At 70.3% G+C, this 44,123-nt stretch carries 37 protein-coding genes and 1 tRNA gene; 8 read left to right on the plus strand and 30 right to left on the minus strand.

Features of this window, described 5'->3' with window-relative positions; genetic code table 11:
- The first annotated feature begins 231 nt into the window (after positions 1 to 231).
- Positions 232 to 1,461 (plus strand): putative ABC transporter permease, encoded by a 1,230-nt coding sequence (locus ACWTSU_RS01390; RefSeq protein WP_455138116.1) that lies wholly within the window; start codon positions 232 to 234, stop codon positions 1,459 to 1,461.
- A 27-nt stretch (positions 1,462 to 1,488) separates the two neighbouring features.
- Here the strand turns inward: ACWTSU_RS01390 and lgt are convergent, their stop codons facing one another.
- The 4 genes from lgt to tyrS form a co-directional block, all read right to left on the minus strand.
- Positions 1,489 to 2,322 (minus strand): prolipoprotein diacylglyceryl transferase, encoded by an 834-nt coding sequence (gene lgt / locus ACWTSU_RS01395; protein WP_455138117.1) that lies wholly within the window; start codon positions 2,320 to 2,322, stop codon positions 1,489 to 1,491.
- Between the two features lie 15 nt (positions 2,323 to 2,337).
- Positions 2,338 to 2,574 (minus strand): NifU family protein, encoded by a 237-nt coding sequence (locus ACWTSU_RS01400; RefSeq protein WP_455136041.1) that lies wholly within the window; start codon positions 2,572 to 2,574, stop codon positions 2,338 to 2,340.
- 72 nt (positions 2,575 to 2,646) lie between these two features.
- Complete coding sequence (locus ACWTSU_RS01405; RefSeq protein WP_455138118.1) at positions 2,647 to 5,175, minus strand: peptidase U32 family protein; 2,529 nt, start codon at positions 5,173 to 5,175, stop codon at positions 2,647 to 2,649.
- A 6-nt stretch (positions 5,176 to 5,181) separates the two neighbouring features.
- The gene (tyrS, locus tag ACWTSU_RS01410; protein WP_455138119.1) at positions 5,182 to 6,399 is read right to left on the minus strand and encodes a tyrosine--tRNA ligase; all 1,218 of its coding nucleotides are present in this window, start codon (positions 6,397 to 6,399) and stop codon (positions 5,182 to 5,184) included.
- A gap of 261 nt (positions 6,400 to 6,660) precedes the next feature.
- Here tyrS and ACWTSU_RS01415 point away from each other — a divergent pair, with 261 nt between their 5' ends.
- Positions 6,661 to 8,877, plus strand: coding sequence for a transglycosylase domain-containing protein (locus ACWTSU_RS01415; protein ID WP_455138120.1), 2,217 nt, complete (start codon positions 6,661 to 6,663; stop codon positions 8,875 to 8,877).
- A 165-nt stretch (positions 8,878 to 9,042) separates the two neighbouring features.
- Positions 9,043 to 10,140, plus strand: coding sequence for a hypothetical protein (locus ACWTSU_RS01420; RefSeq protein WP_455138121.1), 1,098 nt, complete (start codon positions 9,043 to 9,045; stop codon positions 10,138 to 10,140).
- A gap of 214 nt (positions 10,141 to 10,354) precedes the next feature.
- On the opposite strand, the gene ACWTSU_RS01425 is transcribed toward ACWTSU_RS01420, so the two are convergent.
- From ACWTSU_RS01425 to ACWTSU_RS01435, 3 genes are all read right to left on the minus strand, one after another.
- Positions 10,355 to 12,076, minus strand: coding sequence for a phospho-sugar mutase (locus ACWTSU_RS01425; RefSeq protein ID WP_455138122.1), 1,722 nt, complete (start codon positions 12,074 to 12,076; stop codon positions 10,355 to 10,357).
- A 227-nt stretch (positions 12,077 to 12,303) separates the two neighbouring features.
- Positions 12,304 to 13,614, minus strand: coding sequence for a class I SAM-dependent methyltransferase (locus tag ACWTSU_RS01430; RefSeq protein ID WP_455138123.1), 1,311 nt, complete (start codon positions 13,612 to 13,614; stop codon positions 12,304 to 12,306).
- 42 nt (positions 13,615 to 13,656) lie between these two features.
- Positions 13,657 to 14,544, minus strand: coding sequence for a THUMP domain-containing protein (locus ACWTSU_RS01435; RefSeq protein WP_455138124.1), 888 nt, complete (start codon positions 14,542 to 14,544; stop codon positions 13,657 to 13,659).
- A gap of 200 nt (positions 14,545 to 14,744) precedes the next feature.
- On the opposite strand from ACWTSU_RS01435, the gene ACWTSU_RS01440 reads away from it, so the two are divergent.
- A complete protein-coding gene (locus tag ACWTSU_RS01440) occupies positions 14,745 to 16,976 on the plus strand; it encodes a KUP/HAK/KT family potassium transporter (RefSeq protein WP_455138125.1) in 2,232 nt (743 codons plus the stop codon).
- Positions 16,977 to 17,047: 71 nt separating this feature from the next.
- Here the strand turns inward: ACWTSU_RS01440 and ACWTSU_RS01445 are convergent, their stop codons facing one another.
- The 4 genes from ACWTSU_RS01445 to ACWTSU_RS01460 all read right to left on the minus strand — a co-directional run bounded on the left by ACWTSU_RS01445 (position 17,048) and on the right by ACWTSU_RS01460 (position 21,529).
- Positions 17,048 to 18,502, minus strand: a complete 1,455-nt coding sequence (locus ACWTSU_RS01445; protein WP_455138126.1) for a citrate synthase — start codon at positions 18,500 to 18,502, stop codon at positions 17,048 to 17,050.
- Between the two features lie 46 nt (positions 18,503 to 18,548).
- On the minus strand, positions 18,549 to 18,848 hold the full coding sequence (locus ACWTSU_RS01450) for an ACT domain-containing protein (protein WP_455138127.1): 300 nt from the start codon (positions 18,846 to 18,848) through the stop codon (positions 18,549 to 18,551).
- Positions 18,849 to 18,946: 98 nt separating this feature from the next.
- Positions 18,947 to 19,447, minus strand: coding sequence for a CarD family transcriptional regulator (locus ACWTSU_RS01455; protein ID WP_455138128.1), 501 nt, complete (start codon positions 19,445 to 19,447; stop codon positions 18,947 to 18,949).
- A 156-nt stretch (positions 19,448 to 19,603) separates the two neighbouring features.
- Complete coding sequence (locus ACWTSU_RS01460) at positions 19,604 to 21,529, minus strand: subtype A tannase (RefSeq protein ID WP_455138129.1); 1,926 nt, start codon at positions 21,527 to 21,529, stop codon at positions 19,604 to 19,606.
- A 177-nt stretch (positions 21,530 to 21,706) separates the two neighbouring features.
- Between ACWTSU_RS01460 and ACWTSU_RS01465 the strand changes: the two genes are divergently transcribed.
- Positions 21,707 to 22,036, plus strand: a complete 330-nt coding sequence (locus ACWTSU_RS01465) for an acylphosphatase (RefSeq protein ID WP_455138130.1) — start codon at positions 21,707 to 21,709, stop codon at positions 22,034 to 22,036.
- A 235-nt stretch (positions 22,037 to 22,271) separates the two neighbouring features.
- Here the strand turns inward: ACWTSU_RS01465 and ACWTSU_RS01470 are convergent.
- From ACWTSU_RS01470 to ACWTSU_RS01555, 18 genes are all read right to left on the minus strand, one after another.
- Positions 22,272 to 22,347, minus strand: a tRNA-Phe gene (locus tag ACWTSU_RS01470).
- A gap of 68 nt (positions 22,348 to 22,415) precedes the next feature.
- On the minus strand, positions 22,416 to 24,386 hold the full coding sequence (locus ACWTSU_RS01475) for a DUF2207 domain-containing protein (protein ID WP_455138131.1): 1,971 nt from the start codon (positions 24,384 to 24,386) through the stop codon (positions 22,416 to 22,418).
- 61 nt (positions 24,387 to 24,447) lie between these two features.
- Positions 24,448 to 24,975, minus strand: coding sequence for an FHA domain-containing protein (locus ACWTSU_RS01480; RefSeq protein ID WP_455138132.1), 528 nt, complete (start codon positions 24,973 to 24,975; stop codon positions 24,448 to 24,450).
- A gap of 13 nt (positions 24,976 to 24,988) precedes the next feature.
- Positions 24,989 to 25,339 (minus strand): hypothetical protein, encoded by a 351-nt coding sequence (locus ACWTSU_RS01485; RefSeq protein ID WP_455138133.1) that lies wholly within the window; start codon positions 25,337 to 25,339, stop codon positions 24,989 to 24,991.
- Between the two features lie 13 nt (positions 25,340 to 25,352).
- On the minus strand, positions 25,353 to 25,829 hold the full coding sequence (locus ACWTSU_RS01490; protein ID WP_455138134.1) for a hypothetical protein: 477 nt from the start codon (positions 25,827 to 25,829) through the stop codon (positions 25,353 to 25,355).
- Complete coding sequence (locus ACWTSU_RS01495) at positions 25,826 to 27,838, minus strand: TadE/TadG family type IV pilus assembly protein (RefSeq protein ID WP_455138135.1); 2,013 nt, start codon at positions 27,836 to 27,838, stop codon at positions 25,826 to 25,828. Before ACWTSU_RS01495 ends, ACWTSU_RS01490 begins: the two co-directional genes overlap by 4 nt.
- Positions 27,839 to 27,848: 10 nt before the next feature.
- Positions 27,849 to 28,292 carry a pilus assembly protein gene (locus ACWTSU_RS01500; RefSeq protein WP_455138136.1) on the minus strand — a complete coding sequence of 148 codons (444 nt, stop codon included), beginning with the start codon at positions 28,290 to 28,292 and terminating at the stop codon, positions 27,849 to 27,851.
- 25 nt (positions 28,293 to 28,317) lie between these two features.
- Positions 28,318 to 28,557, minus strand: a complete 240-nt coding sequence (locus ACWTSU_RS01505) for a hypothetical protein (RefSeq protein ID WP_455138137.1) — start codon at positions 28,555 to 28,557, stop codon at positions 28,318 to 28,320.
- Positions 28,509 to 29,021: a hypothetical protein gene (locus tag ACWTSU_RS01510; protein ID WP_455138138.1), complete on the minus strand. Its 513-nt coding sequence runs from the start codon at positions 29,019 to 29,021 to the stop codon at positions 28,509 to 28,511. Before ACWTSU_RS01510 ends, ACWTSU_RS01505 begins: the two co-directional genes overlap by 49 nt.
- Positions 29,018 to 29,209, minus strand: coding sequence for a Flp family type IVb pilin (locus tag ACWTSU_RS01515; RefSeq protein ID WP_455138139.1), 192 nt, complete (start codon positions 29,207 to 29,209; stop codon positions 29,018 to 29,020). The genes ACWTSU_RS01510 and ACWTSU_RS01515 overlap by 4 nt, the downstream gene beginning before the upstream one ends.
- 25 nt (positions 29,210 to 29,234) lie before the next feature.
- A complete protein-coding gene (locus tag ACWTSU_RS01520) occupies positions 29,235 to 29,879 on the minus strand; it encodes a type II secretion system F family protein (protein ID WP_455138140.1) in 645 nt (214 codons plus the stop codon).
- Between the two features lies 1 nt (position 29,880).
- Positions 29,881 to 30,819 (minus strand): type II secretion system F family protein, encoded by a 939-nt coding sequence (locus tag ACWTSU_RS01525; protein ID WP_455138141.1) that lies wholly within the window; start codon positions 30,817 to 30,819, stop codon positions 29,881 to 29,883.
- Entirely contained in the window at positions 30,783 to 32,126 is a 1,344-nt protein-coding gene (locus ACWTSU_RS01530; protein ID WP_455138142.1) for a CpaF family protein, read from the minus strand. The genes ACWTSU_RS01525 and ACWTSU_RS01530 overlap by 37 nt, the downstream gene beginning before the upstream one ends.
- The gene (locus tag ACWTSU_RS01535; protein ID WP_455138143.1) at positions 32,127 to 32,600 is read right to left on the minus strand and encodes a hypothetical protein; all 474 of its coding nucleotides are present in this window, start codon (positions 32,598 to 32,600) and stop codon (positions 32,127 to 32,129) included. It lies immediately after the preceding gene.
- A 72-nt stretch (positions 32,601 to 32,672) separates the two neighbouring features.
- The gene (locus tag ACWTSU_RS01540) at positions 32,673 to 33,428 is read right to left on the minus strand and encodes a nucleotide-binding protein (protein WP_455138144.1); all 756 of its coding nucleotides are present in this window, start codon (positions 33,426 to 33,428) and stop codon (positions 32,673 to 32,675) included.
- Positions 33,425 to 34,213: an SAF domain-containing protein gene (locus tag ACWTSU_RS01545; protein WP_455138145.1), complete on the minus strand. Its 789-nt coding sequence runs from the start codon at positions 34,211 to 34,213 to the stop codon at positions 33,425 to 33,427. The genes ACWTSU_RS01540 and ACWTSU_RS01545 overlap by 4 nt, the downstream gene beginning before the upstream one ends.
- A 253-nt stretch (positions 34,214 to 34,466) precedes the next feature.
- Positions 34,467 to 35,642 (minus strand): ribosome small subunit-dependent GTPase A, encoded by a 1,176-nt coding sequence (rsgA, locus tag ACWTSU_RS01550; RefSeq protein ID WP_455138146.1) that lies wholly within the window; start codon positions 35,640 to 35,642, stop codon positions 34,467 to 34,469.
- Positions 35,643 to 35,914: 272 nt separating this feature from the next.
- Positions 35,915 to 38,593 carry a cation-translocating P-type ATPase gene (locus ACWTSU_RS01555; RefSeq protein WP_455138147.1) on the minus strand — a complete coding sequence of 893 codons (2,679 nt, stop codon included), beginning with the start codon at positions 38,591 to 38,593 and terminating at the stop codon, positions 35,915 to 35,917.
- A gap of 291 nt (positions 38,594 to 38,884) precedes the next feature.
- Between ACWTSU_RS01555 and ACWTSU_RS01560 the strand changes: the two genes are divergently transcribed.
- Together ACWTSU_RS01560 and pyk are read left to right on the plus strand one after the other, a co-directional pair.
- Positions 38,885 to 39,889, plus strand: a complete 1,005-nt coding sequence (locus tag ACWTSU_RS01560; protein WP_455138148.1) for a 2-hydroxyacid dehydrogenase — start codon at positions 38,885 to 38,887, stop codon at positions 39,887 to 39,889.
- Between the two features lie 45 nt (positions 39,890 to 39,934).
- Complete coding sequence (pyk, locus tag ACWTSU_RS01565) at positions 39,935 to 41,386, plus strand: pyruvate kinase (RefSeq protein WP_455138149.1); 1,452 nt, start codon at positions 39,935 to 39,937, stop codon at positions 41,384 to 41,386.
- A 419-nt stretch (positions 41,387 to 41,805) separates the two neighbouring features.
- Here pyk and ACWTSU_RS01570 read toward each other — a convergent pair whose 3' ends face one another.
- Positions 41,806 to 43,155, minus strand: coding sequence for an alpha-amylase family glycosyl hydrolase (locus ACWTSU_RS01570; RefSeq protein WP_455138150.1), 1,350 nt, complete (start codon positions 43,153 to 43,155; stop codon positions 41,806 to 41,808).
- A gap of 233 nt (positions 43,156 to 43,388) precedes the next feature.
- Here ACWTSU_RS01570 and ACWTSU_RS01575 point away from each other — a divergent pair, with 233 nt between their 5' ends.
- Positions 43,389 to 44,063, plus strand: coding sequence for a DUF3800 domain-containing protein (locus ACWTSU_RS01575; protein ID WP_455138151.1), 675 nt, complete (start codon positions 43,389 to 43,391; stop codon positions 44,061 to 44,063).
- Positions 44,064 to 44,123: the final 60 nt, after the last annotated feature.

Below are 44,123 nucleotides of genomic sequence, written 5' to 3' on the forward strand. Positions count from 1 at the left end.
CGCTCGCTCGGCTGGAGGAGCCCCGACCAGTACCGGAGGGACCTGGGGCTCGCCGCGTAGTGTCCAAGAATATGTCCGCACCCCCGCAAAAACACAAATGCCGGGAATCTGGTCATTGCCCCAGAGCGAGAACGGGTGGGAGGAGGACCGGAGATTGTGCCCCGCCCCCGCACCGCACCAGGCACGCATCGGCTACGATGTTGGTATCAAATTTCGTCAAAGGAGGCACCGGTGAACGAGCCCGTCGTCCCCACCGAGACCAAGAAGATCCCGCTCATCCTGCGCGTCTACGGAACCCTGTGCCTCGCGGCCGGCGTTCTCGTGCTGCTGCTGGGCGCGTTTCTCACCTTCGCGCTCGCCACGGGCGCCATCGAGGTCGAGCGCAGCCACAACGTCACGTTGACCCTGATTCTCACGATCGTCCAGATCGTGCTGCTCTTTGGAAGCGCGGCGCTCTTCGTGGTGTTCGGCCTGCTCATGCGTCACAACAAGCGCCGCCACGTGGCGCAGCTCGCCTACGGCCTCATCGCGGTCGAGGTCGTCGAGATGATCGTCGAGATCATGCTGCACGGCTTTGGCGAGAACCTCCTGTCCGGGCTCGTGCAGCTGATCATCCTGATCGTCATCGCCTCCACGATCGACCCCACGCTGATCTCCGAGCGCCGCCTCCAGCGCAGGCTGCGCGACCTGGAGACCGAGGAGGCGGCCGAGGCCGGCACGCTCGGGCGCGCCAAGGGCGACCGCGGCTTCATCGAGCTCGACTTTTTCAACCTGTTCTGGGTCTTCGTGGTCTGCTGCTTCCTCGGGCTCGTCATCGAGACCGTCTATCACATGGTCGTCGTGGACCCGGGCGTCTACCAGGACCGCGCCGGCATGCTCTTCGGGCCCTTCTCGCCCATCTACGGGTTCGGCGCCGTGCTCATGACCATCGCGCTCAACCGCTTCTACAGGGCCAACCCCGTGATCATCTTCCTGGTGTCCGCCGTGATCGGCGGACTCTTCGAGGCCGCGGTCTCGTGGTTCATGCAGACGGCGTTTGGCGCCGTGGCCTGGGACTACTCGGGCTCCACGATCTTCGGGCTCTTCCCCGACCCCATCGCCGTGGTCTTCCAGGGCCGCACGAGCGCGCTGTTCATGTGCATGTGGGGCGCGCTCGGCTTTGTGTGGATCAAGCTCTGCCTGCCGTGGCTGCTCAGGCTCATCAACCTCATCCCCTGGAAGGCGCGCTACTCGGTGACCGCCGTGTGCGCCGCGCTCATGCTCGTCAACGGCATCATGACGCTGCAGTCGCTCGAGTGCTGGTACGAGCGCGAGAGCGGCATCCAGCCGAGCTCGCCGGTCGAGGAGTTCTACGCCGACCACTTCGACGACGCCTACATGGCGCACCGCTTCCAGTCCATGACGATCACGCCCGAGGACACGGCCCGCGTGCCGGACGCCGCCACCACAGCCAGCGCGTAGGGGCGAGAAGGGCCGCGCGGAGCGCGCCTACGCCTCGCGCGGCGCGCCGTCCAGGTAGCCGACCTGCGGTCGCCGCGCCCGGTGCGCGAGCACGAGCAGCACCACGCCCGCGATGGCGAACGGCAGGCTCAGCAGCTGACCCATCGTGATGGGCCCAAGGAGGTAGCCGAGCTGGGCGTCGGGCACGCGGACGAACTCGATGAGGAAGCGGAACACGCCATACAGCACGAGAAAGGTGCCCACGAAGGTCCCCTGCGGACGGGGCGGCACGCGCCGCGAGAGCGCATAGAGCACCAGGAAGATCACGAGCCCCTCGAGCAGCGCCTCGTAGAGCTGCGAGGGGTGACGGTACACGTTGCCGCCCGTCTCAAACATGACGCCCCAGGGCAGGTCGGTCGGCTTGCCCCAGAGCTCGCCGTTGACGAAGTTGGCGCAGCGGCCAAAGAACAGGCCGATCGGCGCCCCGATGACGCCCAGGTCACACATCGTGGCCACCGAGATGCCGTAGCGACGGCACACGAGCGCGCCGCCCACCACGGCTCCGATGAACCCGCCATGGAAGCTCATCCCGCCGTGGTTGAGCATGACGATCTCGAGCGGGTGGGAGAAGTAGTAGCCGTCGCCGTAGAAGAGCACGTAGAACAGCCGTGCACCGATGATCACGCCAAAGACCACGCCGAGGACCACCGACAGCAGGTCGTCGATCGTAAGCCCCAGGCCCCAGCGCCGCTGCGTGCGCCACATCACCACCCCGGCGCACACGAAGCCGGCGAGATAGGCCAAGGCGTACCACCGCACCGACACCGGACCGATCGAGAAGGCCACCGGGTCGAGCGCGTGATAGAACTCGTTCAGAAACATGCCCCTCTCGCCCGCTTAGAACGCCGCGGGCTGGACGCGCGTCACACCGGGCACGTGCTCCTTGAGGATGCGCTCGATGCCCTCGGACATGTCGAGGCTCGAGAGCGGGCAGCCCGCGCAGGCGCCCTGCATCTCGAGGGTGACCACGCCGTCGTCGGTGCAGTCGATGAGCGCGACGTCGCCGCCGTCGGCCTGGAGGCTCTGGCGGATGACGTCGATGGTTGCGTTGAGGAGGTCGCGATCAACAGCCATGGGAGTTCCTTTCTGGGCGGGCCGCCGAGTCGCGGCGGTCCCGCGCGTCAGACGCGTGTGCCTCAAGACATGTTACCCAATGCCCAGGAAGAGGTGACCCGACGTGGCGCCCTGCGCGCGCGGGGCGGGGCGGCGCCCGAAGCGGGCCGCCTCCACGGCGCGCACCGCGCGCCCGACGGCGAAGGCCGCCTCGGGGGCGCTCATGAGCTGCGCGTCCACCATGAGGCGCGAGACGCCCGCGGCGAGAAGCTCGGCGGTCTGCGGCGTGGCGTCGAGCGGGCGGGCGCACCAGATGCGCGAGCGGCCGTTGAGGTCGGTGCGGACCGGCAGCAGGTTGCCGTCGATGTCGCGCAGCGAGAGCCGGCGGCGACGCAGCTCGCAGCGCTCGCAGTCGTGCACGCAGCGCCCGAGCGCCTGGAGCACGCAGTGCTCGCTCGTCATCACGCGCTCGCGACCGAAGACGGCGAGGCCCACCGGCACCGTGGCCGCGCGCGCGAGGGCGCAGACCTCCTCGAGCGTGAGCTCGGGCGAGAGCCACACGCCGGCGGCCCCGGCGGCCTCCAGCGCCGCGAGGCAGGACTCGTTGTGCACGGGGATGCACGAGCGCACCTCGGCGGCCGCCCCGCGCTCGGCGGCCAGGGCCAGCTCGGACACGTTGCCCACCGCGCACGGCATGCCGGGGCGCACCCACGGGTCCAGACGCTCGTGGTCGCCCTCGCGGCAGACCTCGTCCAGCCAGGGGACCATGCCCTCGGGCCACGTGCCGCGCGCGAGCTCGTCGGCGGGCACGTAGACGCGCGTCGCGCCGGCGGCGAGCGCGGCCTCGGCGACCTCAGGCTCGCACGCGAGCGCGCACACCTCGGGCGAGACGGTGGGGACAGGTTCCTTTGTCTCATCGGACGATGAGACAAAGGAACCTGTCCCCAATGTCTCACGTCCCGCATACGGCACGAGCAGCGCCTCCTCCAGGCGCGCGCACGCCTCGGCGCGCACCCTGTGCACCGCCGAGAAGCTCATGCCGCAGCCGGCATCCAGCTCGACGTCCCAGCTCACGGGTTCGAACGGGCTCTGCCCCATGCGCCCCACGTGCTCCACGAGGTCCTCGGCGGAAACGGGGCGCGTGCGCGCCGCCTCCACCACGAAGCCCGTCGCCCGCGCGGAGGCCGCACCGTCGGCGCACGCGAGCTCCACCTCAAACGGCTCGCCAATCCGCGCCACCACCCGCACGTCCACCGCGCGGCGGCGCACCACGTCCTTGTCGGCGAGACGCGCGGCCGCGGCGAGCGCGCGCTGGGAGCGGATCACGCGCACGACCGACCCGGCCGGCATCGGGCGCGAGGCCCGGCAGACGATCCTCTCGCCCGCCGCGGCGTCCGCCGGCGCGTTCACGGTCAGAAACTGCGTGGGGTCATCGATCGGCCGCAGCTCCAGCAGGTCGCCCTCGCCCACCGGGGCGCTGAGCCGCACGGTCACGTCGGCGCGCGTCCGGCGCCGCATGCGCTCGCGGCCGCCGTTGCCGCCGCCGCGCCGCACGAGCGCGTCCTCCAGCGCGCGCGAGCCCTCGACCTCGCCCACGACCTCGCCGCGGTTGTTGGAGCGCTCGTAGCTCATCATCTCGTTGCCCGAGCGGCCGTAGAGGTAGCCGTCGGTGAAGTCGCGGTTGAACGCGCGCCGCAGCCGGCGGTGGCGCGCCTCGACCGCGGACGCGTCGTCGGAGCCCGCGGCCAGCGCGTCGAGCGCGTCGCGGTACGCGCCCACCACGCTGAGCACGTAGTCGGGCGCCTTCATGCGCCCCTCGACCTTGATCGAGCCCACGCCCGCGTCGCGCAGCTCGGCGAGGTGGTCCACCGTGCAGTAGTCCTTGGGGCAGAGCAGCCGCGTGCCGCCCACGCCGCGGTTCTTCTCGGGAAGCCCCTGCGTGGCGACGCCGGGGACCTCCATGACCCGGCCGTCCTCGTCCACGAGGTCGTACGGCAGCCGGCAGGGCTGCGCGCAGAGGCCGCGGTTGGCCGAGCGCGCGCCGCCCAGCGAGCTCATCAGGCACACGCCCGAGTAGCAGAAGCACAGGGCGCCGTGGCCGAAGCACTCCAGCTCCACGCCCTCCTCGGCGATGCGCGCCATCTCGGACAGTGAGAGCTCGCGCGACAGCGTCACGCGGTCGACGCCCCACACGTCGCGGCACCACGCCACGCCGCGCGCGTCGTGGACGTTGGCCTGCGTGGAGACGTGGGTCTCGACCTCGGGCCACCGCCGGCGGACCTCGGCGAGAAGCCCCCAGTCCTGGATGATGAAGGCGTCGGCGCCGAGCTCCCAGGCGTGGGCCACGAGCCCCAGCACGCGCGGCAGCTCGGCGGTGGAGACGGCCACGTTCACGGTCACGTAGACGCGCGCGCCGGCCAGGTGCGCGCGCCGGCACGCGGCTGCGAAGGTCTCGTCGTCAAAGTTGCGCGCGCCGCGGCGGGCGTTGAAGTCGTTGCCCAGGCCGCAGTAGATGGCGTCGGCTCCGGCCGCGAGCGCGGCGTTGAACGGGTCGGGGCCGCCCGCCGGCGCGAGCAGCTCCGGCACGCCGTGCTCCTGCAGGAACGTGGCCCTTCTCGACACGGGCGCCTACACCAGCCGCGCCCAGCGGCGCTTGCCGGACTGCAGCACCGTGCCCGCGCCCAGCAGCGCCGGGTCGACGTTGTAGCACTTGGGCGCCACGGCCTCGCCGTTGATCTTGACGCCGCCGCCGTCCACGAGGCGACGCGCCTCGCCGGCGGACTTGGCGATGCCCACCTCGACGAGCAGCTTGCCCAGGTAGACCTTGCCCTCGTCGTTGACCTCGGCGACGCTCGCGGGGAACTCCGGCACGTCCTCGGGCACCTCGGCGCGCTTGAACTGCGCGTCGAAGGCGGCCATGGCCCGCTCGCCGGCGCCCGCGCCGTGGTAGAGGTCCACGATGTTGACGCCCAGCTCGCGCTTGAGCTGGTACGGGTCGGCGGTGCCGTCGGCGAACGCGGCGTCGATCGCGTCGATCCGCTCGATGTCGGCGGTGGAGCACAGGCGCCAGTAGAGCGGCACCAGCTCGTCGGCGATGGACATCACCTTGCCGAACATGTCGGCCGGCTCGTCGGTGAGGCCGATGTAGTTGCCATAGCTCTTGGACATCTTCTTGTGGCCGTCGGTGCCCACCAGCAGCGGCATCGTGAGCGCCACCTGCGGCTCCATGCCCATCGCGCGCATGAGGTCGCGGCCGGCCAGCAGGTTGAAGATCTGGTCGTTGCCGCCCATCTCGAGGTCGGCCCTGACCACCACGGAGTCGTAGGCCTGCAGCACCGGGTAGATGAACTCGTGCAGGGCTATCGACTTGCCCTCGGTGTAGCGGTTGTGGAAGTCCTCGCGCTCGAGGATGCGCGCGACGTTGAACTGGCTCATGAGCTTCAGCATCTCGGCGAGGTTGAGGCCCTTCAGCCAGTCGCCGTTGTGCACGATCTGGGTGCGCTCGGGGTCGAGTACCTTCATGGCCTGCTCGACGTAGGTCTGGGCGTTGGCCTCGACCTGCTCCTCGGTGAGCGGCGGGCGGGTGGAGTCGCGCCCCGAGGGGTCGCCGATGAGCGCCGTGCCGTTGCCGATGATCAGCGTCACGTTGTGGCCCAGGTCCTGGAACTGGCGCATCTTGCGCAGCGGCACCGCGTGGCCGAGGTGCAGGTCGGGGCTCGTGGGGTCAACTCCCAGCTTGATGTTGAGGGGCGTGCCCTTCTCGAGCTTCTTCCTGAGCTCGTCAAGCGGCACGATCTGCATCGTGCCCGAGGTGATGACCTTGAGCTGTTCGTCGACTGGCAGCACCGAACTCTCCCCCGCTTTCGTCGTGGTTTCCTCACAGGGCCAAACCCGCTTCAGGTGGCCGCATGTCGCATAAGCATAGCGCAGCGGGCGTGAAAAGGGCAGGAAGGGCGCGTGCCGAGAGGGGCGGCTCCCTCGCGGCGTCCACGGACTCACCACGCGGGCGGCAGCGAGCGCGGCCGCGACCCGTCGCGGCACGTATAATGTCGGGTAACTGTGGACTCGCCGCCCCGTGGCGCGGGCGGCACCCAAACGGGAGGGCACATGGGCATCAGGACCCGCAGGGCACGCGCGCACTCCAAGACCCACTTCGTTGGGTTCGGACTCGCGGGCGTGCTCGGATTCATAGCGCTGCTCTGCGTGACGCTCGCGCTGTCGCTGGGCGCCGTGGTCTCGAGCTGGCTCGAGGACCTGCCCGACTACACCTCGGCAGACGCCTTCCTGGTGGCGGAGCCCACGCGCGTCTACGACGCCGACGGCAACGAGATCGTGGCCTACTACCTGCAGAACCGTCGCTCCGTCGACCTCGACGAGATCAGCGACTACGTCAAGCGGGGCACCGTCGACACCGAGGACAAGCGCTTCTACCAGCACAACGGCGTGGACCCGGAGGGCATCCTGCGCGCCGCGGTGGGCCAGGTGTTCGGCGGCGGCGACCAGGGCGGCGGCTCCACGATCACCCAGCAGCTCGTCCGCTGGACGGTGCTGTCGGACGAGCAGTTCGAGAACACGCTGCGCCGCAAGGTCCGCGAGGCCTACATCGCCATCCAGATGGAGAAGACCTACACCAAGGACCAGATCCTCAACATGTACCTCAACGCCATCTTCTACGGCAACGGGGCCTACGGCATCGAGGCGGCGAGCATCACCTACTTCAACAAGCACGCGAACGAGCTCACCCTCAACGAGGCGGCCACGCTCGTGGGCATCCCCAACTCCCCCACCTACTACGACCCGTTCACCAACTACGAGAACTGCAAGAGCCGCCGCAACCTCGTCCTGTCGCGCATGCTCGAGGCGGGCGACATCACGCAGGAGGAGTACGACACCACCTGCGCCGAGGAGATCCCGCTCAACCCCGGCCAGCTGACCGACTCCCAGAGCGCCTATCCCTACTTCACCGACTACGTCCGCAACCTGCTGCTGCAGGACTTCTCGTCCGACACCATCCAGGCGGGCGGCCTCAACGTCTACACCACGCTCGACCCCGAGAAGCAGCAGGCGGCCGAGAAGGCCGCGTCCGACCGCATCGCCGCCTCGGGCAACGACCAGCTGGGCGCCGCCCTCGTCTCGATCGACAACTCCAACGGCTACATCGTGGCCATGGTGGGCGGCCAGAACTACGGAAACGACGCGGACGCCGGGCAGAGCACCGTCAACCTGGCGACCAACAAGCGCCAGACCGGCTCGAGCTTCAAGGCGATCGTCCTGGTGGCGGCCCTGCAGGAGGGGATGAGCCCCACCGTCATGATCAACTGCCCGTCGAGCATCCAGATCACGCCCACCTACCGGCCGAGCAACATCGACTACCACAACTACGGCGTCCGGACCCTCGCGAGCGCCACGGCGGTCTCGTCGAACACGGGCTACGTCCAGGTGGCCGAGGCGATCGGCATGGACAAGGTGTCCGACATGGCCAAGACCCTCGGCATCGACACGCAGATCGAGTCCGGCCTGTCGTCGGCGCTCGGCGCCACGCAGCTCTCCCCGCTCGAGATGGCCGAGGCCTACTCCACGATCGCGACCGGCGGCGTCCACCGCAACCCCGTGGCCATCACGCGCATCGAGGACCGCAACGGGAACGTGGTCTACGAGCACGAGGACGACCCCGAGCAGGTGGTTGACGAGGCCATCATGAGCGACGTCATCGACGTGCTCGAGGGCGTCATCACCCAGAGCGACGGCACCGCGCACGTGGCGCTGTCGATGCTCGACATCGACCAGCCCGTGGCCGGCAAGACCGGCACCTCCGACAACTACGCCGACCTCTGGTTCTGCGGCTTCACGCCCCAGCTCACCACCGTGGTGTGGACCGGCCGCATGCACGACAACCAGCGCGTGTACTACCAGGGCGTCACGGGCGGCGGCTACAACCTGCCGATCCCCATCTGGTGCGCCTACATGAACGCCGCGCTCGACGGCGAGGATCGCGAGGAGTTCCCCGTCGCCGACCACGAGGCGACCTACGAGCCCAACAGCTCGTGGACCTTCGTGGGCACGAGCTCGTCGGTCAACCAGCAGGGCTGGAGCCAGACCACCACGTCAACCCAGGGCCAGACGAGCGAGACGACCGAGACGGACGACGGGGCGGACGACACCACCGAGCCCACCACGCCCACGACGCCCGCCACGCCGGAGACGCCCGCGACCGGCGGGGACGCCGGGGGCACGGGGGACGGCACGGGCGGCGGCGCTCCCGAGACGCCCACCGAGCCCACCACGCCCGCCACGCCGGAGACGCCCACCACGCCAGCCGGCTGACGGGACCCCACGACTCCCCGACCCCTTGCGGCGGGCCCGGTCGCCGAGCGGCCGGGCCCGTTCTTCTCGCCGCTCCCCGAATGGGGGGACCGACACCCGCCCCCGCGGAGCGAGGGATGTCTATGATGGGCGAGATATGTGTTTCGATCGGGTCTCGGAGGCAGCATGTCGTACAGTGGCCAGGATGGGCGCCGACCGCGCGGGAGCTCACGTCCGCGCGGCACCTCCGGCGCGCGACCGCACGGGGGATCCGCCCGCCCGCGCGTCTCCCCTCAGGGCGGCTCCTATCACGGTCCCCGCGGCACGCGCTCCCGTCCCGCGGGCGCCCGTCGCTCGTCGGGCCCCGGCTACCCCCTGCGCGCCCGCAGCATCAACTTCCAGAGCGGCCGCGCGCGCCGCGTGAGCGCGAACCGCCGTCTGCTCATCCTCGGGGCGCTCGCGCTCGTCATCGTGGTCCTGCTCGTGGTCCTCATCTCGAGCTGCGTGCGCGGCTGCAGTGCCGACCAGCAGACGACCGAGGCCAACCCCGTCGACGCGCGCGTGGCCGTGGGCGTCGACGAGGAGCTGACGCGGGAGTTCTCCTCCGAGCTCGACCGCGGCGAGAAGCTCGCGCAGATCGCGGCCAACGCTAACCAGTACGACGCCGCCCTGCTCGAGCTCGCCCTCTCCCAGCCCGACGCCATCGACTTCGTGGCCGGCTACCCGGAGGCCGAGAAGGTCGCGCAGCCCTATGAGGACGACGTCACGCAGGGCACCGTGCCCACGCTGCGGTGCTGGGACGCGCGCTGGGGCTACGTCGACTATGCCGGCTCGCCGCTGGCGCTCACCGGGTCGGGCCCCACGGCGCTCTCGATGGCCTACATGGGCCTCACCGGCAAGGCCGACCGCACGCCCGCCGACCTGGCCCAGCTCGCGACCGACGCCGGCATGACCGACGCCGACTCGCACCTCTCGGGCGACTTCCTGACCGGCTCCGATGTCACCGACCTGGGGCTCACCTGCTCCACCTACGCTTCGAACGCCGACAACCTCTCGCAGCTGCTCGCCGACGACGGCACCTATCTCATGCTCGAGGCGTCCGCGGGCACGCTCACCGACGAGGCTCACTGGGTGCTCGTGACCGGCACCGAGGACGACGGCTCCGTGCGCGTGCTCGACCCGACGTCCCCCGAGGTCAGCGACCGCAGCTGGGACCCCGCCACCATCGCCTCCTCCGGTACGACCCTCTATGCCCTGAGCCTCGCCGACACGGACGGCGAGTAGGCCCTACGGACCTGGCGGAAGCCCCCTGACTTTCACGCGTTAGTGCGCTGAAGCGGAACTAACGCGTGAAAGTCAGGGGGCTTCCTGTTGTTTCCTACGCTCCGCACGGATAGCTGCCCTGACATGCGAGGGCCCGCCGGACTTCTAAGCAGAGGTTCCGCGAAGCGCACCTCTGCGTGAAGTCCGGCGGGCCCCACCCCGCGTGAGCGGGAGACTACTTCAGGATGGCCTCGCTGGCCGCGCGGAGCTTGTCACGGACGGCCTCGGACTCGGCGCGCGTGGCGCCCTTGCTGAACAGGTAGGCCTTGACCTTGGGCTCGGTGCCGGACGGACGGAAGATGACCTTGTTGTCGCCCTCGAGGCGGAACTCGATGACGTTGGCGTGCGGCAGGGTCTGCGGCGCCTCCTTCTGCAGGCCGGAGACGCGCGGCATCTCGGGGCTGGTGGCGTAGTCGGTCATGCCCTCGACCTTGTAGCCGCCGATCTCCGCGGGCGGGTTCTCGCGCAGGCCGGCCATAATCTCGGCCATGCGCTCGGCGCCGGCCGCGCCCGGGAAGGCCGCGTTGACGGTGCCGTTGAGGTAGTAGCCGTACTTCTGGTAGAGCGCGTCCATCGCCTCGTAGAGGTCCATGCCCCTCTCGGCGTAGTAGGAGGCCATCTCGACGCAGAGCATCGTGGCGACCACGGCGTCCTTGTCGCGGGCGTGCGTGCCCACCAGGTAGCCGTAGGACTCCTCGAAGCCCATGAGGAAGCGGTCCTCCTCACCCTCGTCCTTGAGCTGGTCGATCTGGTCGCCGATGTACTTGAAGCCGGTGAGCACGCGGCGCATCTCGAAGCCCCAGTCGCGCGCCAGCGCGTCCGGCATAGAGCTAGACACGATCGTGGAGACGGCCACCTTGCGGCTCACGTCCTCGCCGCGGTCGCGCGCCATCGTGGCGAGCCAGTCCATGAGCAGCACGCCCATCTCGTTGCCGGTGAGCAGCACGTAGTCGCCGTCGTGCGGGATGGCGGTGCCCATGCGGTCGGCGTCGGGGTCGGTGGCCACCACGAGGTTGGGCCGAACCTTCTCGGCGAGGTCGAGCGCCAGCTGGAGCGCCTCGCGGAACTCGGGGTTGGGGTAGGTGCAGGTGGGGAAGTTGCCGTCCGGCTCGGCCTGCTCGGGCACCACGGTCACGTTCTCGACGCCGATCTCCTTGAGGATGCGGCTCACCAGCTCCATGCCGGTGCCGTTGAGCGGCGTGTAGACCACGGAGTAGTCGTCGGACGCCTTGAACCCGGGCACGGAGACCTTCTTGATGGCGTCGATGAAGCTGTCGAGCACCTCCTCGGGGGTCCACTCGATGAGGCCCTTCTCGAGGCCCTCCTCGAAGTTCATCATCTTGACGTTGAACGGGTCGGCGGCCTTGATGTTGGCCGAGATCTCGTCGGCGGCCTCGTCGGTGATCTGGCCGCCGTTGTCGTTGTAGACCTTGTAGCCGTTGTAGACGGCGGGGTTGTGCGACGCCGTGAGCACGATGCCCGCGGAGGTGTGCAGGTGGCGCACCGCGAAGGACAGCGTGGGGACGGGCTCGATGCGGGGGTACACGTAGACGTGCACGCCGTTGGCGGCCAGCACGCCGGCGGCCACGCGCTGGAAGTCCTCGCCCTTGTTGCGCGAGTCGCGCGCGAGCGCGAGCGTGGGGTTGTCGTAGTGGGCGTTGAGGTAGTCGGCCACGCCCTGGGTCGCCTGGGCCACCACGTAGACGTTCATGCGGTTGGTGCCCACGCCGAGCGTGCCGCGAAGACCCGCGGTGCCGAACGAGAGGTCGCGGTAGAAGGCGTCGTAGAGCTTCTCCTCGTTGCCGGGCTTCACGAGCTCGGCGAGCTCGTCGGCGAGGTCCTTCTCGGTCACGTTCTCCTGCCAGGCCTTGACCGTGGCCTCGATGCTAGCGTCCATTGCGTGTTCCCCCATCTTCGACTCAGGGCGCGGCGGGAGGCCGTGCCGACAAACACACATCATGGAGATTCTAGTCCCGCGGGCGCGCGAGTTAGCCCGGCTCTACGCGGGCGGGCGCGGCGCGGCGGCGGACGGGACGAGCGCGGCATCGCCCGACCGGCGGGCGTCCTGACAAAAACAGGCGCATCTGTGGTCGGCGCAGGCCGGCCGAGCCCTCCGCGCGACAACTAGACGCGCGTCACCACGTAGGCGTGGTGGATCTTGCGGTTGCGCGAGAAGTCCTCGGGGATGGTCTCGTCGGTGATGTCCTCCAGGGCCACGCCGGCGCGCGCGAGCTTCTCCACGTCGGGCTTGAACGTGCGCAGGTTGCACGAGAAGATCGCGCGCCCGCCGCGCACCAGGAGGCGCGAGACGCCGATGATGAGCTCCGCGTGGTCGCGCTGCACGTCGAAGGACGCCCTGCGCATCCGCGCCGAGTTGGAGAACGTGGGCACGTCGCAGAAGATCAGGTCCCAGCGGTTGCGCGTGTGGCGCTGCTCGGTGACCCAGGCCAGCACGTCGGCCTGCACGAACTCGTGCGCCGGCCCCGTGAAGCCGTTGCGCGCCATGTTGCGGCGCGCCCAGTCCAGGCTCGGGCGCGAGAGGTCCACCGTGGTGGTGTGCTTGGCCCCGCCGTCGGCCGCGTAGACCGTGGCCGTGCCCGTGTAGGCGAAGAGGTTGAGGAAGCGCTTGGAGCCCTGCGTCTGCTTCATCATCTCGCGGATGCGCGCGCGGGTCTCGCGGTGGTCGAGGAAGATGCCGCAGTCGTGGCGCGCGTCGAAGTTGACCTCGAAGGTGAGGCCGCCCTCGTCCACCAGGTGCGCGCCGGCCGGCAGCTCCACGCCCCCGTCCCGGCGAGAAGCTCGCCCGCCCCGCGGCTCGCGCGCCGGCTCGCGGCGCTCGTCGGCGTACTGCGAGCCGCCGCGGGCGCGGGTCCGCACGCGCACGCTCACGTCGGCGGGGTCCACGCCCAGCACGCGCGGCGCGATCGCGGCCACGTCCATGAGCCGGCGACGCGCGAGCGCCGGGTCCACGCCGCGCGGGGCGACGTACTCGGAGACCTGCAGCCAGCGTCCCGGCGTCTCGGAGCCCTCGTAGAGCTCGATCGCCACGGCGTAGTCGGGCAGGTCGGCGTCGTAGACGCGGTAGCACGTCACGTCCTCGCGCCGCGCCCACTTGGCCCGCAGGCGCGCGACCTTCTCGAGACGCCGCGCGAACTGGTCGGACGCCGGCACGAGCACGCTCACGCGCTCGCCGCCGGCAAGCGTCACCGCGGCGGGCGCCGGGGCGTCGGGGCGCGCGGGGTACGCGCGGATCGACGCCGCCTCGCGGCCGGCGATCACCTCGGTCACGGAGGAGGGCTCGGCGCGCAGGGCGGCGTCGGCGGAGTCGTCGCGCGCGAGCGCCACGAGCGGCAGGCCCGCGATCTGCGCCAGGTCGGCGAGGGCGGCCGCCTCGGTCGCCAGGGCCTCGGGCGCGACCCACGAGAGATCGGCCACGGCGAGCGCGCGGGCGCCCGCCGCACGTGCGACGTCCGCGACCTAGGACGGCGAGCAGAACCTCGCCTCGCAGCCCAGGCCTGAGGCTCGCATCGCGGCGCGGCACGCGGGCTCCGCGCCGGCGCGGCCGTCCGCCGCCACGAGCGTCACGCCGCGCGCCGCGCCCGCCTCCGCGCGCTCGTCGGCCTCGGCGAGCAGGGCGTCCCAGGCAGCGGCGTCGTGACCGCCCCAGCCCTCCAGGCCCCAGCGCGCCCGCAGGAGACCCGGCGCGCGGTCGAGCGCGGCCCCGGCCGCCTCCGCGAGCACGCTGCCCTGACCGGGCCAGAGCGCCGCGAGCACGGCGTCCCCGGCGGCCGCGCGCTCCGCCCAGCCGCCGGCGGCCAGCAGCGCCGCGGCGTAGTCCGGGCGCAGCGGCGCCACGCGCGCGGCCGTGCGCGCGTCATAGCCGCGGCGGAAGAGCGGCTCGCCCGCCAGGTCCACCGAGACCGTGACGCGCGCGTCAGAGAGGCGCGCCGAGACGGTCACGTCCGGGCGCTCCGGGTCCGTCACGGCCCGCGCGCCGCGCGCCGCCAGCAGCCGGTCGGCGACGGCGTCCTTGACCCGCAGGGCCACGAAGTGCGTGTTCCTCAGGTGCGCGTTGGTGCCGTGTGCGCTCACGGCGAAGGTCGCGCCCGCCGGCACGTGGTCCTCCCACGCGAGCGCGCGGACGCCCTCGTAGAGCTCGTCGGCGTCGGCGGCGCCCACGCGCGCCAGCACCAGCAGCACGCGCGACGCCAGCCGCGACCACAGGCACGCCCGATATGCGTCGGCCAGCTCGCCGCCGAAGGCCACCTGGCCCGCCAGCGGCCGCACCTGCGGCATCCCCAGCCTCGTGAGCTCCTCGCCCAGCAGCCGCTCGAACCCCTTGGGACACGTCGCCACAAACTCCATCGGGTCACCTCTCGCCCGTCGCCCTTCTCGCCGCCACCGGCGGCCCGCCCCATTCTCGCACGAACGCAGCGGGGACGAGGGGCGCGCCCGCCCGGCGAGCCTCATCCGCCGGCTGTCGCGTTGCCGTATAGCTGCCCAAAAGTGCTAGGCTGTGCTATCGGCCTGACGGCCTCATCTGTTGGCCCCGAGTTTGGAGCGGTATGACAGCGAAGACCAGCCCGCTGGCACGCGTCGCGCGCAAGACCAAGAGCGCCGGCATCCCCCTTTCCGCGGGAATGATCCTTGTCACGTTGGGCGTCGTGTACGGCGACATCGGCACGAGCCCCATGTACACCCTGAAGGCCATCATCTCCGGCAACGGCGGCCTCGCCACGATGTCGCAGGACGTGGTCCTGGGCGCCCTCTCGCTCATCATCTGGACGCTGACCCTCATCACCACGGTCAAGTACGTGCTCGTGGCCATGAAGGCCGACAACCACAACGAGGGCGGCATCTTCGCACTCTACAGCCTCGTGCGCCGCTGCGCCAAGTGGCTCATCATCCCCGCCATGATCGGCGGCGCCGCGCTTCTCGCCGACGGCATCCTCACCCCGGCGGTCACCGTGACCACGGCCATCGAGGGCCTGCGCACCGTCGACTTCATCTACGCCGTGATCGGCGACAACCAGAGCATCGTCGTTGCGGTGGTCATCTGCATCCTCTGCGTGCTGTTCTTCATGCAGAAGGCCGGCACCTCCACGATCGGCAAGCTCTTCGGCCCGGTCATGACCGTGTGGTTCGTGTTCCTGGGCGTCGCGGGCCTGCTCAACATCGGCGCCAACCTCGAGGTCTTCCGCGCGCTCAACCCCGTGCGCGGCATCGAGTTCCTCTTTGACGGGAACCTCAACGCCGCCGGCCTCATGGTGCTCGGCAACGTGTTTCTCTGCACCACGGGCGCCGAGGCCCTCTACTCCGACATGGGTCACGTGGGCAAGCCCAACATCTACGCCACCTGGCCGTTCGTGAAGGTGTGCCTGATCCTCAACTACCTCGGCCAGGGCGCCTGGATCATCGCCAACAGCGGCAGCCCCGAGCTCGGCTCGGTGGCCGACCTCAACCCGTTCTTCCAGATGCTGCCCGGCCAGATCCGCGTCTTCGCCGTCATCCTCTCGACGTTCGCGGCGATCATCGCCTCCCAGGCCCTCATCACCGGCTCCTACTCCATCGTCTCGGAGGCCGTGCGCCTGGACCTGATGCCGCACATGAAGATCAACTATCCGTCCGAGACCAAGGGCCAGATCTACATCCCGCTCGTCAACAGCATCATGTGGGCCGGCTGCATCTGCGTGGTGCTGCTGTTCCAGACCTCGGCGCACATGGAGGCCGCCTACGGCCTGGCCATCACCGTCACCATGCTCATGACCACGGTGCTGCTCACGGTCTACCTCGCGCGCGTGCGCCACAAGGGCGCGCTCGCCGTGCCGTTCGCCATCTTCTTCGGGGCGATCGAGTTCATGTTCTTCTTCTCGAGCCTCACGAAGTTCTTCCACGGCGGCTACGTCACCGTCATCATGAGCTTCCTCATCTTCGCCGTGATGTACGTGTGGCGCCGCGGCACCGCCACCGAGCTCACCCAGACGGTGTTCCTGCCCGTGCGCGAGTACCTCGACCAGCTCTTTGACCTCAGTCACGACGAGTCGTACCCGCTGCTCGCCGACAACCTGGTCTTTCTGACCAACGACTCGTCGTTCGACAAGCTCGACCGCGACATCCTCTACTCGATCCTGGACAAGCGGCCCAAGCGCGCCCGCGCCTACTACTTCCTGAACGTCCAAGTCACCGACGAGCCGCACACCCACGAGTTCATCGTCAACGACTTTGGCACCGACTTCCTCTTCAAGATCCAGATCCGTCTGGGCTTCAAGGTCAACCAGCGCATCAACACCTACCTCTACCAGATCGTGGCCGACCTCGTGGCCAACAACCAGATCGCCCCGCAGAACCACAAGTACTCGATCTACCGCGAGAAGAGCGCGGTGGGCGACTTCCGCTTCTGCCTCATCCGCAAGGTGCTCTCCCCCGAGACCGACCTCTCGGGCTTCGACCAGCGCATCATCGAGCTCAAGTACCTCATCCGCAGCGTCTGCGGCTCGCCGGCGCGCTGGTACGGCCTCGAGAACTCGAGCGTCATCTACGAGTACGTGCCGCTCTTCTCCAAGGCCAAGCGCCAGCACAGGCTCACGCGCCTGCCGCTCGAGGAGGTCGCGCCGCAGGTGGCGGCCCGCGTCGCCGCCATCAACGAGTCCGACGACGACGAGGACATCTTCTCGGCGGCCACCCGCGACGTCCGCGCGGCCCAGGCCGAGGAGGCCAAGGAGCTCGTAGGCGGCGACACGGCCAGCTTCAAGCCGCTGCGCCTCGACGAGGAGGAGCAGGAGGAGGACGAGGAGTAGGCGTCCCCGCCGAGCCCCTCACCCGACCGGTCCCGGCACGCGCCGGCGCGACCCGCGCCTACGACGGCGAGTCAGCGCTCGTCGATGGGCACGTAGGGCGCGCCGGCGTGCGGCATCACGGTGTTGTACGCGGGGCGGATGATGCGCCCGGCGCCGTAGAGCTCCTCCATCCGGTGCGCCGTCCAGCCCGCGAGGCGCGCCATCGCGAAGATGGCCGTGTAGAGGTCCGGCGAGATGCCGAGCATCGAATAGATGAAGCCGGTGTAGAGGTCGATGTTGGCGCACAGTGGCTTGGTGGAGCCCTTGACGTCACGCATGACCTGCGGACCGAGCCGCTCGATGCCCTCGATGAGGGCCATGCGCGCCTCCTGACCCTTCGCGCGGGCCACGTTGCGCGCGTAGCGCTTCACGATCACGGCGCGCGGGTCCGAGAGCGTGTAGACCGCGTGCCCCAGCCCGTAGATGAGCCCGCTCTTGTCGAAGGCCTGCCTGCGCACGATCTTCTCGAGGTAGCCGGCGAGCTCGTCGTCGCTGTCCCAGTGGCGCACGTGGGCCGCCACGTCGTCGATCATCGCGCTCACCTTGGTGTTGGCCCCGCCGTGCTTGGGCCCCTTGAGCGAGCCGATGGCCGCCGCGTAGGCCGAGTACGCGTCCGTGCCCGAGGACGAGAGCACGCGCGTGGTGAACGTGGAGTTGTTGCCGCCGCCGTGCTCCGCGTGCAGGACGAGCATGACGTCGAGCAGCATGGCCTCCTCGTGCGTGAAGCCCTCGTCGGAGCGCAGCACGTCGAGGACCGTCTCGGCCATCGAGTAGCCCTCGCGCGCGGGCGGCACCACGAGCCGCTCGTCGTTCTCCGCGGCCACGCGGGCGGCGTGCGCCACGGCGGCCGTGCGCGGCCAGCGGCCCAGAAGCGACAGCGCCACGTCGATCTCGTGCGTGGGCGAGGTGTCGTCGGGCGTGGGGTCGAAGGCGTAGAGCAGCAGCGTCGCGCGCTGCAGCACGTTCATGATGTTGTGGCTGTGCGTAGCGCGCGGGAAGATGCCCAGGTAGCCCTCGGGCAGCTGCCGGCGCGAGTCGATGCGCGCGCGGAAGTCGGCGAGCTCCTCGTGCGTGGGCAGCTTGCCCGAGATCAGCAGGTACGCGACCTCCTCGTAGCCAAAGCGGTCCTCGCGCTGCGTGGCGTCGATGAGGTCGGAGACGTGGTAGCCGCGGTAGACCAGGTCTCCCTCGTCGGGCTCGATGCCGTGGTCGGTCTTGTTGTAGCCGTGGACGTTGGAGATCGTGGTGAGCCCCACGAGCACGCCCGACCCGTCGGCGTTGCGCAGCCCGCGCTTGACGTCGTAGCGGGCATAGAGCTCGGGCGGGACCACGTCCACGTCCTCGTAGCCGTGGTAGAGGCCGTCCGAGACGGGCGGCAGCCCCAGCCCCACCGAGGGCATCGGGTAGGCGTCGGACGCGTTCAGGAAGGCGTCGGTCTCGCGCGGGGTCAGGATCGGACGGCCTCCCCCTCGGGGCATGCGGATCATGGAACCTCCTTCCCGCGGGGCTTCTCGCCGCGCGCGTCTCTTGAGCCTAGAGCCGGTACATGTAGCGGAAGACCTCCTCGCGCTGCATGGTGATCTGCACGCCGAGGTCCTCCGAGAGCTCGTCGAGACGGGCCTTGAGCTCCGAGAAGTCCGCGTCGGCCAGGTCCACGAGCATGGTCATCGTGAAGATGCCCTGCAGGATCGTCTGCGAGATGTCCTGGATGTTGGCCGCGCGCTCGGACAGGGCGCCCGCCACGGCGGCTACGATGCCCGGTCGGTCGCTTCCCAGCACGGTGATGATGGCGCGGGTCCCGGGCGTCTGCCCGGTGGTGTCAGCCTCAGACATGGGTCCTCCTCAACGGCTTCGCTTGAGATTTCCCCATTGTACGGGCTGGCGGGCTCCCTCACAGGCCTCACACGGGGCCACGTGCCCCAACGGTAACGTCAGTTGTCCTCCGGGCGCTCCCCCATGCGCGCCTGGAGCAGCTCGAGCGCATCGGCGGGCGTGCAGCCCAGCGCCACGGCGAGCTCGGAGCTGTAGCGCTCGCGAGCCTCCTTGAGAATGCGCTCGTAGGCCACCGGCGGGCGCTTGTTGCGGGCGGAGAGCTCCTCGATGCGGATGCGGAAGGTCTTGGCGATGCGGATGGAGTCGCGGCAGGAGCCCTCGCGCATCTCGGCGCGGTAGTGCTCCTCCTCGAGGGAGTTGTTGCGCGCCTCGAAGCGCTCGACCTCGATGGCGGGCACCTCGTCGAGCAGGTCGCGCGCCTCGTCGCGCGAGAGGATCGGGCGCAGGCGCCCCTCGTTGGCCACGGGGAAGCTGATGCGCATGGGATGGCGCTTCCCCACCGGCATCAGCTGGTAGACGGCACGGGGACCCTCGGTCACGTCCTCGACCTGACAGACCCCCTGACCGGGATGAACGACATACTCACCGACGGCGAACATAGGCCCACTCCCTTCACACTCTGTGAAGTATAGCACGGGATTGGGGATTTTTCTGCCGTTCACGGAAAGGGTATTGTCAACCCCGCGTCATATGGGTAGGTTTATGCGTTTATCGCTGCGGCACATCGTGGTGAGAAGGGCGCGCGAGCCGGCACGTCACTGCGCCGCGCAGCACGACACCACCCACGACAGCAGGTTCGACGTGGCCGACCCGCTGCGCTCGGCGAGCACGTGGCCCTGGCCCCAGACGGGCGTGTGCGCCACGTCGGTCACGCCGTCGTACTTGCGCAGCGCCCAGACCATGTTGGCGGCGCAGCACAGCGACACGTCGGAGTCGAAGAGGCCCTCGTTCACGCGCCAGTGCGGCGCGACGGTCGACTGGCCGTAGCCGTCGTAGTGGCCGCTCAGCCAGAAGAGCGGGTTCATCATCGAGACGCGGTCGCCCATCGAGACGTCGAGCGCGTCGGTCTTGGCGAGGTCGTCCTCCCAGGCCTGCGGGTACTCCGCGTCCCAGCCCCCGAGCGCGGCGTAGGTCTCGGCGTTGGCCCCGACCACCTCGCCGACGGACGCCGAGAAGTGCAGCGTGGACTCCTCCCCGATGCCAAAGAGCTGGTTGGTGCGCGAGCTGCGGTCCGGCCGGTCGAACGGCGCCGCGTCCAGCGACGCGGGGCGCGCGCGCAGGACGAAGTCGCGCAGGTTCGAGACCGAGACGCTGCCCGAGCCGTGGCTGTAGTTGATCCACCAGGACTCCGCGTTGAGCGCCGCGAAGTAGTTCTGGGCCGAGTCGAAGATGGTCGACTGGACCTGCGAGACGCCGGTCGCCAGGAGCGCGGAGTCGACGGTGCCCCCGGACACGTCGCCCTCGCCGGTGCCGTCGGCGGGCGCGGAGGACGCGTCGTCCGCCTGGGCCGCGGCGGCGTCCGCGGCGCGCGCGGCGGCGAGGTTGGGGTCGCCGGGGAACGACGGGTCCTCCAGGCGCTGGGGCGTGTAGGTATAGGGGAACGCGGTGGTCTGGACGAAGCTCGTGGCGGCCTCGTTCACCTCGTCGAGAAGGGCCTGGGCGTAGGAGCCCATCGCGTAGACGCCCGCCTCGGTCTCGTCGAGCGTCAGCTGGTCGTCTGAGTCGTCGCGCAGGTCCATGCCGTTGACCCACGCGCCGTAGGACGCGGCGAGGTCCTGGGAGAGCTGGCGGGTCCAGGTGCCCTCGGCGCGGGTGCCGTCGCTCGCGTACTGGCCCTGGCACCACTCGTAGGCGGCGTCAGCCTGGTCGAAGGAGGTGACCGGGCACCACGAGGCGCTGCCCGCGATGGCGTCGGAGACCGCGGCGCCCTTGGCGTCGTGCGTGACGGCGCCGATGGACTCGAGGTAGGGGTCAAAGGCCCCGGCGTCCCCGGAGGCGCCGAGCACGGCGCTCACGCCGCCGCCCGCCGAGAAGCCGAAGACGAAGACGCGGTCCGTGGAGCACGGAAGGGCGTCGGCGTTGTAGCGCAGGTAGCGCACGGCGGCCTTGAGGTCCACCACCGGCCAGGGCGAGCCCCCGGGGAACAGCTCGTCGGAGCCCGAGGTGGTGTCGTAGCCCGCCGAGCGGCCGCGGAACCCCGCGTAGACGTAGACGCAGCCGGCCTCGAGGTAGGGCGCGAGGCCGTCGTAGCCGTAGGCCGTGGGGCTCGTCTGGGCCGAGAGGGTCCCGGCGTTGATCGGCATGAGGATCGGCGCCGTCGCGGGCGTGAAGTTGCCCACCACGGCCTTGTCGTTGATCTCGCAGGTGTAGGTGTCGCCGCTCTTCTCGCCCGTGAGGTAGGCGCCGGGCACGAAGATCGCGAGGGACTCGTAGGTGGGGGTCGCCGGCTTCTTGCAGTAGGTCAGCCCGAGCTGGTAGTAGACGTCGTGCTCGGAGTCGTAGCGCCAGGCGGAGGCGTCGAGCGCGAGGTCGGCGAACTCGTTGAGGTCGACGTCGACCGGGGGCTGCTCGGCGCTGTCGGACGGCTCCGTCGCGGGTCGCTGGGCGGGCGTGCAGCCGGCGAGCCCGACGACCGACCCCACGGACGCGAGCGCGAGAAACTCCCTACGAGTGCAGCCCATCGTTCCTCCTCATGGCACGTGCGCATCCTGCGCGGGGGCGGTCGCGCCCCATCGGGCGCCTGCCGGCCCTGCCCCCGCCTCGCGCCGACAGCGGGTATATTGTACGCGTGGGCCGCGCGGAGCGGCCCGGTCTCGGCGCGACTACGGGATTCGGACACAGACCTGCGAGGAGGCGCGATGTCATTCTTCGGGCGACGCGGCGACACGGGCATCACGGCCCCCGACGACGCCGTGCGGCTCCACCTCCGCTTCGTCGGCGAGGTGCAGGGGGTGGGCTTCCGCTGGACGTCGTCGATGGTGGCGCGCGAGCTCGAGCTCACGGGGTGGGTGATCAACAACCCCGACGGCTCGGTCACCGCCGAGATCCAGGGCGCGCCGGCCCACGTGGGCGCCTTCATCCCGCAGATGCTCGAGGCGTACCGGCACCGCCCCATCCGCTACGTGGTGAAGGAGCGCGAGGAAATCCCCGTTGACCGCTCCGAGCACCACTTCGAGGTGCGGTACTGACGCGCGGGTGCTGTCCCCTCGGATTCGGTGCGGTCCCATCGGCTCCGGCGCGGTCCCATCGGCTCCGGCACGGCCGCATTAACACGCAAAATCTGACATTCACAAACCTTAATCCTGCGATTATATGATTATGAAATCATTTTTTGCGGGTTATTTGCCGAGAAGCGCCACGGCGGGAGCAAGGCGCAATGCAAAACAGGCCGGAAACCATATGGCTTCCGGCCTGCGAACTTACTGGTGGCGGGGAAGGGAGTCGAACCCCTGACACGGGGATTTTCAGTCCCCTGCTCTACCAACTGAGCTACCCAGCCGAATCAGTGCGGGATTCACTATACCAGAGGCCCCTCCGTTGTCAAAGCCTTTTTTCGCAGGGCACCGCCTAGAAGGCGCCGCCTCCGCCCCCGCCGCCGAAGCCTCCGCCCCCGCCTCCGGAGAAGCCGCCCCCGCCCCCGCCGACCGAGCTGTTCGACGAGCCGGCGAGCGCCGCCGCGGAGACGTTGTGCGCCGACTCGACGCTGTGCGCGAGCGCCGCGACGGGTGCGCGCGTCCCGCGGCCGTACCAGAAGAACCAGCCGTACGCGGGCATGAACAGCGGGTCGTCGATCACCTGCGGCAGCGCGTCCTTGAGCTGCTCTATCACCTCGTCGGCCACCCCGAGGGCGACGGCCATCACCAGCAGGCGGTTCCAGAGCACCACGTCGGTGGGCGGGGCCTCCTTGAGCCGCGTGAACTCGCGCAGCCAGCGCTCGAGCGCGTCGAGCTGGGCGCGCACCTCGATGGCCTCCCGGTTGAGGTCGCTCATGCCGTGGGCCACCGCAAAGACCGCAACGCCGACGACCGCCATCACGGCGGCCTCGACCACGATCGCGAGCGCTGGCGCCCCCATGACCGCCAGCGCCACCGCTACCAGCGCGCCCACGGCCCAGTCGGCGACGGCCAGGGCGTACAGCAGGCCCCTCCCGCGGGTGAGCTCGCCCGTTCCCGAGAAGCGCGTGAGGTAGGCGCCCCTGACGGAGCCCTCCCACTCGTCGTACGCGTCGGAGTACGCCTGGGGCTCGCGCTTGGCGAACGCCTCGATCTGCTCGAAGGACAGGCTCGCTCCCACCTGCGCCCCGGTCCCCGCGACCGTGCCGAACACCAGCTCCAGCGTCCGCTCGTCGAGGTCACGCGCCTGCCGCGCCCGGACGTCGCCCGCTCCGGCGGGCGCGAGCTCGCGCTCCACGGTGAGGCGATAGTCCTCCTCGACCTTCTCGCCGAGCAGTCCCCTTCGCGTCTCCGTCACCTTCTCCAGCCTGAGGACGCCCTGGTCGGTGAGGCGCATGAGCGACGCGGTGAGCTGCCGGCCGTCCACGTCGCCGCCGTCGTGCAGCGCGCCCAGGACCGCGGGGTGGTCGGACGTGGGCACGTCGCGGAAGTAGGCGTCCTGGAAGCGCGGCGCGGCCTCGCGACGATAGCGCGCGCGACGCACGAGAGCCCAGGCGACGCTCCCCGCGGCAAGGACGGCCGCGGCCGCCATCGACCCGAAGTAGGCCAGGCGCGCCCGGTCGCGGCGCTCGTTGGCCTCATCGGCCCACCGCTGCTCCTCGGAGAGGATCGTGGGCAGCCGCTCGCCCGGCGTCTCCGCCAGGTCGGCGACCCACGAGGAAGGAAACGCCACGCGCATCTCGGCGAACTCGTCGGTGCCCACGCCCGGCACGGTGAAGACCACGTCGTCGCCGTCGAAGGCAACCTCGGCGTCGAGCGGTCCGTGGCCCCAGGCGCGCACCGTCTCGCCGGGCTCCACCGAAGCCCCGCTCGGCACCGGCAGGTGCAGCGTGCAGGTCACGTTGTCGGAGGGCACGTCCCAGCCGTCCGACACGAACTTCCAGTAGAGCTCCCCGGTGTCGGACCAGCGCGTGACGACCCCGCGTGCCGCGTAGGCGATGGTGAACGCGACCTCGTCGTCCTCCTGCGCCGAGAAGAGCGTCACGCGCAGCACGTCCCCACGCCGCTCCACCCGGTAGGTACCGTTGGCGCCGGAGTCCGACGCCTCGAGCGCGGTGACATCGCCCGCGGTCCCCTCCCCCGCGGAGAGCACGCTCACCTCGACGTCCTGGCCGTTGCTCTCGTTGTGTCCGGTGGGGATGTCCCAGTAGACGCCGTTGAAGCTGCCATCGAAGTCGAAGGTGCGCGTCTCCGCCACGCTGAGCGTCCCGTCGGGCAGGACCGTCGCGTCTATGTCCACGCGCGAGATCGCGTATTCGCGCGCCTGAGCGGGCGCGGCGGGGAGGGCGAGAAGCGCGACCACGGTGACGAGCAGCGCGGCGGCGAGCGTGCCGAGCACGCGACGGGGATCCGTGTGGTTGGACATGGTGCCTCCAGGGACGTCGCCTTCTCACAGGTCGCCGTCAGCATAGCAGAGCCCCGCCCGCTCACGAGCGCCCCCGCGCCCGCGGCCCGGTCATCGTCAGGATGCAGCCGCACACGTCGACCGAGTCCCCGTACGGCACCACGACGCAGTCGCGCACCTCGCGCCCCCGGTAGCGCGCCGGGTTGGTGGCCCCCAGGTCGCGAACCTCCATCCCGTCGGGCGTCGGGGTGACGCGCAGGTGCGCGCGGGAGACCGCCAGCGAGTGGAGCACCACGTCGCAGCCGGGCGCCCTCCCGATGACGAGCCCCTCCTCCGGCACCGCCACCCACGCGTCGACCGAGGCCGTCCGCACGAGCAGGCCCACGTCCTCGATGAGGCCCTCCGCGGGACCCGCCACCGAGAGGGGCATCGTCTCGCCCGGCCCCACCGCCAGCGGGGGCAGCGGGCTTTCGGAACGCTCGGCCTCGCGCTCGAAGTCATACAGGCAGCCGTAGCAGACGCCCATGTCGGCATAGAGCTCCGACCCACAGCGCGGGCACACCCTCGTCCGATAGGCCACCGATCCGACCGGTTCCCTCTCGTTTGGCATGACGCTCCCTTCCCTAGGCTCCCACCCCGTCGGCGCTCGCCGCGCGGACCCACAGGTGCTCCCCCGCCTCCGGCCACGGGCCCCGTCCCGCCGGCCGCTCGATCGCGCAGCGCGCGCCCGCGTGCGCGAGCAGCTCACGCGGCCCCAAGGCCCTCCGCGCAGCGACCACCTCGCCACGCTCCCCGACGAGCGCCACGTCGATGGGGTAGCGCATCCCGTAGGTGTGAATCGACCCGCACCGCGCGAGCAGCACCGGCTCCGCGTCCTCCCGGGTGCCGAGAAGCCCGCGGAGCCGCTCGGCCCACGTACCCAGGACCCTGAGCTCGAGCACGAGGTCGGGCCGCTCGTCCGACATCAGCCTCACGTGCCCTCCCATGTCAGACCACCACCCCGCTGCGATAGCGGTCCACCACGATCTCGCGCTCGTGCCGCAGCGCGAGGGGCGCCTCGAACGTGACGCCGGGCAGTCGCGCCAATCGGGGCCAGGGACGGTACGTGAGCGTGCACACGTACCTCGTGAGCAGCGGCGACACGGCGAACGAGGTCTGCCGGCCGCCCTCGGAGACCCCCTCGGCGCGAACCTCCACCTCGCAGCGCCCCTCTCGGCCGAGCGCCTCGGCGAGCGCGGACGAGACCTCCTCGACGGCGCGCTCGGAGCTCTGCTCGCCGGACGGCGCGACGCCGTGGGCGAGCACCGCGTCCTGCGCGGCCTGGTCGAAGGCCGCACACGCCTCCACGTACCCCATGAGGTTGAGCGCCACGAGCGCGATGACGATCACCACGGGCGTCAGCACCGCGAGCTCCACGGTCATCTGCCCCTCGCGCCCCCGCAGCGCGGCGACCCACGCCCTCATGCCGCACCCGCCAGGGAGGAGAGGTCCACGGTCAGGGGGATCGTGACGTCGGTTCCCGGTATCGTCAGCTCGGCGACGGTGACGGTCGCCGAGCCCTCCCCGCCGACCAGCTCCACGCCGAGCGACCGGGCGAAGTCCGCGGCCGAGGCCGACTCCGGCAGCCGCGCCACGAGCTCGCGCACCGACGCCGCCTGCTCCAGGCCGCTCTGGTCGAGCACGTCCTGCGTGTTGGTGAGCACCGGCTTGCGCAGACGCATGTCCACCGGCTCGAGCCCTGCGTCCGCGAGCGCCCCCTTGAGCCGCTCGCGCAGCCACGCGCCCACCGACCCTCCCAGCACGCCGTCGAGCCGGTCGAGAAACGCCCCGCCGAGCTCGGCGACCCGCCCGTAGGCCCCACCGTATCCCACGAGCAGCTCGCCCCAGAGCCCCAGAACCCCCTCGGCGGCACCACCCAGCACCGAGTCCCCCGCCGACAGGCCGTCCAGGAAGCTCGAGAGCACGTTGTTCTCGGCGGTGGAATCGTCAGGGGCGAGCACCGCGGCGGACGCCGCGGCCCCCGCGGGAAGCTCCGCGGACGAGAGGAATGCGCGCGTGAGCTCGGTGGGCACGGTCGTTCCGTCGGCGCGTGCCACCACGGCGACGCACCCCCATGCGCCGGGCGGGCAGAGCGTCGGCCGTGCGCCCGAGAGCCGGTCCGTCGCCTCCTCGAAGGCGTCCTCGCCCTCCTCGGCGAGCTCGCGCGTGCGCCCCTCCGCCTCGGCCAAGTCGTTGCGGGCGGCCTCGTAGTCCTCCGACGCCTCCACGATGAGGCGCCAATGGTGCTCGAACCCGTTCTCGATGGAGGTCGACGCCGAGGCGACCCGCCCGAGGTCGCTCGCGTCCATGCCGCAGGCGTCGCAGCGCGCGACGAGGCCGGCGTCCAGCTCGGAGAGCGAGGCGACGCCCGCGGCCGCCCCCGTCGCCCCCGAGCAGTCGAGCGAGCAGTGCAGGGTGCGCGTGCCGCCCTCCGTCGTGCAGGGCCAGGCGCGCCGCGTGTAGAGCTCCGTCGCCCGCGTCTCGTCGGCGTTCCGCGGCAGGCTCGGGAGGTCGGAGGAGACCGTGCCGTCGTCGCGCTCGACCCAGGAGCCGGCGCGCACGCGGCCGAGCGCGTACTCGTAGAACGCCCGACGACACGCCGCGTCCGTCAACTCCTCGTCCGTGCGCCCCGTCACGCGCTCGGCCTCGAGCCGCGCCGCGTAGTAGCTCCGGGCGCGCAGCAGCGGGGCGCCGAAGCTCCACCCGTCGGGCGACGCGTAGCGCGGGTTGCTCGCCGCCGGAAGACCGGCCAGGGAGTCCGCTCGCTCCCACAGGCAGTAGGGCGCAGATCCGCAGTCGGCCCGCCAGCCCCGCTCCAGCGCGTCGTCGGCGCGCTCGCGCGCCTCCTGGACCTCGGCCGAGGCCTCGCGCATGCGCTCGGAGAGCTCGTCGAGCCCCTCCTGGTCGACCTCCGCCTCGAGGGCGGAGAAGTCCGAGGACGAGCGCACCGGGAAGGGGATGGCGCAGCCCACGTAGGCGAGGCCCTCCTCGCTGTTGGCGGCGACGCACGACGCGGAGTTGGCCACCACCAGCGCGGGGAGCGCCGCCTCCAGGCGCGAGAGCCCCTCCCCGGCCGCCTGGGCGAGCCGCGAGCGCGCGTCGAGCACGCGCCCGCCCGCGGAGCACAGCTCCAGTCCCACCCCCGTGAGGCCCGGCACGCAGGAGGCCACGAGCCCGGCCCCGTAGGTGATCATGCCGGTGAGGCCCAGGCTGAGCACGCAGGCGTCGAGCACCTGGGCGATCGTCGAGTAGGCGGCCACCGCGTTCTGGCCCGAGAGCGCCGCGGCGTCGGCCACGCGCTGGACCTCGGACGAGCGCGCCGCCACCCAGCCCGCCGACGCCGCCGTGAAAACGAGCGTCAGGCACAGCAGCAGCGACACGGCCACGGCGACCGTGGTGAAGCCGTCCTCGTCGTCACGAAAGACGGAGAGCACGGGGCTCCCCTCACGACCAGATGCCGACCCAGTCCCCATAGCTCCCTCCGATCCAGTCGGCCCGCACCGAGGCGGACGTCTCGACCCTCAGCACCACGTCGTTCCCCTCGACCTCACCGAGCGCGGACGCGAGCACCCCGAGCACGGGCAGGGGGCGCACGCGACCCGCGAGGGCCACGGTCACGACCCCCTCCTCGCCCGGTCCCTCGACCTCGACGTCCCAGCCGTCGGCGCCGCCCACGTGGAAGACCGACACCTCCGGCACCGCCGCCAGCCTCCTCAGGGCGAAGGCCCGCAGGTCATGCTCGTCCCCGCGCGACGTGGCGGCCAGCCGCGCGAGCTCGCCGGCCGTCGACGCCATTACCGCGCGGGTGTAGAGCACGCAAACGGGCTGGACGAGCAGCGCCACCAGCGTCAGCGCGACCGGCAGCAGCACGGCGGCCTCGACGCTCATCTGACCCCGGGTCGACGCGCCCGCCTCAGTAGCAGAGGACGTCCTTGAGCAGTGCGACCCCGCCCTGCGCCGTCCCGTGCGAGGCGGCCCGGGTCGCCTCGCCGACGAGCGCTCCGTCGCGCCCCGCGTGCCACAGCAGGCCCATGACCACCACGGCGACGAGAAACGCCGAGAGCACGAGCAGGTACTCGACTGTCGACTGGCCGCCCTCATCCGCTAGCCACCTCCCCGTCGCGCCGCGAGCTCCGACGCGTCCAGCCTCCACGCGCGCGCCTCGCATCCCGTTCCGTCCGTCCGCGCCCAGACGACGCAGACCTCCGTCCATCCGCTCCCCTGCGTCACGCATCCCCATGTCCCTCCCGTGAGGTCCAGATAGCCCGCGCGCGCCAGCACGCAGTCGCCGCGCTCGGCCGCCTCGCCCAGGACGCGCGCCGCCTCGTCCTCCAGCGACAGCTCGCTGCTCCAGGACCGCGCGCCGTCCGCGCCCGCGGCGTCGCCGAGGACCTCGCGGACCGGCTCGGGCAGCGCGTCGTCAGGCTCGGCGGCCGTTGGGGCGTCCCCGGGCCCGGCCGCGTCGCCGGTCGGCGAGGGGCCCTCCCCGGTCTCCCCCTCGAGCGTCCGCTCGTTCTCGACCGGGGTCCGCGCGGGCGGGCCCGCCACGCTCAGGGCGAGCCCCGCCGCGCCGGCCACGACGAGCGCCAGCGCGACGAGGGCCGGCCGCACCCTCACAGCGAGTTGATGCCGCTCGCGATGGCCTCCCACAGCTCCGACACCCTGTCTCTGAATGCTAGAATTGCAATTATTGCGATTACTACTAAAACACCAACTAAGATGGCATATTCTGTTGTACCTTGTCCGCACTCATCCCGCACGAGCTCCCGCAGGCGCGCCCTCATCCGCTCCATGTGTCCCGTCATCTCTTCTCCCTTCTCGCAAGCCTTCCTAACCGACCACCACCGCCGCGCCGACCAGCGGCCCAAGGATCGCGAGGAACATCGCCGGGACGATCAGCACGCCCAGCGGCACGAGCATCTTCACCGGCACCCGCTCGATCTCCTCCTCGACCTGGGAGCGCTGCTCGTCGCGAATCACCTGCGCCTGCCGCGCGAGCGTCTCGGAGAGCGGGGCGCCCAGCGACAGGGCCTCCCCCACCACCGAGGCAAAGCGCCCGAGCGCCGGGACCCCCACCTCGTCGGCGAGCGCCCACAGCGCCTCCTCGCGCCCACGGACCCCCATGCGCCAGCTGAGCATCGCCTCCGCGAGCGCCCGGGACAGCCCCGTGTCGTAGCGCTCGCAGTAGAGCTCGAGCGACGCGTCGAAGGAGAGCCCCGACGACAGGCCCAGGGTCACCACGTCGAGCATCACCGGCAGCTCGGCGAGGCACGACGCGCGAAGCCGCGCGCGCCGCTCGCTCGCGCGGGCGCGGCGCACCACGCCCAGCGCGTCGGCGCGCTCCCTCAGCCTCGCCGCGACGCGCCGGCCCCCTTTGGGGCGCGCGAGCCGCAGCCGGCCCCCCGTCGCCACGAGCGCCGCGCACCCCGCCGAGAGCGCGGAGGCCCCCGCCAGGAGCGGGCCGATCGCGCCCATCTCACAGCACCTCCCGCACCATGCGCCTGATGAGCGCGAGGGCGAGCCCGTCGAGCACGGCCGCCACGCCCACGCACCCCAGGCCGACCGGCGTGAGCAGCCCGACCTGAAAGTCGGGCGAGATCAGCGCCAGCAGGCAGAGCATGACCGCCGGCAGCAGGCAGACGATCTTGACCGAGAGCCTGACCTGCGCGGTCTTGACGCCCAGCAGACGCTCGAACTCGCCCTGCCTCTCGGCGAGCGTCGCCGAGCGCATGAGCAGGTCCCTGAGCGGGCTGCCGGTCCGGTGCGAGATGACCAGGGCGGCGGCGAGCAGCTCGGTCCCAGGCACGTCGAGCTCGCGGGCGAGAAGCCCCACGGCCTCCTCGGTCCCCATGCCGCAGCGCAGCCTGAGCGACATCCGCCCGAACGCCTCGGCGGCGGGCCCGCGCTCGTGCGCGCCCACGTAGCTCACCGCCTGGGAGAGCGTCTGGCCCGACCCCAGTGCCACCGAGAGGGTCCGGTAGACGCCCGGCATCGAGGCGAGCACCTCCCCGCGCAGCCGCCCCTGACGGGAGCGCTCGCGGAGCAGCGCCGCGCCCGCCAGGGCGGCGGCGGCCGCGGCGGCCGCCACGGGCGAGCCCATCAGCAAGCCGGCTGCGCCCGACGCGACCAGCGCGGCAACGAGAAGCGCGGCCACGGCGGCCCCCTCGCCGAGCTCGAGGCCGCGCTCGGAGGCCCCGCGGGCGACCTCGCGCGCCAGCGTCCGCACGTCTCGCCGCCCGATCAGGACGCCGACCAAGCGGGTGCGCCCCACCCGCTCGAGCCAGCGGGTCGCCGCGAGCACGGCCCTGACCGTCCGGCCGGCGGTGAACACCCGGAGCTGCCCGGAGCCGCCCGTCAGCGCGAGCAGGGCCGCTCCCGTCAGGACGCCCGCGCCCAGGGCGCAGATGACCTCCATCGCCCCACCTCCTCTCCGTCGAGGATCCCGTCCTCCACCGCCGCGGCCACGAACGCGGGCTCCGCCTCGAGCCGCCACGACCGCTCCGCCGGGACGTAGCCGACGCGCTCGTCGAGCTGAACCTCCCCGCGCGGACCGCGCGACACCTCCGTCAGCGTGGTGACGACGCGCGACCCGTCCGCCAGCCGCTTGGTGATCACAAAGAGGTCGATGGCCGTGGCTATCTGCTCCTCGAGCAGCTCCGTCGGCAGGTCCATCCCGAAGCGCGCCATGAGCACGAGCCGCATCACCGCCTCCTCGGCGTCCCCCGCGTGCAGGGTGGTGAGCGAACCCGCGTGGCCCGTGGTCAGCGCCGTCAGCATGTCGATGCACTCGCCGGAGCGCACCTCGCCCACGACGATCCGGTCGGGCCGCATGCGCAGCGCGTTCTTCACGAGCTCCCTGATCGTCACCTCGCCCGACCCCTCGATCGAGCTGTCGCGCGCCTCGAGGCTCACCACGTTCGGGTGCGCGTCAAAGCGCAGCTCGGCGGAGTCCTCTATGGTCACGATCCGCTCCCCGTGGGGTATCTCGCAGGAGAGCGCGTTCAGCAGCGTGGTCTTTCCCGAGCCCGTGCCGCCCGCCACCGCGATGGAGCGCCGGGCACGCACCGCCCACGTGAGGAGCAGGGCGTACCACTCCGGCAGCGCCCCCAGCTCGACCAGCCTCCCCAGCGTGCGGATGCGGTCCGAGAACTTCCTGATGGTGACCGCAGGCCCGTCTATGGCGACCGGGGCCGCCACGGCGTTCACGCGGTCCCCATTTGGCAGGCGGGCGCTCACGATGGGGCTCGAGCGGTCCAGGCGCCGCCCCAGCGGGGCGAGGATGCGGTCCATCACGATCATGATCTGCTCGGGCGAGTCAAAGACGGCGTCGGCGGGATGGATCTCCCCGTCGCGCTCGTAGAACAGCCCTCCCACGCCGTTGATCATGACCTCGGTGATCTGGTCGTCCTCGAGCAGCGGCTGGATGGGACCGAGCCCGCACACCTCGTTGACCACCTGCTGGAGAAGGGCCTCGCGGTCCCCCGCCGCGCAGGTCGCGTCCTCCTGCGTGTTGAGGATCGCCTCGAGCGCCACGCGCAGCTCGCCCCGCGCCTGAGCGACATCCTCGTCCGAGAGCATCCGGGCGATGGTCACGAGCCCCAGCCGCTCGACGAGGGCGCCCTTGAGCCGCTCGCGGTCCTCGCGCGACGCCGTGGCCCGCGGACCGGGCGTCGCGACGCTCCTCCTTGCCTCGACCTCGCGCACGCGCTCGAGCACCGACATCTAGCGCGCCTCCCTCCGCGTCCCGAACGGCCATCTCCACCCGTGCGGCGACGGCTCCTCCGCCGCCCTTCTCGCCTCCTCGCACTCCGGCAGCCTCCCGAGCTCCGCCAGAAGCTGGGCGAGAAGCGCCGCCACCGAGTCGGAGAACGCGTAGCCCGGCTCCACGAGGTCCGTCACGCGCCCGGACGCGACGAGGTCGGCGACTTCGCGGCCGCCCTCGCAGACGCGATGGATCCGCGCCGCCTCGAGCCCCACCTCGCTGCGCCCGGCGATCGGTCCGCCGCGGCCGCGCTCCTCGGAGCGGTTCTCCAGGCGTGCGATGCGCGTCCTGGCCACCCCGAGCCGGACCGCCAGCCCGCTCATGCGAGCCACCGGCGCGATTGAGGCCTGGCGCGCGTCGGAGACGATGAGGAGCCGGTCGGCGGCCTGGGCCGCCTGGGCCACGGCGTCGGTGAACGTCGTCGAGGCGTCCACGACCACCAGGTCGAAGGCGTTCCGCGCGTACCCGATCAGCGATCCCGCGCGCGCCGCGACGAGCCCGGCAGTCTAGGGTCGCGCACAGGGCCCGGCCAAGGCCACGCCGGGCGCCGCGGTCACGAACAGGCGGGCGAGAAGGTCCGCGGAGCCGCCCTCGTCGCCGCACAGCCGCGCGAGGTCCGTTCCCGCAGGCAGGCCGAAGGCCGCGTGGGCGTTGCCGCACGAGAGGTCGAGGTCGAGCAGGCCGACCGAGAGCCCCCAACGCGCCGCGATCGCGGCGAGCGAGGTCGCGAGCGTGGTCTTGCCCACGCCACCCCTCCCCGAGCAGAGCGCCAGGACCGGGGCACGGCCGGAGGCCGCCGCGGGCGCGGCGCCATGGGGGACGGTCGCCGGCGCCGGCTCGGCCGCCAGCTCCGGCAGGGACGCGAGGGGTTCCCCTGAGGCGGGGCCCGCGACGAGCGCCGGGACCGGTTCCTCGTCAGGGGCCTCGTCCACCTCGTCGACCTCGGCGAGGTCCACCACCAGGTCGACCCCCGCGCGGGCCGCGCGAGACCGCAGCGAGCCGCTGACCCCGCGCACCGCCAGAACCACCTGGCGTGCCCGCCCGTCGCGCGCCAGCGCCGCCGCGAGGTTGACGTCCGAGACGCCGTGCCCGACCGGCCCCACCACGACGCCGAGCTCGCCGGGAGCGGAGCCCGCGGCCATGCGCCGCAGGACGTCCGCGCTCTGCGCGAACAGCACCTTGCCCTCGCCGTCGAGCGACGCGACCACCGCGGCAATCGCCTCTCGGTCGCCCCTCTCGCACCACGCCGCCCACAGGCTCATGCTCCCTCGCCCCCGCTCGTCTCGCCGTTCCCCGTCTCCGTCCCCTCGGCATCCGACGCCGCGTCCCCCGTCGTCGCGTCGGCCCCGTCGCCCTCGTCCCCCGTCTCCGCCGTCACCTCGGACGGCGCGGCGACCGCCTCGCCGGACGCGGCCAGCGCCTCGTCTCCGGGCAGGGCCAGGCGCAGGCTCCCCTCGTCGCTCGCCGCGAGCACGCGCGCCACCTCGCCAGGCCGCACCGCCACGGTGACCGAGCCCGTCGCCATCAGGCCCGAGCCCACCGACGGAACGGCGAGCACCTGCACGTCGCCGCTGATGGGGCGCACCCCGTCAGCGGTCACCTCGTAGGCCGCGAGCACGTCGCCGGGGGCGGTCGCGGGCGGGAGGCCCAGCTCCCCCGACGCGGGCACCGAGAGCGCCACGCGGTCCGCGGGCACGTCCACGGCATCAGACGGGTCGCGGAAGTTGAGGTCCGTGAGGGGCGCCCCCGCGGCCACCGGCACGCTGACCTCGGAGCCGAGGACCGCATCGATGCCCGTCACGGCACCCTCCGGGGCGAGGTCGGCGAGCCAGTCGCGCTCGGCCACGTTGCCCCTGTCGACGACCTGGCCGGCCTCGATGCCCTCGGTCGCCACCACGAGGCTCACGACCTCTCCCCCGTAGCGCTCGAGCGCCTCTGACCGCTCGCGCTCGACCTTCTCGCGCTCCGCCTGTCCGTAGGCCAGGCAGAGCGCCGCGGCCAGCAGGGCGCAGGCGCCCGAGACCACCAGCCTGAAGCGACGCGTCATTCGCCCTCCCCTCCTCGGCGGGCCGTCCCGCCGTCCGTGTGGGAGGCATTGTCCGCGAACGCGCGGGCGTGGGGCACGAGGCTCCCAAGAAAGCTCGACACGAACCTTCCGCGCAGCTGACGGTTATTTTTCATATCGTCACAACTGGCAGATGGGAGCTCTGGCCACTTCTGCTCAGAGCATCAATTATGGTCTTATTTGCCCACGTTCTCTCCATATGGGCGCGTGGGTATCAGCGGGTGCCGCGGCTCCCTCAGAGCGCGACGTCGGGGTCGAGCGAGCGTGCGCTCGCACGCATCTCCTCGGCCAGCGCGAGATAGCACGCCAGGCGCTCGTCGGCGATCTCGCCCGCCTCGTGGCGCGCGCGAACCTCGCAGCCCGGCTCGTGCTCGTGCGTGCAGTCCCTGAAGCGGCATCCCTCCGCTGCCGCCGCGATCTCGGGGAACACGAGCGCCAGGCCCCGCTCGTGGCCCACGAGCGGCAGGCTTCGCAGGCCGGGCACGTCCGCGATGACCCCGCCGCCGGGCAGGCGCACCATCACGCGCGCCACCGTGGTGTGCCGGCCGCGATCGTCGCGCTCGCGCACCGCGCCGGTGGCCAGCGCCTCGTGGCCGAGAAGGGCGTTGAGCAGCGTGGACTTGCCCGCACCCGACTCGCCGAGGATCATCGCGCAACGCCGGGGCCCCACGAGCGCGCGGACCTCCTCCACGCCCTCGCCCGCGGCCGACGACGTCACCACCACGCGCACGTCCTCGCCCACGAGCCGGCGCACCCGGGCGAGGTCGCGGTCGAGCTCGACCCCCGTGCGGCGGTCGGCCTTGGTGAGCACCACCGCGGGCTCGATGCCGCAGTCGCGCGCGAGCACGAGCGAGCGGGCCACGCGGCCGAGCGGCACCTCGTCCGAGCCGAGCGCCTGCACGATCAGGACGGTGTCCACGTTGGCGGCGAGCACCTGGCGCTCCCCGCGGCTGCGGCCGCGCCAGCGTTCGAACGAGGTCCTTCTCGGCAGGACGCGCTCGATGACGCCCATGTCGTGGCCGGGCGCGCGCCGCACCGCCACGCAGTCGCCCACGGCGGGCAGCAGGCACGCGTCCCTCTCGGCGTCTTGCTTGGCAAAGGCCGCGGCATGCTCGGCGCGGAAGGCGTCACCCTCGGTGACCACGAGCGGAAACCCGCGGTCGAGTCGCACCACAAAGCCCGCGCGCATCTCGCCCGCGTTGTCCGCCGTGGCGAGAAACTCCTGGTAGGCCGCATGCTGTGCGTCGTCGACGCGCAGGTCGGCGAACGCGGGCACGTCGCTCAGCGAGTCGATGGACGGCAGCGTCACGGCCTGCTGGCGCGCGTCGCGCCGCTTGCGCGTCGCCGCCGTCCGTCGCTGCCCCCGCTTGGCCACGCGCACCTCCGCTCGCCCGCCGTCCTTCTCGGCCATCTTACCGCAGGTCGGGACGCCCGGCCCTTCTCGGTTACGCACACTCCCGGTGGGTACGTACACTATTGCGAAACTGATACAAAGCCGACCACCTCTCTGACCTGCAGTTTTTCTAGCGAGAAGCTCGTATCAATCCTGCAAGTGTGTACGTAACCGACGGCAGTGTACGTAACCGGCAGCGGCCCGCATGCCCGACGCGCCCCGCGCACGCGAGGGGCCCCGAGCGCGGCGCGAACCGCGGCCCGGGGCCCCAGAGGACGATGGCGTCGTCCCTACTTGTCCTTCTCCACCGCACGCATGATGGCCTTGTAGACCTCCACCAGCGGGATGATCATGAAGCCCAGCACCAGCGCGGTGATCATGCCGCGCGGCTCGAGGTGGTCCACCCCGAAGAAGATCTGGGCCAGCGGGTCGTACTCGACCACCACGAGCGTGAGGATGAGCGCGAGCACCGCGGCGCCCCACAGCCACTTGTTCTGCTTCTTCATGTGGAAGATCGACGCGCGGCGGCTGCGCATGTTGAAGCAGTGGAAGATCTCGACCATGTTGAGCGTGATGAACGCCATCATGACGCCCTCCTCGTCGGCCATCGAGGTGGCGAGCGCGCCCAGGTCGATCGTGCCCAGGTCGAAGTAGACGCCGCAGAAGAAGCTCGCGAGCACGAGCACGGTGATGATGAGGCCCTGGACCACGGTGTCGAGGCCCATGTGGCCGGCGAACACGCCGTCGGAGGCGTTGCGCGGCTTGCGCTTCATGACGTCGCCCTCGGCCTCCTCCATGCCGAGCGCGAGCGCCGGGAAGCAGTCCGTGACGAGGTTGACCCACAGCAGCTGGATGGGCTGGAACAGGGTGAAGCCCATGAGCGTGGCCGCGAAGACCGAGAAGACCTCGGCCAGGTTGGCCGACAACAGGAACTGAATGACCTTGCGGATGTTGTCGTAGATGCGGCGACCCTCTTCGCACGCGTTGATGATCGTGGCGAAGTTGTCGTCGGCGAGCACCATGTCGGCCACGTTCTTGGTGACGTCAGTGCCGGTGATGCCCATGCCGATGCCGATGTTGGCGTGCTTGATCGACGGGGCGTCGTTGACGCCGTCGCCCGTCATGGCCACGACCTTGCCCTTTGCCTTCCAGGCCTCGACGATGCGCGTCTTGTGCTCGGGCTGGACGCGCGCGTACACACCGTACCTCTCGATGTTGCGGTCGAGCTCCTCATCGGACATCCGCTCGATCTCGGTGCCGGTGATGGCCTGGGAGCGGTCCTCCACGATGCCGAGGTTCTTGGCGATGGCCACGGCGGTGTCAACGTGGTCGCCGGTGATCATGACGGTGCGGATGCCGGCGCCGTGGGCCTCGGCGATGGCCGGGGCGACCTCGGGACGCTCGGGGTCGATCATGCCCGAGAGGCCGCAGAACACGAGGTCGTGCTCGAGCGCCTCGGCCGAGAAGTCCGCGGGCCTCTCGGCGTAGGTGCGGCTGGCGAGCGCGAGCACGCGCAGCGCCTCGTCGGCCATGGCCTTGTTGGCGGCGAGAAGCTCCTCGCGGCGCTCGGCGGTCATGGGGATGACCTTCCCGTCCTCGTAGACCTGGGTGCAGAGGTTGAGCACCACGTCGGGCGCGCCCTTGGTGTACTGCTCGAAGGAGCCGTCGGCCTCCTCGACCACCACCGACATCATCTTGCGGCCCGAGTCGAACGGGGCCTCGCCCACGCGCGGGTGCTCGACCTCGAGCCCGGTCATGCCGGCCTTGGCGGCGTCGTTGACGAGCGCGCACTCGGTGGGCTCGCCCACGGCCTCGCCGGCGGCCTCGTCCCACGTGGCGTCGGAGCACAGGGCCATGCCCGCGAGGAGCTTCTCCTCGGACGAGGCGAGCTCGTGCCTCACGACCGTCATCTTGTTCTGGGTGAGGGTGCCGGTCTTGTCGGAGCAGATGACCTGCGTGCAGCCGAGGGTCTCGACCGCGCTGAGGTTGCGGATGATGGCCTGGCGCTTGGCCATCTTGGTGACGCCGATGGACAGCACGATGGTCACCACGGCCACCAGGCCCTCGGGGATGGCGGCCACGGCGAGCGACACCGCCACCATGAAGGTGTCGAGCAGCATGTGCGGCTCGGCGATCACGGTGCCGAGGCCGGCGCGCAGCACGTCGACCGCGAAGACGACCACGCAGATGACGATCACCAGGATGGTGAGGATCTTGGAGAGCTCGGCGAGCTTCATCTGCAGCGGGGTGAGCTCCTCCTTGGCGTCGTTGAGGGCGCCGGCGATCTTGCCCATCTCGGTGTCCATGCCGGTGCCGCACACCACGGCGCGGCCGCGGCCGTAGACCACGGTGGAGCCCATGTAGCACATGTTCTTGCGGTCGCCGAGCGGCACGTCGTCCGCACCGTCGTCCGCGAGGGCCTCGACGTGCTTCTCGACCGGCACCGACTCACCGGTGAGCGCGGCCTCCTCGATCTTCATGGACGCGCTCTCGAGCACGCGGCAGTCCGCGGGCACGGCGTCGCCGGCCTCGAGCAGCACCACGTCGCCGGGCACGAGCTCGGAGGAGTGCAGCGAGGTGAGCTTGCCGTCGCGGATGACCTTGGACTGGGCGGCGCTCATCTCCTGCAGGGCGGCGAGCGCCTCCTCGCTCTTGGCCTCCTGGATGACGCCGAGGGCCGAGTTGATGATGACGACCGCCATGATGATGACGACGTCGGCCCACTCGGACTCGCCCTGGATCATGCCGGTCACGGCCGAGATCACGGCCGCGACGATGAGCATGATGACCATCGGGTCGGCCATCTGCTGGAAGAAGCGGATCCACAGCGGGGTCTTTGCCTCCTCCTTGAGCTTGTTGGGGCCGAACTTGGCGAGGCGCGCGGACGCCTCGGCGGACGTCAGGCCGCGCTCCTCGTCAGAGGAGAGCTCGGCCAGAACGTCCTCGGCTGACGCTAGGTACTCTCTCAACGTGTGTCCCCTCCTGGGTTGGCATCGTGCCCGACAGGTTGACGCCCGATCATAATTCCCCAGGAGGGGCAAGGGCTCGCCAAGGCTGCCGTGCCGGGCAGCTGACATAACGTCCTCCATCTTACCCGAATAGGCCCCCGATTTGGCCCAGGAGCCCCATATACGACACCCCGCCAAAAAAGCAAGGACTTGTCGGCAAGTGGAAGGCTTACGCAGACCTTGCCTGCGCTAAACTGAGGGGCCGTAGGGTTATGTGACGCGCCGCGGGCGCATACGTGAAAGGAACTCACGATGAACATTCTCTTCTACGGAACGGCCAGCTACGACAAGGTCTCGTTCCAGAAGGAGCTCGCCGACTACCCTGAGATCAAGATCGACTTCACCGAGACCAACCTCACGCCCATGACCGCCGCGCTCGCCCGCGGCTACGACGCCGTCTGCGCCTTCGTCAACGCCGATGCCGGCGCCATGACCCTCGAGATCCTCGCCGGCTTCGGCGTCAAGCTCGTGCTGATGCGCTGCGCCGGCTTCGACGCCGTCAACGTCGAGGTCGCCAAGGACCTCGGCCTCAAGGTCACGCGCGTCCCCGCCTACTCGCCCGAGGCCATCGCCGAGCACGCCATGGGCCTGGCCCTCGCCGCCAACCGCCGCATCTGCAAGGGCTACATCCGCGTCCGCGAGAACGACTTCTCGCTCGACGGTCTGGTGGGCGAGACCCTGCACGGCAAGACCGCCGGCATCATCGGCACCGGCCGCATCGGCGCCGCCCTCTGCCGCATCTGCAAGGGCTTCGGCATGACCGTCCTGGGCTCCGACCTCTACCCCAACCAGAAGCTCGTTGACGAGGAGCACGTGGTTGACGAGTACGTCGACTACGACGAGCTCTACCACCGCTCCGACCTCATCTCGCTGCACGCCTTCCTCAACGAGGAGAGCCGCCACATGATCAACGACGAGTCCATCTCCAAGATGAAGGACGGCGTCATCTTTGTTAACACCGGGCGCGGCGGCCTCGTCGACACCCAGGCGCTCATCCGCGGCATCCTCTCCGGCAAGATCGGCGCCGCCGGCCTCGACGTCTACGACGAGGAGGGCCCGAACGTCTACCAGAACCGCGCCGGCCAGGTCATCGACTCGGTGACCGCGCGCCTGTGCTCCTTCCCCAACGTCGTGATGACCAGCCACCAGGCGTTCTTCACGCACGAGGCCCTTGGCCAGATCGCCCGCGTCACGCTGGACAACGCGCGCGCCTTCGCCAACGGCACCGACTTCGTCGATCGCAGCGTGGTCTGCTAGTCTAGGGCGTCACGCTGAACCGGACCTGACAAGAGAGAGGTTTAGATGGCCGTTTTCACGAAGAAGAAGACCAAGATCGTCTGCACCATGGGCCCCGCCACCGAGGACGAGGAGGTGCTGCGCCAGCTCATCCTCCACGGCATGAACGTCGCGCGCTTCAACTTCTCGCACGGCAGCCACGAGTACCACCGCAAGATGATCGAGAAGGTCCGCTCGCTGTCCGCCGAGCTCTCCATCCCCGTCGCCATCCTGCTGGACACCAAGGGCCCCGAGGTCCGCACCGGCGTCCTCAAGGACGGCAAGAAGGTCATGCTCGAGACCGGCAAGACCTGCGTGATCACCACCGACGACGACGTCATCGGCACCGCCGAGCGCTTCTCGCTCGACTACAAGAACCTTCCCAACGAGGTCGAGAAGGGCTCGGTCATCCTCATCGACGACGGCCTGATCGGCCTTGAGGTCGACCACGTTGACGGCACCGACATGTACTGCACGATCACCAACGGCGGCGAGCTGGGCGAGCACAAGGGCGTCAACGTGCCCAACGTCAACATCGGCCTGCCCTCGGTCACCGCGCAGGACCGCGCCGACATCATGTTCGGCTGCGAGCTCGGCATCGACGCCATCGCCGCGTCGTTCATCCGCGACGGCGAGGCCGTCAACGAGATCCGCAAGATCTGCGTCGAGATGGGCACGCCCAACGTGCAGATCTTCCCGAAGATCGAGAGCGCCCTGGGCGTCAAGAACTTCGACGAGATCCTCCACGCCGCCGACGGCATCATGGTCGCCCGCGGCGACCTGGGCGTCGAGGTGCCGGCCGCCGAGGTCCCGCACATCCAGAAGACCATCATCAAGAAGTGCAACGCGCACTACAAGCCGGTCATCACCGCCACGCAGATGCTCGACTCCATGCAGCGCAACCCGCGCCCGACGCGCGCCGAGATCACCGACGTCGCCAACGCCATCTACGACGGCACCGACTGCGTCATGCTCTCCGGCGAGACCGCTGCCGGCAAGTACCCGATCGACGCCGTCAAGACGATGTCTGAGATCTGCAAGGAGACCGAGAAGTACCTGCCCGAGCGCAAGGAGTACCACGACCGCGGCGGCGTGCGCAACGTCAACGGCGCCACCGGCTTCGCCGCGCTCGAGATGGCCGACCGCGTGAACGCCCAGTGCATCCTCGCGCCGACCCACTCCGGCCGCTCCGCACGCCTCATCGCGACCTTCCGCCCGAAGATGCCGCTCTACGCGATGTCCCCGAGCGACGAGACCATCCGTCGCACCTGCTTCTACTGGGGCGTCTACGCGTACCGCACCGTCGAGCAGGGCTCGCTGTCGGCCACGCTGTACAACGCGCTGACCACGGCCAAGGAGAACCACCTCGTGGAGACCGGCGACATCGTGGTCATCACCGCCGGCGACCCGCAGACCTCCCCGCGTCTGGGTGACTACACCACCTCCACCAACATGGCGATGGTGGCCCAGGTCCAGTAAGGGCGGTCAGCTCTCCAGCGAGGGATGAGACCCCCTGGATTTCCTTCGAGAAGTGCGCTGTGCGGAACTTCTCTTCGGAAATCCAGGGGGTCTCTCGCTGTCGACGAGACTCGCTTCATCCAAGCTGGGCGCACGGCCGCACATACACGCGTCCGGTGTCGATTTGCCGCCGAGGAGGACGGATTCTCGGAGATATCAGTGATTCTGCGGTACCTCCTCGAGTATCACCTGAGAAGTAGCATTTTCTGAGCTGCGGTTTTCCGAAGCGCCAGATTGCGACTACTCTGGACCCCCACTAAGAATCACTGATATCTCTCACGGCGGCACCTTCAGGACGCACGTTGTCGCGAAACGCGTCGCCCATATCGGGCTGTCCGTGTGATTCCCACCCCAAAAGCCGCGCCTCCAACCCGAGTCGCCTACCGCTCGCACTCCCAGTAGCGCGTCGAGAAGGGCGCGAGCTCGGACCCGCCGCCGAAGTCGTGCTCCTCGCCGGTGATGAGGTCCACGGCGCGGCCGCAGCCGGCGTCGAAGTGCACCGTCGCGCTCTCCGCCGCCGCGTTGATCGCCACGATCACGCGCTGTGCCTCGCCGTGCTCGCCGCCCGCATACGAGCGCTGGAACACCAGCTGCTGCGGCTGGCACTGGAGTTGCGCGTAGTCGCCCCACACGAGCGCCGGGCTGCCCTCCCGCGCAGCCGCGAGCGCCGCGATCCAGTCGGTGAGATCGTTCCACTCCGGTGCGTTGAGCGCGGGGCGAATCTCGTGGTCGCCGGGGAGCTGCTCGCCCTCGATGCCCCACTCGCTGCCGTAGTAGACGCTCGGCACGCCGCACATGGCGACGAGCAACCCGTAGAGCGGCCGAAGCTGTCGCACGTCATCCAGCTTTGTGGCGATCCGCGGAACGTCGTGGTTGTCCACGAAGTCGAGCATGTGGCGACCGGTGTAGAGGTCCCACGGCTGGCTCCCGCTCTGCCGCTCCAGCGCGTAGGCGATCTCGTGCATGTTTGCCGCGTTCATCGACGACCAGAGGCCCTTGTACGCCTCGTAGTTGGTGACCGAGTCGCACAGGTCGTCGCCCATCCACTGGTTGTAGTCGCCGAACATGGTCTCGCCGACTAGCGGGAACTTCTCGCCGCGCTCCTCGCCGATCCCGTTGGCCACGCCCCGCAGGAAGCGCAGGAAGCCCTGGTCCAGGCAGTAGGCCACGTCGAGCCGCAGGCCGTCGATGTCGAAGTCGCGCACCCAGCCGCGGATGACGTCGGCCAAGTAGTTGTTCAGGTCCTCGCTCCAGTGGTTGAGCTTCACCAGGTAGGGCACGCCCTCCCAGCAGGTGTACGAGAGGCCGTCGCCATACTGGTTGTCGCCGTTCCAGTCGATCTCGAACCAGCCCGCGTAGGGGCTCTCGCCGCGACGCTCCAGCACGTCCCTGAACGCCCAGAAGCCACGTCCCACGTGGTTGAACACGCCGTCGAGCAGGACCTTGATGCCCGCGGCGTGGCAGGCGTCCACCACGGCACGCAGGTCGTCGTTGGTGCCCAGTCGGCAGTCGACGCGCGTGTAGTCGCGCGTGTCGTAGCCGTGCGCGTCAGACTCGAAGACCGGGTTGAGCAGCAGGCAGGTGGCGCCGAGCTTGGCCATGTGGTCGATCCAGCCGTCGTCGACGAGCTTGAGCAGGCGGTGCTCGAGCACGCCGTCGTTCTCGTAGGGGGCGCCGCAGAGCCCCAGCGGGTAGACCTGATAGACGAAGGACGGCTCGTACCAGCTCATGGGAGCTCCTCTCGACGCGTCGATTCACCCCACTGTAGCCACCGAGCCGCTCGCCCGCCGGTGGCGCCCGCGAACGGCGAGGGACGCAAGGCGACTTAGCGCCCGAATTGTGGTATAAGGTAGCTGGTGGCGCGTTGCGCTACCTCCAAGCGCCGGGGGCAGTCCCCCGGCAACTTAACGCCGGGGTCTCCCCGGTGTTTTGCTAACGAGGGCCTGTTTGGAGATGCACATCGATGGGCGAGCTGAGCGTCTTCGCAGATGAGTCCGGGGATAGGTGTGGCCACTCCAAGTACTACCTGCTGACGCTTGTGTTCCACGACCAGGACAATGACATCCTCGAGTCCGTTGGGATGTACGAGAACTCGCTGAGACAGTCTGACCTGCCCAACATACCCTTTCATTCGGAGCCCCTGCTCAACGGTCGCGGCGCCTACGAAAACCTGGATATTTCTGCTCGAAAGAATATCCTGCACTGCTTTGGCGCAATGGTGAGGCACCTGCCCATTTCATACCGCACGTTCGCTTATCGACGCAGCGAATATGAGAATCCCGTTGCGCTCTCAGCAAGGATGAAACGAGACATCTCCGGGCTCCTGTTTGACAACCTGGAATTCTTCCAGTCGTTCGATGAGGTAAAGGTCTATTACGACAACGGACAGGACATCGTGAAGCAGGCGCTCGATCAGTCCATCGGATTCGCGCTGTCCAAGAACGCCGTGCAGCGCCGCCGTACCTCCATGACCGACTATCGCCTTGAGCAGGTGGCGGACTATCTGTGCACCATCGAGCTCGCCGCAATCAAGTATGAGGCCAGGGAGGACGGCGCGACATACGACAAGTTCTTCGGCGGGATAGGCGCCTTCAAGCGAAACTGGTTGAAGCAGGCGCGAAGAAAGCGGTTGGGCTAAATCCCTGTGAAGGAAGGCGCCGAACGCTCAGGTCCCCCCCAAGAGAGGAGACAAGGCTCA

The sequence above is a fragment of the Thermophilibacter sp. genome, assembly GCF_966187215.1.

Bases quoted from the DNA above. Each gene is read 5' to 3' on its own strand.
- ACWTSU_RS01560 (WP_455138148.1), top strand. From the start codon at position 38,885: ATGAACATTCTCTTCTACGGAACGGCCAGCTACGACAAGGTCTCGTTC.
- ACWTSU_RS01520 (WP_455138140.1), bottom strand. From the start codon at position 29,879: ATGGGCGCGATCGGCCCGCTCCTGGCGGGGGCCTCCGCGCTCTCGGCG.
- ACWTSU_RS01480 (WP_455138132.1), bottom strand. From the start codon at position 24,975: ATGCCAAACGAGAGGGAACCGGTCGGATCGGTGGCCTATCGGACGAGG.
- ACWTSU_RS01455 (WP_455138128.1), bottom strand. From the start codon at position 19,447: ATGTTCGCCGTCGGTGAGTATGTCGTTCATCCCGGTCAGGGGGTCTGT.
- pyk (WP_455138149.1), top strand. From the start codon at position 39,935: ATGGCCGTTTTCACGAAGAAGAAGACCAAGATCGTCTGCACCATGGGC.
- ACWTSU_RS01440 (WP_455138125.1), top strand. From the start codon at position 14,745: ATGACAGCGAAGACCAGCCCGCTGGCACGCGTCGCGCGCAAGACCAAG.
- ACWTSU_RS01435 (WP_455138124.1), bottom strand. From the start codon at position 14,544: ATGGAGTTTGTGGCGACGTGTCCCAAGGGGTTCGAGCGGCTGCTGGGC.
- ACWTSU_RS01545 (WP_455138145.1), bottom strand. From the start codon at position 34,213: ATGACGCGTCGCTTCAGGCTGGTGGTCTCGGGCGCCTGCGCCCTGCTG.
- ACWTSU_RS01465 (WP_455138130.1), top strand. From the start codon at position 21,707: ATGTCATTCTTCGGGCGACGCGGCGACACGGGCATCACGGCCCCCGAC.
- lgt (WP_455138117.1), bottom strand. From the start codon at position 2,322: ATGTTTCTGAACGAGTTCTATCACGCGCTCGACCCGGTGGCCTTCTCG.
- ACWTSU_RS01500 (WP_455138136.1), bottom strand. From the start codon at position 28,292: ATGAGCGTCGAGGCCGCCGTGCTGCTGCCGGTCGCGCTGACGCTGGTG.
- ACWTSU_RS01450 (WP_455138127.1), bottom strand. From the start codon at position 18,848: ATGTCTGAGGCTGACACCACCGGGCAGACGCCCGGGACCCGCGCCATC.
- ACWTSU_RS01540 (WP_455138144.1), bottom strand. From the start codon at position 33,428: ATGAGCCTGTGGGCGGCGTGGTGCGAGAGGGGCGACCGAGAGGCGATT.
- ACWTSU_RS01425 (WP_455138122.1), bottom strand. From the start codon at position 12,076: ATGGACGCTAGCATCGAGGCCACGGTCAAGGCCTGGCAGGAGAACGTG.
- ACWTSU_RS01530 (WP_455138142.1), bottom strand. From the start codon at position 32,126: ATGTCGGTGCTCGAGCGCGTGCGCGAGGTCGAGGCAAGGAGGAGCGTC.
- ACWTSU_RS01420 (WP_455138121.1), top strand. From the start codon at position 9,043: ATGTCGTACAGTGGCCAGGATGGGCGCCGACCGCGCGGGAGCTCACGT.
- ACWTSU_RS01475 (WP_455138131.1), bottom strand. From the start codon at position 24,386: ATGTCCAACCACACGGATCCCCGTCGCGTGCTCGGCACGCTCGCCGCC.
- ACWTSU_RS01445 (WP_455138126.1), bottom strand. From the start codon at position 18,502: ATGATCCGCATGCCCCGAGGGGGAGGCCGTCCGATCCTGACCCCGCGC.
- ACWTSU_RS01460 (WP_455138129.1), bottom strand. From the start codon at position 21,529: ATGGGCTGCACTCGTAGGGAGTTTCTCGCGCTCGCGTCCGTGGGGTCG.
- ACWTSU_RS01400 (WP_455136041.1), bottom strand. From the start codon at position 2,574: ATGGCTGTTGATCGCGACCTCCTCAACGCAACCATCGACGTCATCCGC.
- ACWTSU_RS01525 (WP_455138141.1), bottom strand. From the start codon at position 30,819: ATGGAGGTCATCTGCGCCCTGGGCGCGGGCGTCCTGACGGGAGCGGCC.
- rsgA (WP_455138146.1), bottom strand. From the start codon at position 35,642: ATGGCCGAGAAGGACGGCGGGCGAGCGGAGGTGCGCGTGGCCAAGCGG.
- ACWTSU_RS01575 (WP_455138151.1), top strand. From the start codon at position 43,389: ATGGGCGAGCTGAGCGTCTTCGCAGATGAGTCCGGGGATAGGTGTGGC.
- ACWTSU_RS01415 (WP_455138120.1), top strand. From the start codon at position 6,661: ATGGGCATCAGGACCCGCAGGGCACGCGCGCACTCCAAGACCCACTTC.
- ACWTSU_RS01570 (WP_455138150.1), bottom strand. From the start codon at position 43,155: ATGAGCTGGTACGAGCCGTCCTTCGTCTATCAGGTCTACCCGCTGGGG.
- ACWTSU_RS01490 (WP_455138134.1), bottom strand. From the start codon at position 25,829: ATGAGGGCGTGGGTCGCCGCGCTGCGGGGGCGCGAGGGGCAGATGACC.
- ACWTSU_RS01515 (WP_455138139.1), bottom strand. From the start codon at position 29,209: ATGACGGGACACATGGAGCGGATGAGGGCGCGCCTGCGGGAGCTCGTG.